The organism is Geodermatophilus sp. SYSU D00696, from assembly GCF_054050235.1.
The window spans coordinates 57672-112275 of sequence record NZ_JBJGYY010000005.1 but is presented as its reverse complement, the minus strand read 5'-3'; the positions used below and the strand labels follow the sequence as shown (position 1 = coordinate 112275).

62 protein-coding genes, 3 tRNA genes and 1 pseudogene (2 of these 66 only partly in view) are annotated in these 54604 nt (G+C 75.9%); 40 read left to right on the top strand and 26 right to left on the bottom strand.

Annotation, left to right across the window (positions count from 1 at the left end; all coding sequences use genetic code 11):
• Positions 1–148, top strand: the 3' portion of a protein-coding gene (locus ACI79O_RS05305; protein ID WP_456887392.1) for an inositol monophosphatase family protein. Its footprint begins 917 nt before the window's first position; 148 of the gene's 1065 nt are visible here — the last part of the coding sequence; its start codon lies off the left edge, out of view; the stop codon is at positions 146–148.
• On the opposite strand, the gene ACI79O_RS05300 is transcribed toward ACI79O_RS05305, so the two are convergent.
• The gene (locus ACI79O_RS05300; RefSeq protein ID WP_456887391.1) at positions 145–1536 is read right to left on the bottom strand and encodes an FAD-dependent oxidoreductase; all 1392 of its coding nucleotides are present in this window, start codon (positions 1534–1536) and stop codon (positions 145–147) included. The genes ACI79O_RS05305 and ACI79O_RS05300 overlap by 4 nt on opposite strands.
• An 80-nt stretch (positions 1537–1616) precedes the next feature.
• Here ACI79O_RS05300 and ACI79O_RS05295 point away from each other — a divergent pair, with 80 nt between their 5' ends.
• Complete coding sequence (locus tag ACI79O_RS05295; protein WP_456887390.1) at positions 1617–1928, top strand: putative quinol monooxygenase; 312 nt, start codon at positions 1617–1619, stop codon at positions 1926–1928.
• Positions 1929–2011: 83 nt separating this feature from the next.
• Here the strand turns inward: ACI79O_RS05295 and ACI79O_RS05290 are convergent, their stop codons facing one another.
• The 4 genes from ACI79O_RS05290 to ACI79O_RS05275 form a co-directional block, all read right to left on the bottom strand.
• Positions 2012–2821, bottom strand: coding sequence for an Fpg/Nei family DNA glycosylase (locus ACI79O_RS05290; protein WP_456887389.1), 810 nt, complete (start codon positions 2819–2821; stop codon positions 2012–2014).
• On the bottom strand, positions 2814–4187 hold the full coding sequence (locus tag ACI79O_RS05285; RefSeq protein ID WP_456913517.1) for a cryptochrome/photolyase family protein: 1374 nt from the start codon (positions 4185–4187) through the stop codon (positions 2814–2816). Before ACI79O_RS05285 ends, ACI79O_RS05290 begins: the two co-directional genes overlap by 8 nt.
• Before the next feature lie 48 nt (positions 4188–4235).
• Positions 4236–4556 (bottom strand): GNAT family N-acetyltransferase, encoded by a 321-nt coding sequence (locus tag ACI79O_RS05280; RefSeq protein WP_456887387.1) that lies wholly within the window; start codon positions 4554–4556, stop codon positions 4236–4238.
• Between the two features lie 130 nt (positions 4557–4686).
• On the bottom strand, positions 4687–4983 hold the full coding sequence (locus ACI79O_RS05275) for a hypothetical protein (RefSeq protein ID WP_456874947.1): 297 nt from the start codon (positions 4981–4983) through the stop codon (positions 4687–4689).
• Between the two features lie 265 nt (positions 4984–5248).
• Between ACI79O_RS05275 and ACI79O_RS05270 the strand changes: the two genes are divergently transcribed.
• Entirely contained in the window at positions 5249–5875 is a 627-nt protein-coding gene (locus ACI79O_RS05270; protein WP_456913516.1) for a hypothetical protein, read from the top strand.
• 96 nt (positions 5876–5971) lie between these two features.
• Here the strand turns inward: ACI79O_RS05270 and ACI79O_RS05265 are convergent.
• A tRNA-Arg gene (locus tag ACI79O_RS05265) sits at positions 5972–6047 on the bottom strand.
• Positions 6048–6140: 93 nt separating this feature from the next.
• Between ACI79O_RS05265 and ACI79O_RS05260 the strand changes: the two genes are divergently transcribed.
• A complete protein-coding gene (locus ACI79O_RS05260; protein ID WP_456913515.1) occupies positions 6141–6470 on the top strand; it encodes a hypothetical protein in 330 nt (109 codons plus the stop codon).
• Here the strand turns inward: ACI79O_RS05260 and ACI79O_RS05255 are convergent.
• Entirely contained in the window at positions 6406–7275 is an 870-nt protein-coding gene (locus ACI79O_RS05255) for an alpha/beta fold hydrolase (protein WP_456913514.1), read from the bottom strand. The genes ACI79O_RS05260 and ACI79O_RS05255 overlap by 65 nt on opposite strands.
• 99 nt (positions 7276–7374) lie before the next feature.
• Between ACI79O_RS05255 and ACI79O_RS05250 the strand changes: the two genes are divergently transcribed.
• Genes ACI79O_RS05250 through ACI79O_RS05235 form a run of 4 tightly spaced genes read left to right on the top strand, consistent with a single transcriptional unit; the run spans position 7375 to position 10007 of the window.
• Entirely contained in the window at positions 7375–7824 is a 450-nt protein-coding gene (locus ACI79O_RS05250; RefSeq protein ID WP_456913513.1) for an SRPBCC family protein, read from the top strand.
• 41 nt (positions 7825–7865) lie between these two features.
• Positions 7866–8720, top strand: a complete 855-nt coding sequence (locus ACI79O_RS05245) for an NAD-dependent protein deacetylase (protein ID WP_456913512.1) — start codon at positions 7866–7868, stop codon at positions 8718–8720.
• Complete coding sequence (locus ACI79O_RS05240; protein WP_456887381.1) at positions 8717–9013, top strand: biopolymer transporter Tol; 297 nt, start codon at positions 8717–8719, stop codon at positions 9011–9013. Before ACI79O_RS05245 ends, ACI79O_RS05240 begins: the two co-directional genes overlap by 4 nt.
• 31 nt (positions 9014–9044) lie before the next feature.
• On the top strand, positions 9045–10007 hold the full coding sequence (locus ACI79O_RS05235; protein ID WP_456913511.1) for an MSMEG_6728 family protein: 963 nt from the start codon (positions 9045–9047) through the stop codon (positions 10005–10007).
• A 70-nt stretch (positions 10008–10077) separates the two neighbouring features.
• Here ACI79O_RS05235 and ACI79O_RS05230 read toward each other — a convergent pair whose 3' ends face one another.
• From ACI79O_RS05230 to ACI79O_RS05220, 3 genes are read right to left on the bottom strand one after another with little or no spacing between them, the layout of a single operon-like run.
• Positions 10078–10875: a phosphotransferase family protein gene (locus ACI79O_RS05230; RefSeq protein ID WP_456887379.1), complete on the bottom strand. Its 798-nt coding sequence runs from the start codon at positions 10873–10875 to the stop codon at positions 10078–10080.
• Positions 10872–11291 carry a PaaI family thioesterase gene (locus ACI79O_RS05225; protein WP_456887378.1) on the bottom strand — a complete coding sequence of 140 codons (420 nt, stop codon included), beginning with the start codon at positions 11289–11291 and terminating at the stop codon, positions 10872–10874. Before ACI79O_RS05225 ends, ACI79O_RS05230 begins: the two co-directional genes overlap by 4 nt.
• Complete coding sequence (locus ACI79O_RS05220) at positions 11288–11647, bottom strand: VOC family protein (RefSeq protein ID WP_456913510.1); 360 nt, start codon at positions 11645–11647, stop codon at positions 11288–11290. The genes ACI79O_RS05225 and ACI79O_RS05220 overlap by 4 nt, the downstream gene beginning before the upstream one ends.
• Before the next feature lie 89 nt (positions 11648–11736).
• Here ACI79O_RS05220 and ACI79O_RS05215 point away from each other — a divergent pair, with 89 nt between their 5' ends.
• Complete coding sequence (locus tag ACI79O_RS05215; protein WP_456887376.1) at positions 11737–12429, top strand: YbaK/EbsC family protein; 693 nt, start codon at positions 11737–11739, stop codon at positions 12427–12429.
• 66 nt (positions 12430–12495) lie between these two features.
• Here the strand turns inward: ACI79O_RS05215 and mscL are convergent.
• From mscL to ACI79O_RS05200, 3 genes and pseudogenes are all read right to left on the bottom strand, one after another.
• Positions 12496–12858, bottom strand: a pseudogene (mscL, locus tag ACI79O_RS05210) (large conductance mechanosensitive channel protein MscL); the annotation flags it as partial.
• Positions 12859–12890: 32 nt separating this feature from the next.
• A complete protein-coding gene (gene cpaB / locus ACI79O_RS05205; protein ID WP_456887375.1) occupies positions 12891–13499 on the bottom strand; it encodes a Flp pilus assembly protein CpaB in 609 nt (202 codons plus the stop codon).
• An 84-nt stretch (positions 13500–13583) separates the two neighbouring features.
• The gene (locus ACI79O_RS05200; RefSeq protein WP_456887374.1) at positions 13584–13943 is read right to left on the bottom strand and encodes an FmdB family zinc ribbon protein; all 360 of its coding nucleotides are present in this window, start codon (positions 13941–13943) and stop codon (positions 13584–13586) included.
• 267 nt (positions 13944–14210) lie between these two features.
• Here ACI79O_RS05200 and ACI79O_RS05195 point away from each other — a divergent pair, with 267 nt between their 5' ends.
• Both ACI79O_RS05195 and ACI79O_RS05190 read left to right on the top strand, forming a co-directional pair.
• Entirely contained in the window at positions 14211–14822 is a 612-nt protein-coding gene (locus ACI79O_RS05195; protein WP_456887373.1) for a GNAT family N-acetyltransferase, read from the top strand.
• A gap of 176 nt (positions 14823–14998) precedes the next feature.
• Positions 14999–15448 (top strand): SRPBCC family protein, encoded by a 450-nt coding sequence (locus ACI79O_RS05190; protein ID WP_456887372.1) that lies wholly within the window; start codon positions 14999–15001, stop codon positions 15446–15448.
• Positions 15449–15490: 42 nt separating this feature from the next.
• Here the strand turns inward: ACI79O_RS05190 and ACI79O_RS05185 are convergent, their stop codons facing one another.
• Both ACI79O_RS05185 and ACI79O_RS05180 read right to left on the bottom strand, forming a co-directional pair.
• On the bottom strand, positions 15491–16066 hold the full coding sequence (locus ACI79O_RS05185) for a hypothetical protein (protein ID WP_456887371.1): 576 nt from the start codon (positions 16064–16066) through the stop codon (positions 15491–15493).
• 57 nt (positions 16067–16123) lie between these two features.
• Positions 16124–16390, bottom strand: a complete 267-nt coding sequence (locus tag ACI79O_RS05180; protein ID WP_456887370.1) for a helix-turn-helix domain-containing protein — start codon at positions 16388–16390, stop codon at positions 16124–16126.
• Positions 16391–16432: 42 nt separating this feature from the next.
• Here ACI79O_RS05180 and map point away from each other — a divergent pair, with 42 nt between their 5' ends.
• The 3 genes from map to ACI79O_RS05165 all read left to right on the top strand — a co-directional run bounded on the left by map (position 16433) and on the right by ACI79O_RS05165 (position 18338).
• Positions 16433–17200: a type I methionyl aminopeptidase gene (map, locus tag ACI79O_RS05175; RefSeq protein ID WP_456887369.1), complete on the top strand. Its 768-nt coding sequence runs from the start codon at positions 16433–16435 to the stop codon at positions 17198–17200.
• A 198-nt stretch (positions 17201–17398) separates the two neighbouring features.
• On the top strand, positions 17399–17713 hold the full coding sequence (locus ACI79O_RS05170) for a YdhR family protein (RefSeq protein ID WP_456887368.1): 315 nt from the start codon (positions 17399–17401) through the stop codon (positions 17711–17713).
• A 46-nt stretch (positions 17714–17759) separates the two neighbouring features.
• Positions 17760–18338 carry an MBL fold metallo-hydrolase gene (locus ACI79O_RS05165; protein WP_456887367.1) on the top strand — a complete coding sequence of 193 codons (579 nt, stop codon included), beginning with the start codon at positions 17760–17762 and terminating at the stop codon, positions 18336–18338.
• A gap of 2 nt (positions 18339–18340) precedes the next feature.
• On the opposite strand, the gene ACI79O_RS05160 is transcribed toward ACI79O_RS05165, so the two are convergent.
• Both ACI79O_RS05160 and ACI79O_RS05155 read right to left on the bottom strand, forming a co-directional pair.
• Positions 18341–18748 (bottom strand): DUF1232 domain-containing protein, encoded by a 408-nt coding sequence (locus ACI79O_RS05160; RefSeq protein WP_456887366.1) that lies wholly within the window; start codon positions 18746–18748, stop codon positions 18341–18343.
• Positions 18749–18774: 26 nt separating this feature from the next.
• On the bottom strand, positions 18775–20067 hold the full coding sequence (locus ACI79O_RS05155) for an aminotransferase class I/II-fold pyridoxal phosphate-dependent enzyme (RefSeq protein ID WP_456913509.1): 1293 nt from the start codon (positions 20065–20067) through the stop codon (positions 18775–18777).
• Between the two features lie 217 nt (positions 20068–20284).
• On the opposite strand from ACI79O_RS05155, the gene ACI79O_RS05150 reads away from it, so the two are divergent.
• Positions 20285–20779: a MarR family winged helix-turn-helix transcriptional regulator gene (locus tag ACI79O_RS05150; protein ID WP_456874974.1), complete on the top strand. Its 495-nt coding sequence runs from the start codon at positions 20285–20287 to the stop codon at positions 20777–20779.
• A gap of 15 nt (positions 20780–20794) precedes the next feature.
• Here the strand turns inward: ACI79O_RS05150 and ACI79O_RS05145 are convergent, their stop codons facing one another.
• From ACI79O_RS05145 to ACI79O_RS05130, 4 genes are read right to left on the bottom strand one after another with little or no spacing between them, the layout of a single operon-like run.
• Positions 20795–22312: a carboxyl transferase domain-containing protein gene (locus tag ACI79O_RS05145; protein ID WP_456887364.1), complete on the bottom strand. Its 1518-nt coding sequence runs from the start codon at positions 22310–22312 to the stop codon at positions 20795–20797.
• Entirely contained in the window at positions 22309–23487 is a 1179-nt protein-coding gene (locus ACI79O_RS05140; protein WP_456887363.1) for a CaiB/BaiF CoA transferase family protein, read from the bottom strand. The genes ACI79O_RS05145 and ACI79O_RS05140 overlap by 4 nt, the downstream gene beginning before the upstream one ends.
• 17 nt (positions 23488–23504) lie before the next feature.
• On the bottom strand, positions 23505–24878 hold the full coding sequence (locus ACI79O_RS05135) for an SLC13 family permease (protein ID WP_456913508.1): 1374 nt from the start codon (positions 24876–24878) through the stop codon (positions 23505–23507).
• A gap of 42 nt (positions 24879–24920) precedes the next feature.
• Positions 24921–25520, bottom strand: a complete 600-nt coding sequence (locus tag ACI79O_RS05130) for a 5-formyltetrahydrofolate cyclo-ligase (RefSeq protein ID WP_456887361.1) — start codon at positions 25518–25520, stop codon at positions 24921–24923.
• 108 nt (positions 25521–25628) lie between these two features.
• On the opposite strand from ACI79O_RS05130, the gene ACI79O_RS05125 reads away from it, so the two are divergent.
• The 6 genes from ACI79O_RS05125 (at position 25629) to ACI79O_RS05100 (ending at position 30767) form a co-directional block, all read left to right on the top strand.
• Entirely contained in the window at positions 25629–26543 is a 915-nt protein-coding gene (locus tag ACI79O_RS05125; protein WP_456887360.1) for a UTP--glucose-1-phosphate uridylyltransferase, read from the top strand.
• Positions 26544–26574: 31 nt separating this feature from the next.
• Positions 26575–27963 carry a molybdotransferase-like divisome protein Glp gene (gene glp / locus ACI79O_RS05120; RefSeq protein WP_456913507.1) on the top strand — a complete coding sequence of 463 codons (1389 nt, stop codon included), beginning with the start codon at positions 26575–26577 and terminating at the stop codon, positions 27961–27963.
• A 1-nt stretch (position 27964) separates the two neighbouring features.
• Positions 27965–28582 carry a GNAT family N-acetyltransferase gene (locus tag ACI79O_RS05115; protein WP_456913536.1) on the top strand — a complete coding sequence of 206 codons (618 nt, stop codon included), beginning with the start codon at positions 27965–27967 and terminating at the stop codon, positions 28580–28582.
• 189 nt (positions 28583–28771) lie between these two features.
• On the top strand, positions 28772–29464 hold the full coding sequence (sepX, locus tag ACI79O_RS05110) for a divisome protein SepX/GlpR (protein WP_456913506.1): 693 nt from the start codon (positions 28772–28774) through the stop codon (positions 29462–29464).
• Between the two features lie 75 nt (positions 29465–29539).
• Positions 29540–29613 (top strand) — tRNA-Ala (locus tag ACI79O_RS05105).
• Positions 29614–29957: 344 nt separating this feature from the next.
• Positions 29958–30767 (top strand): polyphosphate kinase 2 family protein, encoded by an 810-nt coding sequence (locus tag ACI79O_RS05100; RefSeq protein WP_456913505.1) that lies wholly within the window; start codon positions 29958–29960, stop codon positions 30765–30767.
• Here the strand turns inward: ACI79O_RS05100 and ACI79O_RS05095 are convergent.
• Positions 30736–32262, bottom strand: a complete 1527-nt coding sequence (locus ACI79O_RS05095; protein WP_456913504.1) for a dolichyl-phosphate-mannose--protein mannosyltransferase — start codon at positions 32260–32262, stop codon at positions 30736–30738. The genes ACI79O_RS05100 and ACI79O_RS05095 overlap by 32 nt on opposite strands.
• 53 nt (positions 32263–32315) lie before the next feature.
• On the opposite strand from ACI79O_RS05095, the gene rsmI reads away from it, so the two are divergent.
• A complete protein-coding gene (gene rsmI / locus ACI79O_RS05090) occupies positions 32316–33155 on the top strand; it encodes a 16S rRNA (cytidine(1402)-2'-O)-methyltransferase (RefSeq protein ID WP_456887355.1) in 840 nt (279 codons plus the stop codon).
• A gap of 96 nt (positions 33156–33251) precedes the next feature.
• Here rsmI and ACI79O_RS05085 read toward each other — a convergent pair whose 3' ends face one another.
• The gene (locus tag ACI79O_RS05085) at positions 33252–34175 is read right to left on the bottom strand and encodes a DUF559 domain-containing protein (RefSeq protein ID WP_456887354.1); all 924 of its coding nucleotides are present in this window, start codon (positions 34173–34175) and stop codon (positions 33252–33254) included.
• A 166-nt stretch (positions 34176–34341) separates the two neighbouring features.
• Complete coding sequence (gene corA / locus ACI79O_RS05080) at positions 34342–35436, bottom strand: magnesium/cobalt transporter CorA (protein WP_456887353.1); 1095 nt, start codon at positions 35434–35436, stop codon at positions 34342–34344.
• Between the two features lie 123 nt (positions 35437–35559).
• On the opposite strand from corA, the gene ACI79O_RS05075 reads away from it, so the two are divergent.
• The 8 genes from ACI79O_RS05075 to ACI79O_RS05040 all read left to right on the top strand — a co-directional run bounded on the left by ACI79O_RS05075 (position 35560) and on the right by ACI79O_RS05040 (position 43463).
• Positions 35560–35847 (top strand): hypothetical protein, encoded by a 288-nt coding sequence (locus tag ACI79O_RS05075; RefSeq protein WP_456887352.1) that lies wholly within the window; start codon positions 35560–35562, stop codon positions 35845–35847.
• Positions 35848–35947: 100 nt separating this feature from the next.
• Positions 35948–36556, top strand: a complete 609-nt coding sequence (locus tag ACI79O_RS05070; protein WP_456887351.1) for a hypothetical protein — start codon at positions 35948–35950, stop codon at positions 36554–36556.
• A 36-nt stretch (positions 36557–36592) separates the two neighbouring features.
• A complete protein-coding gene (gene metG / locus ACI79O_RS05065; RefSeq protein ID WP_456887350.1) occupies positions 36593–38386 on the top strand; it encodes a methionine--tRNA ligase in 1794 nt (597 codons plus the stop codon).
• Between the two features lie 58 nt (positions 38387–38444).
• Positions 38445–39317, top strand: coding sequence for a TatD family hydrolase (locus ACI79O_RS05060; protein WP_456887349.1), 873 nt, complete (start codon positions 38445–38447; stop codon positions 39315–39317).
• Between the two features lie 45 nt (positions 39318–39362).
• Positions 39363–40202, top strand: coding sequence for a hypothetical protein (locus ACI79O_RS05055; RefSeq protein ID WP_456887348.1), 840 nt, complete (start codon positions 39363–39365; stop codon positions 40200–40202).
• A gap of 322 nt (positions 40203–40524) precedes the next feature.
• Positions 40525–41628: a ubiquitin-like domain-containing protein gene (locus ACI79O_RS05050; protein WP_456887347.1), complete on the top strand. Its 1104-nt coding sequence runs from the start codon at positions 40525–40527 to the stop codon at positions 41626–41628.
• A complete protein-coding gene (gene rsmA / locus ACI79O_RS05045) occupies positions 41595–42479 on the top strand; it encodes a 16S rRNA (adenine(1518)-N(6)/adenine(1519)-N(6))-dimethyltransferase RsmA (protein ID WP_456887346.1) in 885 nt (294 codons plus the stop codon). The genes ACI79O_RS05050 and rsmA overlap by 34 nt, the downstream gene beginning before the upstream one ends.
• A gap of 24 nt (positions 42480–42503) precedes the next feature.
• The gene (locus ACI79O_RS05040; RefSeq protein ID WP_456887345.1) at positions 42504–43463 is read left to right on the top strand and encodes a 4-(cytidine 5'-diphospho)-2-C-methyl-D-erythritol kinase; all 960 of its coding nucleotides are present in this window, start codon (positions 42504–42506) and stop codon (positions 43461–43463) included.
• A 6-nt stretch (positions 43464–43469) separates the two neighbouring features.
• Here ACI79O_RS05040 and ACI79O_RS05035 read toward each other — a convergent pair whose 3' ends face one another.
• Both ACI79O_RS05035 and ACI79O_RS05030 read right to left on the bottom strand, forming a co-directional pair.
• On the bottom strand, positions 43470–44072 hold the full coding sequence (locus ACI79O_RS05035; RefSeq protein WP_456887344.1) for a TetR/AcrR family transcriptional regulator: 603 nt from the start codon (positions 44070–44072) through the stop codon (positions 43470–43472).
• 59 nt (positions 44073–44131) lie between these two features.
• Positions 44132–45115: an acyl-CoA desaturase gene (locus tag ACI79O_RS05030; protein ID WP_456887343.1), complete on the bottom strand. Its 984-nt coding sequence runs from the start codon at positions 45113–45115 to the stop codon at positions 44132–44134.
• 189 nt (positions 45116–45304) lie between these two features.
• Here ACI79O_RS05030 and ACI79O_RS05025 point away from each other — a divergent pair.
• The 10 genes from ACI79O_RS05025 to ACI79O_RS04980 all read left to right on the top strand — a co-directional run.
• Positions 45305–45377: transfer RNA gene (locus tag ACI79O_RS05025), tRNA-Gln, on the top strand.
• A 56-nt stretch (positions 45378–45433) separates the two neighbouring features.
• Entirely contained in the window at positions 45434–46936 is a 1503-nt protein-coding gene (glmU, locus tag ACI79O_RS05020) for a bifunctional UDP-N-acetylglucosamine diphosphorylase/glucosamine-1-phosphate N-acetyltransferase GlmU (protein WP_456913503.1), read from the top strand.
• A gap of 13 nt (positions 46937–46949) precedes the next feature.
• A complete protein-coding gene (locus ACI79O_RS05015; RefSeq protein WP_456874999.1) occupies positions 46950–47930 on the top strand; it encodes a ribose-phosphate diphosphokinase in 981 nt (326 codons plus the stop codon).
• A 232-nt stretch (positions 47931–48162) separates the two neighbouring features.
• Positions 48163–48867 carry a 50S ribosomal protein L25/general stress protein Ctc gene (locus ACI79O_RS05010; protein ID WP_456875000.1) on the top strand — a complete coding sequence of 235 codons (705 nt, stop codon included), beginning with the start codon at positions 48163–48165 and terminating at the stop codon, positions 48865–48867.
• Between the two features lie 101 nt (positions 48868–48968).
• Positions 48969–49526: an aminoacyl-tRNA hydrolase gene (pth, locus tag ACI79O_RS05005; protein ID WP_456913535.1), complete on the top strand. Its 558-nt coding sequence runs from the start codon at positions 48969–48971 to the stop codon at positions 49524–49526.
• Between the two features lie 339 nt (positions 49527–49865).
• On the top strand, positions 49866–51203 hold the full coding sequence (locus ACI79O_RS05000) for a sugar transferase (protein WP_456887341.1): 1338 nt from the start codon (positions 49866–49868) through the stop codon (positions 51201–51203).
• A gap of 148 nt (positions 51204–51351) precedes the next feature.
• Positions 51352–52617: a DUF1972 domain-containing protein gene (locus ACI79O_RS04995; protein WP_456913502.1), complete on the top strand. Its 1266-nt coding sequence runs from the start codon at positions 51352–51354 to the stop codon at positions 52615–52617.
• Positions 52614–53363 carry a CDP-alcohol phosphatidyltransferase family protein gene (locus ACI79O_RS04990; protein ID WP_456913501.1) on the top strand — a complete coding sequence of 250 codons (750 nt, stop codon included), beginning with the start codon at positions 52614–52616 and terminating at the stop codon, positions 53361–53363. Before ACI79O_RS04995 ends, ACI79O_RS04990 begins: the two co-directional genes overlap by 4 nt.
• Positions 53360–54031: a hypothetical protein gene (locus tag ACI79O_RS04985; RefSeq protein WP_456913500.1), complete on the top strand. Its 672-nt coding sequence runs from the start codon at positions 53360–53362 to the stop codon at positions 54029–54031. Before ACI79O_RS04990 ends, ACI79O_RS04985 begins: the two co-directional genes overlap by 4 nt.
• A gap of 226 nt (positions 54032–54257) precedes the next feature.
• Positions 54258–54604 carry the beginning of a PKD domain-containing protein gene (locus tag ACI79O_RS04980; RefSeq protein ID WP_456913499.1) on the top strand. 3886 nt of this gene lie beyond the right edge of the window, so 347 of the gene's 4233 nt are visible here — the first part of the coding sequence; it begins with the start codon at positions 54258–54260; its stop codon lies off the right edge, out of view.

Below are 54604 nucleotides of genomic sequence, written 5' to 3'. Positions count from 1 at the left end.
GGCCGTGCTGGCCGGGGCCGGCGGGGTGGCGCTGACCGCCGACGGCGCGCCGCTACGGCTGCGGCCGGACACCGGGACGCTGATCCGCTTCGTCGCCGCGGCGTCCGACCCGGCCGCGCGGGCCCTGATCGCCGCGGTGCGGGCCTAGCGTCCGGCTGCGGCCCGCACCGCCGACAGCAGCGACTCACGCTCGTGCAGGGTGGTGCGCGCCCGGCCCCGCGTGGCGCCCAGCGCCACCTCGGCGGCGTCGATGGCCCGCCAGTCCTCCAGCAGCACCGGCTCGGCGCCGCGGGCCCGCAGCGTCTGCACCAGGTCGTCGCGGTCGCCCGAGGGGCGGATGACGCCGGCCTCGGCGTCGGCCAGCAGGGACGCGACGGTCTCGCGGGCGTCGTGCTTGTTGGTGCCGACGACGCCGGTGGGGCCGCGCTTGATCCAGCCGGCCACGTACTCGCCGGTCGAGGGGGCGCCGCCGCGGACCACCCGGCCGTCCTCGTTGGGCACGGTGCCGGTGCGCTGGTCGACCGGCAGCCCGGGCAGGCCCTCCCCGCGGTAGCCGACCGAGCGCACCACCAGGTCGGCGGGCAGCACCTCGTACTCGCCGGTGCCGGCCGCGCGGCCGTCGTCGTCGACCGTCGTCCGCTCGACCTCCACGCCGGTGACCCGGTCGGCGCCGAGCAGGCGCACCGGGCGGCGGTAGAAGCGCAACCGCAGCCGGACCCGGCCGGGCTCGGGGCGGTGGGCGGCCCACTCGCGCAGGACGGCGAGGTTGCGGCTGGCGTTGCGGTCGCCGGCGATCCGCTCCTCGGCCGCCGGGGTGAGCTCGAGGTCGGCGGGGTCGACCAGCACCGTGGCCCGGTCCAGCCCGTCGAGCTCGCGCAGCTCCATGGTGGTGAAGCTGGCGTGCGCGGGGCCGCGGCGGCCGAGCACGGTGACCTCCTCGACCGGGGCCGCGGCGAGGGTGTCGAGCACGTGCTGGGGCATGTCGGTGGGCTCGAGCTCCTGCGGGGCGCGGGCGAGCACCCGGGCGACGTCGAGGGCGACGTTGCCGACGCCGACGACGACGGCGCGGCGCACCCCGGCGAGCGCCGCCTCGACCTTCCCGCGGTCGGCGTCGGGGTGGCCGCAGTACCAGGCGACCAGGTCGGTGGCGGCGAGGCTGCCGGGCAGGTCCTCGCCGTCGATGGACAGCGGGCGGTCCAGCGCCGCGCCGTAGGTGTAGACGACGGCGTCGACGTGCGCGCGCAGGTCGTCGAGGGTGATGTCGGTGCCCACCTCGACGTTGCCGACGAAGCGCACGCCGGGGTCGTCGAGCGCCCGGTGCAGGGTGTCGCGGATGGCGCGCATCTTCGGGTGGTCGGGCGCGATGCCGTGCCGGACCAGGCCGAAAGGGGTGGGCAGCCGGTCGAGCAGGTCGACGGTCACCGGGACCGGCGCACGGCGGGTCAGGGCCTCCGCGGTGTAGATGCCGGCCGGGCCGGCGCCCACCACGGCCACCCGCAGCGGCCGGTCGACTTCCGGAGCACTCTCGTCCGCCACGACTGGGATCCTGGCCCGGCGGGGTAGTGGTGCGCCAGATCACCGTCCACAACACACCGCACCACCGGAGGGGACCGCCCGTGTCCGTCGTCGTCGTCGCCACCATCAGCCCCAAGCCCGAGCACGCCGACGAGGTCCGCCAGGCCGTCCTCGACACCGTGCCGCGGGTGCACGAGGAGCCCGGCTGCGAGCGCTACTCGCTGCACGAGGGCCGCGACGGCGCGCTCGTGATGGTGGAGAAGTGGGAGAGCCCGGAGGCGCTGGCCGCGCACGGGAAGGCCGAGCCGCTCAGCGCGCTGTCGGGGCGGCTCGAGGGCAAGCTGACCGAGCGGCCGTCGGTCACCGTCCTCGACGCGGTGCCCGCCGGCGACCCCGCCAAGGGCGCCCTCTGACGCCTGCCTCCTCCGTCGAGATCACGTGATCTCGACGCCGTGAGCCGTCCTGGGCGCCGAGATCACGTGATCTCGGCAGGCGCTCACACGGCCTGGCAGACGGGGCACCAGTAGAGGTTGCGGCCGACCATCTCCTCGGTCCGCACCTCGGTGGCGCAGATCCGGCAGGGCAGGCCGGTGCGCCGGTACACGTAGTGCGCGTCCTCGCGGCGCACCGCGCCCGACCGGCGGGAGCGGTCGGCCGGGTGCGTCGTGACGATCCGGCCCATCCGGACTCCGGCGCGCATGAGCACGACCAGGTCGTCCCAGAGCGCCTGCCACTCCTGCTCGCCGACGTCGCGGCCCGGGCGGAACGGCGAGATGCGGTGCCGGAAGAGGATCTCGGCGCGGTAGACGTTGCCGACCCCGGCCAGCACCGACTGGTCCATCAGCAGCGCGCCGACCGCCGTCCGGCTGCGGCCCACCCGCGCGTGCGACAGCGGCCCGCCGCGGCGGGTGCGCAGCGGGTCGGGGCCGAGCCGGTCGAGGATCGCGTCGACCTCGGGCTGGGTGAGGACGTCGCAGGTCGTGGCGCCGCGCAGGTCGGTCCACACGCCCTCGCCCTTCGGCCCGTCGGCCGTCCAGCGCATGCGCAGCGCCCCGCGCGGGGGCGGCGGGTCGCCGGGCCCGGTGGTGTAGGTGCCGTACAGGCCCAGGTGCACGTGCAGGACGTGCCCGCCGAAGTCGGCGAACAGGTGCTTGCCGTAGCTGGTGACCTCCTCGAGCACGCGGCCGTCGAGCAGCGCGGCCCCGGCGGCGAAGCGGCCCTGCGGGCTGGTCACGTGCACCGGGCGGCCGGCGAACAGCTCCGACTGCTCCCGCGCCAGCCGGAACAGGGTGTGGCCCTCAGGCACCGCGCACCGCCTGGTACCGGGCCAGCGCCACCTGGCGCTCCTCGGCGTGGTCGACGACCGGCGCGGGATAGCCCTCGGGGGGCCCGCCGGGCATGGTCCACGGCTCGTGCACGTACCGGTCGGGGACCTCGCGCAGCTCGGGCACCCAGCGCCGCACGTAGACGCCGTCGGGGTCGAACTGCTGGCCCTGCCGGGTCGGGTTGAACACCCGGTAGTACGGCGAGGGGTCGGTGCCGGTGCCGGCCACCCACTGCCAGCCGTGGTGGTTGCTCGCGAGGTCGCCGTCGACGAGGTGGTCGAGGAAGTAGCGGGCGCCGCGCCGCCAGTCGATGTGCAGGTCCTTGACCAGGAACGACGCCACGACCATCCGCACCCGGTTGTGCACGTAGGCCTCGCCGTGCAGCTGCCGCATCCCGGCGTCGACGATCGGGTAGCCGGTGCGGCCCTGCGCCCAGGCGGCGAAGTGCTCGTCGGCCACCGGGCCGGTGTCGTACTGCATGCGTGCCATCTGGGGGTTGAACGGCTCGCGGGCGGTCTCGGGGCGGTGCCAGAGGACGTCGGCGTAGAAGTCCCGCCAGACCAGCTCGCCGACGAACTTGTCCACGGCCTCGGCGTGCTCCTGCCCGAGCTGCTGCGCCTCGGCGACCAGCGTGCGCGGGTGCACGGTGCCGTACTTCAGGTGCGCCGAGAGCCGGCTGGTGCCGTCGGAGCCGGGGGTGTTGCGGCCGGCGGCGTAGCCGAGCAGCCGCTGGTCGCGGAACAGCGCCCACGCGTCCCGGCCGGCCCGCTCCCCGGCCGGGGGCAGCACGGTGCCCTCGAGGTCCTGCGCGGGCGGCAGGTCCCCGGTGGGGACGCCGTCGGCCCAGGCGACGTCGTCCGGCCGGGGTGCGGGGGAGTGCAGCCCGCGGGCGCGCCAGGCGCGGGCGAAGGGCGAGTAGACCCTGAACGGCGTGCCGTCGTCCTTGGTCAGCCGGCCGGGGGTGACGCCGTAGGGCGAGCCGGTGCGCACGAACGGGACCGCGCCGAGCGCCTGCTCGACGGCGGCGTCGCGGGCGCGGCCGTAGACGCCGGCGTCCGCGGACACGTGCACGCTCGCCGCGGCGGTCTCGCGGACCAGGTCGGGCAGCACCCGCGCCGGGTCGCCCGGGCGGACGACCAGCGCCCCGCCGGTCTGCTCGCGCAGGTCGGCCAGACAGCCGCGCAGGAACTCCCGCCGCGGCCGGCCCGAGGTCTCCCACAGCCGCGGGTCGACGACGAAGACGGGCACCACGGTCCCGCCGGCGCCAGCGGCGTCGATCGCGGCCAGCAGCGCCGGGTGGTCGGTGAGCCGGAGGTCGCGGCGGAACCAGAGGAGTGCTGTCGGCACCCGCGCCAGGTTATGTCTCCCGGCACGGGACCGCAGGTCAGCGCCCGGTCAGCGGTCGGCGGTGGCCAGCCCGAACTGGGGCTTGTCCTCGTCGGCGACCAGGTCCAGCGTGTCCGGGTGCTGCTGGATGTAGTGGCGCACGAAGGAGCAGTAGGGGAGGACGGTCAGTCCCCGCTCGCGGGCGGCGTCGAGGACCCCCCGCACCAGGGCCTTGCCGAGCCCCTGGCCGCCCATCGCGGGGTCCACCTCGGTGTGCGGCAGGGCCATCGTGCCGTTCTCGACGTGGTAGCTGGCCAGCCCGACGACGCGCTCGCCGACCCGCACCTCGAAGCGTCCCCGTTCCGGGACGTCGACCACCGTGGTCTCCATCGTGCTGTGCCACCTCCGCATCGCCCCGGCGCCGTTGCCGGAGTCACGTCGTGCATCTGGAACGGTAACGCCTCGGAGCCGCCAGGGTTTCCCTCGTCGGGGTGTCCCGCCGGCGGGTCGCCTCTGGCGGTCAGGGCCGGGGGTCGGTGCGCGTCCACCTGCGCTCGTCCCGGCGGCCGCCCAGCCCGGCGCGGCAGCGCCGGCAGACCGCCTGCACCTCCTCCGCGTGCCGGCCCGACTCCGGCTGCACGTCGGCCCAGCTCACGTGCGGGAAGCGGGTGAGCCGCGACCGCGACAGGGACAGCCCGCAGACGGTCTCGTTGCGTCCCCGCTCCCACGCGTGGACCTCGCCCGAGGGGTAGCGGATGCCGTCGTCGGGGTCGGTCCACTGACCGGCGGCCGCGACCGCCGCGTTGCGCGTCGCCATGGACGGTCCATACCCGTGCCGGGCTCCGGTCGTCAGCCGGCCGCGCCGTCCGTGCCGGACGACGGTCGGGCGACGGACGGTGACCCGGTCCTCCGAACTGCGTGCCGACCGGACAATGGCGCGACGAGATCGCAATTGCGCGGCGAGATCGACGAGTGACCCGTCGTGACGGGAATGGTCGATCGGGGACCAAGGACCCTGTTGATACGCATGGGACAAAAGCGGAGTCGGTGTCACGGGGGAAACGGGGAGAACGGGGATGGGGATGCGACGCGCATTCACGATCGGTGTCCTGGCGGCTGCATTCGTCGGATCGGGTGCGGCTCCCGCACTGGCGCACGGCGGTGCCGACGAAGTCGATGACGCCGGATTCGTACCGGTCGAGGAGGTCATCCCCGACTACTACGCCCCCGTCTCGTTCCAAGCGTGCGACAGCACCGTCACGCTGGAGAGCGGGGACGTGCGGGAGGTGGAGGTGCGGGTGACGGAGAACCCGGACGGCACGACGACGACGGAGTTCCGCGGCGCCTGGACCGTCGACCTCACCCGTGCCGACGGTGCGGTGATCGACGAGCTGGACATCTCGGGGCCGGGGGTCGAGGTCGCCGGCCCGACCGGAGTGACCGTCACCCTCGGGGGACCGTCGGTGCTGTTCCCGATCGACGAGGTCCAGCAGGCCGCGTGGGACGCCGCGGGCCTGCCGGAGGGGGACCTGGCCTACTTCAGGAAGGGTGAGGCCGAGGTGCGGGTGACCGTGGACGTCGAGGGTGTCCCGGTGTCCGAGGAATGGGTGCGACTGGACGCGCGGATCGTCGACCTGTGCCGCTGGTTCGACCGCGGGAATGCGTGGCACCACCACGGGGGCCACGGACGCGGATGGGGAGCGCGCTGATCCCCGGCGGATCCTGACCCGCCGTCCCCGGCCCCCACGGGACCGGGGGCGGCGCCATTCCGCCCGGTTCCCGCACCGCTCGGCGGAATGGTCCGATGGTGCCCCCGGCAGGATTCGAACCTGCGACACACGGTTTAGGAAACCGATGCTCTATCCCCTGAGCTACGGGGGCTCGCCGGCCGGGCGGCCGGGCGGGGGTGCCGATCGAGGCTACCGGGCGACCGGAGGGGCTCCACGCGGCGTCCCCGGTGGCTACCGTCGGAGCGTGCTGCTCGCGGTGGTCGAGATCGTGGTGCTGCTGGTGGTGCTCGGCCTGCTGCTGTCCCGGCTCGGCGTGCTGTCCGCGGAGCCGCGGGACCGGCGGCCGGCGCCGGTCCGGGCGGCCTGGGCGCCGGCGCACGACGAGGTCGACGGCCGGACCCGGGTGCTGCTGCGGCGTGCCCGTACCGGCCCCGACGGGCTGCCGGTCGTGCTCGAGGACCGGGTGTTCACCACCTTCCCGGCCGACGACCCCGCCTGGGAGACCCGCTTCACCGAGGCGATGGCCGACGCCCGGTTCCGGTGCGGGTACCTGAACGCCGAGGAGCAGCGCTGACCTCCGCCAGCAGGTCGGCGTCCGCCTGCCGGGCCGCCTCCTCGACCAGGCGCACGATCGTCCGCGGCCGGTCGGACTGGGGCGCGTGGCCGGCCCACAGCAGCGGGACGAACCGGGAGCCCGGCACCAGCGGCAGGTAGCGCACCGTCTGCCCCGAGGCGATCCAGTCGGCCACGCCCTGGACGAGGGTGACCGGGCAGTCGATGCGGTCCATGCCCCGCGGGACGTCCACCAGCAGGGCCCACAGCAGCGTCCGCCAGTAGTCACGGGAGTCGGCGAAACCCTCCCGCGCGCCGACGGCCTCGTCGGGAGAGGTCGACCACGGGCGCGCCTTGAGCGGCGCGAGCAGCGCGGCCCGGCCCAGGGCCGAGCGGGACAGGGGGCTCACCAGCGGCGCGCCGACGCGCATGACGACCCGCGCCAGCGCCATCCCGCTGCCCTGGAAGACCCGCTCCGGCGGCAGGTCCAGGCCCGACGGCGCGATCGCGACCACCGACCGCGCGCGGCCCCGGCGGGCCAGTTCCAGCGCGACCCGGGCGCCCAGCGAGTTGCCCAGGACGTGCACCCGGGCGAGGCCCTCGACGTCCAGGGTCCGCTCGACGGCGTCGGTGATCGCGGCGACGGTCGGGCGCCTCTCCAGAGCCGGTGACCGGCCCACCCCGGGCAGGTCGGCGTCGATCACCTCGAAGCGGTCGGTGAGCAGCGGGAGGACGGCGGCGAAGTCCCGCCGTGAGCTGCCCATGCCGTGCAGGAGCAGCAGGGGCTCGCCCGAGCCGGTGCGGGTGTACGAGAGCGGTGCGTCCATCCCCTCCTGGGTACCCGGCGGGCCGCGAACCGGCCGATGACGCTGGTCACGTCCCCGGCCCAGCGGCGGGGCACCGGGGGCGCAGGCAGGATGGGTGGCATGGGACAGGTCGTGGCCACTGCCGAGCGCGTCGTCGCCGCCCCCGCCGACCGGGTCCGCGTGGCCCTGGCCGACTACGCCGGCACCCGGCCGCGGGTGCTGCCCGAGCAGTTCAGCGACTACCGCGTCGAGGCCGGCGGGCAGGGCTCGGGCACCCGCGTGCACTGGCGGTTCGCCGCGACGTCGAAGCGGGTGCGCGAGCAGGACGTCGAGGTCAGCGAGCCCGACGGCACCCTCGTCGAGCGCGACACCCGCTCGTCGATGGTGACCACCTGGACCGTCACCCCGGCCGACCCGGGACGCAGCACCGTGCGGGTGCGCACCACCTGGGACGGCGCGAGCGGCGTCGGCGGGTTCTTCGAGCGGACCTTCGCGCCCCGGGGCCTGCACCGCGTCTACACCGACCTGCTGGGACGGCTCGAGCGCGAGCTGGGCGGCACCACGGTCTGACGACCGCGGCGCGGCGTGCCGTCGAGGTGGACGATGGTCCGGTGACCGCCGCCCTCCCCGCCGTCGAGAACCCGGCGGCCCTCGACGAGCTGACCGGCCTGGTCGCCGACGGCGACGTCCTCGTCCTCTCCGGTGCCGGCCTCTCCACCGACTCCGGCATCCCCGACTACCGCGGCGCCACCGGCTCGCTGCGCCGGCACACGCCGATGACCTGGCAGACCTTCCGCCGCGACCCGCGCGGCCGGCACCGCTACTGGGCGCGCAGCTTCGTCGGCTGGCCGCAGGTCGCCGGCGCGCGGCCCAACGCCGGGCACTCCGCCGTCGCCCGGCTGCAGCGCGCGGGCCTCGTCGGCGGCGTGGTCACCCAGAACGTCGACGGGCTGCACCAGGCCGCCGGCGCCCGCGACGTCGTCGAGCTGCACGGCGGCCTCGACCGCACCGTCTGCCTGGCCTGCGGCGACGTCGCCCCGCGGGCGGAGCTGCACCGGCGGCTGCGGGCGGCCAACCCGGCCTTCGGCCCGCGCCCCGGCGAGGTGAACCCCGACGGCGACGCCGAGCTGCCCGACGAGGTGCTCGACGGCTTCGTGATGGTCGACTGCCGCGCCTGCGGGACCGGCCCGCTCAAGCCCGACGTCGTCTTCTTCGGCGAGACCGTGCCCCGCGACCGGGTGGACACCTGCTTCCGGATGCTCGAGGGGTCCGCCGGCCTGCTCGTCCTCGGCTCCTCGCTGACGGTCATGAGCGGCTACCGGTTCGTGCTGCGCGCCGCCGAGCTCGGCATCCCGGTGGGCGTGGTCAACCTCGGGCCCACCCGCGGCGACGCCAAGGTCGACGTCAAGGTCGACGCCCCGCTCGGCGCGGTGCTGCCCGAGCTGGCCCGCCGCTGCGGGGCATGAGCCGAGAAGTCTCCCGCACCGCCGACGGCCGGTGGGTCGTCGTCGACGGGCGGCGGTGGCGGACGGCGGACCCGGCGCTCCCCGACGACGTCCGCGCCCGCCTCCTCTCGCACCTGGGCGCGGCCCGCGCGGCGGTCCGGACGGCGCCCGACGAGGCAGCGCGGCGCGCCGCCCGCGACCGCGTGCAGCTGGCCAAGACCGGCCTGGGGGAGCGCGGCCCGGCCTGGTGGGACCAGGACGACGACGCCCGCCGCGCCCGCTGGGAGGCCGCCCTGCAGGCCCTCGGCGGTTGACCCCACACCCGCCCGGGAAGGAGCAGCGCCGATGCAGACCTTCCTGCCGGTGGCCGACTTCGCGGAGAGCGCGCGGCTGCTGGACTCACCGCGGCTGGGCAAGCAGCGCGTGGAGACGCTGCAGGTCCTTCGCGCCCTCGAGCTGCCCGACTACGGCTGGGCCTCGCACCCGGTCGTGCACATGTGGCGCGGGCGCACGGCGGCGCTGGTGGTCTACGGCCTGGCGATGGTCCGGGTGTGGCGGGAGCGCGGGTTCGCCGACAGCACGCAGACGCTGATCGCCGAGTTCGCCCCGGAGGTCGCCGACGCCCCGCAGGAGGAGCTGGCCCGCGCCGGCCTGCTGCCCTCCTGGGTGGGCGACGAGGCGCTGCACCTGTCCCACCGGTCGAACCTGCTGGCCAAGGACCCGGACTTCTACCGGCCGCTGTTCCAGCCGCTCTTCGGCGCCGAGCCCGACGACCTGCCCTACGTGTGGCCCGGCCCCGATGACCTCCCGCCCGCGCCCGGGCCCGAGGGCACCCGGGTGTGGGTGGTGCGGCCGCGGGCGCACAACGAGCTCGGCGCGTGCCTGGCGGCCGGCGTCGTGGGGCTGGGCACCCAGTCGGGGGTCGACGTCGACGCGACCGGGCTCTCCCCGGTCGAGCTGCGCGCGCTGGCCAAGGAGCTCTCCGGGCGGCGGCCGTCGAAGGACCTGCGGCAGCTGTCGGCCTTCCTCGACGAGCTCCGGCCGGGCGACCCCGTGGCGCTGCCGGTCGAGCAGGGCGCCGGGCTGCTGGTCGGCGAGGTGCTCGGCGACTACCTGTTCGACGGCCGCGAACTGCTGCCGCACCGCCGCCCGGCCCGGTGGGACCGCGTCGTCCCCCGGGCCGCCGCCCGCCCGCCCGCGACGCTGCAGGACCCGCGTGCGCTGTTCTCCGTCGTCGTCGACCCCGACGTGCTGCCACCGTCCTCGGCCGGTGTCACCTACCGGGAGCCCGCGCTGCCGCTCGTGTGACGAAGGACCCTCCTGCCCCCCACCGCTCGCAGGCTCGCGCCGGGCCCCTGCAGGAGGGCCACCTGAGACGTCACGAGTGGCTGCTCCCCACGACGCTGGTCCACGCCTGCGCGTGCAGCCGGCGCAGCTCCAGCCACGGCGCGAGCTCGGCGTCGGACGGCCCGCCCATCGCGTCGAGCGCCGCGCGGCCGTCGAGCCGGGAGGTGAGGCGCAGGCAGGCGAGGTCCCAGGCGACCGGGCCGGCGCAGGTGTCCTCCAGGTCGGCCCACCGCCACCCGGCGGGCGTGGCGAGCAGGTTGCCCGGGTGCGCGTCGCCGTGCACGACCCGCACCGGCCCGCCCAGGTGCGGCAGCACCCGCTCGACCTCCTCGGCCATTTGTGCGCGCACGGCGGCCGGGACGCCCCAGTCGCCGGCGCGCGCGGTGAAGGCGGCCAGGTCGTCGAGCGGGGTGTCCAGCGGCGTCCCGGTCACCGGCAGGCCGGCCAGCACCTCGTGCAGGCCGGTGAGCGCGGCGGCCACCTCCGCCGGCGAGGGCGTCGCAGGGAGGACCTCGACGAGCGTCCAGAACGACAGCGTCAGGCCGCCGTGCTCGTGCGGGCCCGGCGGCAGCAGGTCGCTGGGCGGGACGACGGCGGCGCCGGCCGCCGCCAGCGCCGTCGCGACGGCGACCTCGCGGCCGAACGGGCGCCGCGGGTCGGGGCGCAGCCGCGGGGTCAGCGTGGCGACGCGCGCGACCACCGGCGCCGGTGCCAGGTGCACGACGGCGTTGACGCCGTCGTGCAGCACCCGCGGCTCGCGCACCCGGAGCCCGTGCGCGGCGGCCACCGCGGTGGCCGCCGCCACCGCGCGCCGGGAGCGCCCGCTCACGCCCCCGGCAGCGGGACGTTCTGCAGGCGGACCTGGCCCCGCGCGACGAGTTTGCCGTCCTCGGCGCGGGTGAGCAGCACCTGCCACAGCTGCAGGGTGCGGCCCTGCTGGACCGGCTCGGCGACGACGTCGACCCGGCCGGCGGTCACCGGCCGCAGGAAGTCGGTGCTGTTGTTCACCCCGACGGCGAACTGGCCGCGCTCGGCGACGGCGACGCTGGCCCCGATCGACGCCGCCGACTCGATCACCGCGCAGTAGACCCCGCCGTGCACCACGCCCCACGGCGTGTGGTGGTCGGGCCCGAGTTCGACGGTGCCGGTGACCCGGGTGCCGCTCGCCTCGGCGACGTCGAACCCGGTGGCGGCGACGAAGGCGCTGGCGGCGGCCCGGTCGACGGCGGGCAGGTCGGCGCTCACGCGTCCCACACCAGGCAGAAGGGGTGGCCGACCGGGTCGGCGTAGACGCGGAAGTCCCCGCCCTCGCCCGGCAGCCGCCGCGCCCCGAGGGCGAGCGCCCGCGGCTCGGCCTCGTCGACGTCGGCGACCCGCACGTCGAGGTGGAACTGCTGCGGCCGCGCCGGGTCGGGCCAGTCGGGCGGGACCAGGTCGGGGGCCTGCTGGAAGGCCAGCCGGTACCCCTGGCCGGTCACCACGACCCAGTCGTCGCCCGGGCCGCCCTTGCTCACCTCCATCCCGAGCAGGTCGGCGTAGAAGGTGGCGAGGGCGTGCGCGTCGGGCGCGTCGATGACGACGGAGTGCAGCTGGCCGATCATGCGGCCCATCCTGGCCGCCGCCGGGCCCGCGCACCCCCCGGGATCCGGCCGTCCGCCGCCGCGAGCCGGCCGCCGGGCAGGATCGGGGCGTGACCACCCCGCCCCCGCCCGTGCTCGGCTCGCTGACCTGGGTGCCCGCCGCCGAGCGGCCCGACCTGCTCGGCGACCCGGTCGCGGCCGCCCTGCCGTCGCTGTCCGGGCCGGCCTGGGTGGCCCCGGTCGACGACGACCTCGCCGACACCGCCGCGTTCACCGAGGCCTACGGCGTCCCGCTCGAGGCGTCGGCCAACTGCGTCGTCGTGGCCACCCGCCGGGCCGGGCAGACCGCACTCGCCGCCTGCGTGGTGCTGGCCACCACCCGCGCCGACGTCAACGGCCTGGTGCGCCGGCACCTCGGTGCCCGGAAGGCGTCCTTCGCGCCGCAGGACGTCGCCGTCGCCGAGTCCGGCATGGCCTACGGCGGCATCACCCCGCTCGGGCTGCCGCCCGCGTGGCCGGTGCTGGTCGACGCGGCCGTGGCCGCCGCGGACCTCGTCGTCGTCGGCTCGGGCACCCGCGGGGCGAAGCTGGCGCTGCCCGGTGCGGTGCTCGCCGCGCTGCCGGCCGCCGAGGTCCTCGAGGGCCTGGGCCTGCCGGTCGAGGAGCCGCCGCGGCCGGCCCCGCCCGCGCCGGTCGAGCGGGCGCCCGACGACCGCGACCTCGGCTGGGGCGAGCGGCCCGACGAGCGGGACCCCGACCGGCGCTGGCTCGAGGACCGGCCGCCGCACTGGGGCACTGACTAAAGAGCCGTCGTCCCCGGCCCGCCCGGCGTGCCGCCGGGCGCGGGACCCTGCTGCGCGCAGCAGGTCGCGGATCCCGGCGAGCAGCTCGACCTGCGTGGGCGCCACCGCGCCGGCCTCCTCCCCGCGCGTGCGCCGCTCGGCGACCTTCTCCAGGGGCAGCACGACCACGACGTAGACGACGGCGGCGGTCAGCAGGAACGTGATGACCTGGCTGGTGAACGCCCCGTGGTCGAAGACCTGGCCGTCGACGGTGGACGAGCCGCCGACCTCGCCGCCGCCGGCCACCGGGTTGACCAGCGGGGTCAGGAACGAGTCGGTGAAGGCCGTCACGACAGCGGTGGAGGCGGCGCCGATGACGACCGCGACCGCGAGCTCGACGACGTTGCCGCGCAGCAGGAAGTCCTCGAAGCCCTCGAGCACGGCCTCCATATCCTCACGGCGACGCCCCGCCGGTCCAGGACTCAGTCACGGTCGGCAGGCGAGGTGAGACCGAGCGTCAGGGTGGCCGTGGTGGCGGCCGCGGCCAGTGCGGTCGCCGTCGGCTCGTCGACGGCGAGCACGAGCAGGCCGCCGTCGTCCGGCGCGGCGAGCACCAGCGCGGCCCGGGCCACCACCTCGGCCCGCACGGCACCGGAGGCGGTGGCCAGCACGTCGACCCGGTCACCGGGTGTGGCCAGCGCGGCGACGGCCAGGTCGGCCGGGCGGACCGGGACGGCCACCTGACCGGCCGGCAGCAGCGCGGTCAGGCCCGGGCCGACGAGGCGGACGTCGGTGACCGGCTCACCGGCCCGCAGCGGCGCGGCCAGCACCTGCCCGGTGAGCGCGGTGGGGTCGGCGGCCGAGCCGGCGGGGACCGCGGGGAGCTCGGTCACCGTGAGCGCGTCGGCGGTCAGCACCGTCCCTGCGGGCAGGTCGGCGGCGGCGGTGACCACCGGGGTGCCCGGCGGCGGCGCGGCCGGCGGGACCTCCGGTGCACGCAGTGCGAGCACCAGGGCGCCGGCGGCGAGGAGCGCGGCCAGGCAGCGGCGCAGCAGGACGACGGGGGAGCGAGGACGGCGCAGGCGCAGCACCGGCCCAGGCTGGCCGCCCGGCACCGGCCGCGGGTGCCGGGCGGCGGACCTGTGGAGCGAGCGGGTGGGTGTGGACGGCCGGCGTCAGCCGGCGGCGGCCTTGCTGCCGCTGCCGCCGCCGCTGCCGCTGCCGCCGGTCGAGGACGACGACGAGGTCGACGAGGAGGACGAGGAGGACGACTCCTTCGACGCGGACTTCGACGAGGAGCCCGACGAGTCGGAGGAGGCGGACGCCGTCGCGGGCTCCTTGGTGGCGGAGCCCGAGCGGCTGTCGGTGCGGTAGAAGCCCGAGCCCTTGAAGACCACGCCGACCGAGCCGTAGACCTTGCGCACGGGCACGCCGCAGGTCGGGCACTCGGCCACGGGGGCGTCGGAGAAGGACTGCACGACCTCGAACTCGTGCTTGCCCTCGGGGTTGGTGCAGGCGTACTGGTACGTGGGCACGGCGCGGCACTCCTGGTCGAGCGGTCGGGTGGGCCCGGCGCCGGCTGGCACTCGGCACCCTCGACTGCCAATGATGCGCCACGTCCGGGCCCGGCGTCCACGTGATCCGCACGGTGTCGTCCGCCATGAGGACCGGGTGCGACCCCGATCACGGGAGGTCGTCCGGCCACGGTGCCGCCTGCCTTCCTGGACATCAGGCCCGACGCACGGCGGCCGAGGGACGCAGGTCCCTGGGCCGCCGGCCCGTCGAGGAGGACGGTCCTCGGCATGACCGAGGACGTGCAGCACTCCGTCCGTCCGGCCACCGCCGGGGACGCCGACCGTGTGAGCCGGACGCTCGCCGCGGCCTTCGCCGACGACCCGTTGTTCTGCCACCTCCTGCCACCAGGGGTCCGGGCACGGGACGAGCGCGTGCGCCGCGTCTTCGTCGTGGACGGTGCTCGCAGCCTGGCGTACGGCGGCCTGTGGACCACCGCCGACGGGGACGCCGCCGCGGTGTGGTTCCCGCCGGGTCACTGGCGGGGGACATCCCGGGAGGACCTGCGCGAACTGCCGGCCTGGCTGCGGATCGGGGGGCGGCGGATGGGGCACTTCCAGCGGGTGCGGTCGGCCTTGTACGCCCACCACGGTGAGCTGCCCCCGCACTGGTACCTGCTCTACATCGGTACGCGCCCCGAGCGGCAGGGGCAGGGTCTCGGGGCGGCGCTGCTCCGGGCGGTCCTCGACCGCTGCGACACCGAACGGGTCCCCGCCTACCTGGAGGCCACCTGCGAGCGGAACGTCCCGCTGTACCGGCGCCACGGCTTCGTCGAGCAGGGGGTCCTCGACGTGCCCGCCGGCGCCCCACCGATGACTCCCATGTGGCGGGACCCGCGCTGACGCCCTGGGGGTGCCACCACGGGGTTCGCGCGTGTCCGCCCCGGCCGGGGGTGCGCTGGCACGAGCGGGTCGGGGAGGAACTGGCCGGCCGCACGCCGGGACGGATCCGTCGTCCCCCGGTGGCACGGTGCCGGTGCCGCCGGGGCGGCGGCAGCACGCCGAGGGGAGGAGGCGCCATGCAGGACGTGGAGGTGCGCCGGCACGTGGCGGCGCCGGCGGAACGGGTGTGGGCGGTGGCCACCGACCTCGCGGGAGCGCCGCAGGTGGTCCGCGGCATCGACGCGGTGGAGGTCCTCACGCCGGGGGAGTTCGGCGTGGGGACCCGGTGGCGGGAGACCCGCACGATGATGGGTCGCGCGGCCACCGAGGAGATGACCGTCACCGCCGTGGAGCCGCAGCGGTCCTACACGACCGAGGCGGTGCGGCCGGGCGTCCGGTACCTGTCGACGGTCGCGGTGACGCCGGCCGGCGACGGCGGGAGCGACCTGGCGATGACGTTCGGCGCCCGGCCGACGTCCACGCTGACACGGCTCCTCGCGGCGGTCACCGGCCCGCTGGGCCGGCGCGCGGTGACCCGGGCGCTGGAGAAGGACCTGGGCGACATCGCCGCTGCGGCGGAGCGGTGACGGGAGCCGTCGGGGTCTCGGCAGGTGGCCCCGGCTGAGCTCTCAGGGCTCGAGGTGTGCCAGGCCCGGCACGCCGACGACGGCCAGCACGAAGAGCACGAGCCCGAGCACCACCGCGACGGCGTGCGGCAGCAGGACGTGTCCCGTCCACGGCACCCGGTGGAGCAGCCGCGCCACGTCCCCGGCGCTCCGCCGGCGGGGCGGTTCCAGGCGCTCGTCGTCCCCGTCGCCGGTGAAGCCCCAGTACCAGTCGATGCGCGGGGACGAGAACGACGCGGCGCCGGGGCCGAGCGGCGACGAGGGATCGGCCGCCTCGTCCTCGGCGAGCCGGTGCGCGAGCACCTCGATGTCGCGCATGCGGGAGTAGTACCGCACCTGGTGCCGCTTCATCGTGGCGTCGATGAACCAGAAGCCCAGCGCGCTCGCGGCGGCCAGCCCGAACAGCGCGTAGTGCTCCTGCTGGAAGCCCAGCCCCAGGGCGGCCAGGCTCAGGGTCACCGACCAGCCCTTGACCGTCACCAGTCGCCCGTCGAACTCGGAGACGATCCGGACCAGCGCCTTGTACTCCTCGCGCAGCCGCTCGTGCAGGGCCGCCAACGAGGGCGCCGGGTCCGCCATCCCGCCAGACTGGCACGGACGACCCGGGTGGAGCGGCGGGAGAGCGCCCGGTCGGGCTCAGCCGGCGAGCGGCTCGGCCGGCTCGGCGGCGCAGGCGCGGACCACGTCGTCGAGGGAGAGCCCGACCGCGCCGGCGAGCGCGGCGACGGTGAAGAAGGCCGGCGTGGGCACCCGGCCCGACTCGATCTTGCGCAGCGTCTCGACCGGGACGCCGGCCGCGGTGGCGACCTGTCCCATGCTGCGGCCGGCGCGGGCCGACCGGAGCAGGGTGCCGAGCGCCCGGCCGCGCTCACGGTCCTGGGCACTGAGCGGCGGTCGCACCATGCCGTGATAGTAATACCGTGACAACTATCCCGGGAGGCGTCCGTGGTGGAGCTGAAGTCGGCCGGCGAGATCGACGCGATGCGCGCCGCCGGACGGGTGGTCGCCTCGGTGCTCGAGGCGGTGCACCGGCAGGCGGCGGTGGGGGTGTCGCTGCGCGAGCTGGACGACGTGGCGCGGGCGGAGCTGGCGTCGGCCGGCGCCCGGTCGACCTTCCTCGGCTACCGGCCGTCGTTCGCCCCGACACCGTTCCCGGCGGTGCTCTGCACCAGCGTCAACGACGCCGCGCTGCACGGGATCCCGACCGGCTACCGGCTGCGGGACGGCGACGTGCTCAGCGTCGACTGTGGCGCGTCGCTCGACGGCTGGGCCGCCGACGCCGCGAGGACCGTGGTGGTCGGCGCCGCCCGGCCCGAGGACGCCCGGCTGGTCGAGACCACCGAGGCGGCGCTGGCCGCGGGCATCGCCGCCGCGGTGCCGGGCAACCGCATCGGCGACGTGTCGGCGGCGATCGGCGCCGCGGCCCGGCGGGCCGGGTTCGGGGTGAACACCGACTACGGCGGCCACGGCATCGGCCGGGCCATGCACGAGGACCCGCCGGTGCCCAACGACGGGCGGCCGGGCCGTGGACCCCGGCTGCGGACCGGGTTGGTGATCGCGATCGAGCCGTGGTTCCTCGCCGGCGGCGGCGACGGCTACCGGGTCGACGAGGACGGCTGGACGCTGCGCTCCGCCGACGGCAGCCGGGCCGCGCACGCCGAGCACACCGTCGCGGTGACCGCCGGCGGACCGCGGGTGCTCACCGCGGCCTGACGGCGCCCGCGGCACCCGGCACGGGATCCGGCGGCCACGAGGCCGCACGGTGTCGCCTCGCACCCGGCGAACGGCCCTCGGTCACGGCGCGCGGCCCGGCCGACCGGGCGTCGGTCCGGACCTCCCGGCCCGGGGGCGGCACGAGGACCATCACCGCACCGGTCCGGGCGACCGCGGCCGCTGACCCGGGGAGGTCCCGTGCACGTGTCGGTCTTCGAGTACCGGGTCCGCGGGATGGACCCGTCCCAGTGGGCGCGGGTCTGCGCCGAGGAGCTGGCCCCGGTGTTCGCCGAGGTCCCCGGCCTGCGCAGCAAGATCTGGCTGCGCTCGGCCGACGGCGGCGCCGGCGGGGTCTACCTGTGGGAGGACGAGGAGGCCTACCGGGCCTTCCTCGCCAGCGACCTGGGCGCGGGGCTGGCACAGCACCCGCACATCGAGGGGCTCACCGTGCGCGACTGGTCGGTCGACGAGGCCGCCACCGCGGTGACCGGGGGCGACCTGCAGCCCGCCTGACGGCCGGCCCGCTGCGGGGAGCGGTGCCCCGCCCTACCGTGCGCCCATGGCCGACCTCGCCCGCACCGCCCGTGTCGACGTCCTGGTCGAGGGCTACGCCCGCTCGCCGCACGTGGCCGGCACGGTCACCCTGGTGCGCGACGCCGGCCGGACGATCGTCGTCGACCCGGGGATGGTGGCCGACCGCGACGACATCCTGCGGCCGCTGCGCGGGCTCGGCGTCCGACCCGAGGACGTCACCGACGTCGTCCTCAGCCACCACCACCTCGACCACACCCTCAACGTGGCGCTGTTCCCCGTGGTCCCGGTCCACGACTTCCAGTCGGTGATCGAGGGGGACGTGTTCACCCGCCGCCCGGCCGACGGGGTGCAGCTCACGCCCGCCGTCCGGCTGCTGGCCACCCCCGGGCACACGCCGCAGGACGTCACCACGCTGGTCGGCACACCCGACGACGTCGTCGCGCTGACCCACCTGTGGTGGACCGGGGACGGCCCGGCCGACGACCCCTACGCCCTCGACCGCGACCAGCTGCGCGAGCAGCGCGAGCGGGTGCTGTCCCTGGCCACGCTCGTCGTCTGCGCGCACGGCGCCCCGTTCCGGCCGGACGCGACGACGCCGCGCTGAGGTCAGCCCGGCAGGCGGGTGGCCCGGCGCAGCGCGGCCAGACCCGCTGCGGTGCCCGGCCAGTGGCGGGTGACCGCGTCGGCACCGGCCCGGCGGACCACCGAGCGCAGCACCAGGGCGACGGCCAGGGCGTCGTCGGCGAACCCGATGACGGGGACGACGTCGGGCACGAGGTCCACCGGCAGCGCCAGGTAGGCCAGCAGCAGCCAGAGCCGCACGCGCACGCCGCGCGGCAGGCTGCGGTCACCGGCCAGGCGGCGGACCAGCCGCACCACGTCGGGCAGCAGCCGGAGCAGCTCGGCCGCCCGCAGCGCGTCGGGCCGGGCGCCCCACAGCGTCGCCAGCAGCGCCAGCCAGCACAGCAGGAGGCCGCCCGCGACGCCCACCAGCGTCCACGCCCACCCCGGCACGGCGCCTCCCTCCCGGCCGCCCGGGGTCAGGCGACCGCGAGCTCCTCGCCAGGATCCTGACCGGCGTCCTCGGCCGCCCGGGCGGCGAGCACCCCGGCGGCCACCGAGCCGGCGGCGGCCTGCAGCTGCTCGGCCGTGTGCGTGGCCATGACCGACAGCCGCAGCACTCCCTTGCCGCGCGGGACGGCGGGGTAGCCGACGGCGTTGCAGTAGACGCCGGCCTCGTAGGCCGCCCGCCACGCGGCGACGGTCGCCTCCGGGCTGCCGGTCGGCACGGCGATCACCGCGCCGCTGCCCGGCAGCGGCGGCGTCCCGGCGGCGCTGAGCTCGACCCGCAGCCGCCGGCCGTTCTCCTGCAGCCGCGTCCGCAGGTCGGGTTCGGCGCGCAGGATCCGCAGCGCGGCGAGGGCCGCGCCGACGCCGGCCGGCTCGTTGGCCGCGCTGAACACGTAGGGGACGGCGCTGGCGCGGATGCCGTCGGCCACCGCCCGGCTGGTCAGCACCGCGCCGCCGACGCTGGCCAGCGACTTGCTGAACGCGACGGTGACCGCGTCCACCCGGTCCAGCGCGCCGGTGTGCTCGGCCGCGCCCCGCCCGTGCTCGCCGAGGACCCCGAGGCCGTGCGCCTCGTCGACGACCAGCCGGGCGCCGTGCGCGGCGCACAGGTCGGCGATCGCGGCCAGCGGCGCGGTCTCGCCGGTCATCGAGTAGACGCCGTCGACGACCACCACGGCGCCGGCCTGCGGGTCGAGCCGCTGCAGGCGCCGGGCGAGGGAGTCGACGCTGTTGTGCCGGAACCGGACGACGGTGCCGCGGCTGGCGGCCGCGCCGGCGTGCACGCTGGCGTGCGCGTGGGCGTCGACCAGCAGGACGTCGCCGGGACCGCCCGCGGTCGACAGCAGCGCGGTGTTGGCGTTGACGCCCGAGGAGGTCAGCACCGCGGCCTCGACGCCGTAGTGGTCGGCGAGCTCCTCCTCCAGCTGCAGGTGCAGCCGGGTGGTGCCGTTGAGCACCCGGCTGCCCGACGTGCTGGTGCCGTACCGGCGCACCGCGGCGACGGCGGCCTCGACGACCCGCGGGTCGCCGGCCAGGCCGAGGTAGTTGTTGCTGCCCAGGTTCACCCGCGGGACGCCGTCGTCGTAGACGGTGACCGGCTCGGGCGCGCCCGCGGTCGGGACGCCGTGGGTGCCGGTACCGGCGCGGTCGTGCTCGCGGAACATCGCGGCGAGCGGGTCGTGCAGCAGCGGGGCGAAGGCGTCGCGCCGGCCGCTCCCGGGAGTCCGGCCGGCGAGCGGGCCGGAGGTCGGGGCGTCGTGCACGGGGGCTCCGTTCGGTTCGAGCGCCGGGAGGTCCGGCGGCGAGCCACCCTCACCGCCACGGTCACGCTGCGTCAACGGTGGGTCAGCTCACAGTTCCTGCGGGTGTCCCTCGTGCCCCGGTCGGGTGACAGCTGGTCATCGCCTCGCGACCCTGCGTACCACCGGCTCGGGTGGTCGGCCACCCGGACGGGGAGGACCCGCCGGTACCGTCCCCCGGGTGACCGCACGCTGGCTCGACGACACGCAGCAGCGGGCCTGGCGGGCGTGGCTGACCGTCTCCGAGCTGCTCCCGCGCGAGCTCGACGCGCAGCTGCAGCGCGACGCCGGCCTCACCCACGCGGCCTACGTCGTCCTGGCGATGCTGTCCGAGGCGCCCGGCCGCAGCCGCCGGATGAGCGACCTCGCCCGCCGGGCCAACCAGTCGCAGAGCCGCCTGTCGCACACCGTGGCGCGGCTGGAGGAGCGTGGCTGGGTGCGCCGCGAGCGCTCCGCCGACGACGGCCGGGGCAACCTCGCCGTCCTCACCGACGCCGGCTGGGACGTCGTCCGGACGGTCGCTCCCGGCCACGTCGACGCCGTCCGCACCGCGCTGTTCGACCCGCTGACCCCCGAGCAGACCGCCGCGTTGTGCGAGGTCCTCGAGACGGTGGTGCAGGGCCTGGACCCCGATGCCAGCCGCCGCGTGCCCCACGGCGGTGACCTCGGCCGCTGACCCCGCGCAGGCTGTCTAGCGGCCGAGGTGGCGGTAGCGGTGCAGCCGGCTGCGGGTGCGCTCGGCGTCCTCGCGGCCGAGCAGCCCGGCCAGCTCGTCGCCGAGCACCCGGCCCAGCCGGCGACAGAACTCCACCGGCTCGTCGGCGGCGTCGGGCCGCTCGGGCACCACGCGGTCGACGATCCCGGCCCGCCACAGGTCGGGAGCCCGCACGCCCTGCGCGGCGGCCATCTCCGGCGCGCGGTCGACGGAGCGGTGCACGATCGCCGAGGCGCCCTCCGGCGGCAGCGGGCCCAGCCAGCCGTTGGCCGCGGCGAGCACCCGGTCGGCGGGCACCAGGGCCAGCGCGCCGCCGCCGGTGCCCTGGCCGAGCAGCACCGCGAGCGTCGGCGCCCGGAGCGTCACCAGGTCCTCGAGGCAGCGGGCGATCTCGGCGGCCAGCCCGCCCTCCTCGGCCTCCACCGACAGCGCCGCCCCCGGGGTGTCGATGAGCGTCACCAGCGGCAGGTGCAGCTCGGCGGCCAGCCGCATGCCGCGCCGGGCCTCGCGCAGCGCGGCCGGGCCCAGCGGCGCCGACAGCGACTGCCCGCGCCGGTCCTGGCCGAGGACGACGCACGGTGCGCCGCCGAAGCGGGCCAGGGCCAGCAGCAGGCCGGGGTCCTTCTCGCCGGCCCCGGTGCCCGAGAGCCCGACGACGTCGGTGGCCGCCGTCCGCAGCAGTCGCCGCACGCCCGGCCGGTCGGGCCGCCGGGACGCGGTGACGACGTCCCACGCGCTGCGGCCGTCCTCGGGGTCGTCGGCGTCGGTGCCGTCCTCGGCGGTGGGCCGCTCGGCGTCGCGGACGTCGAGGTGCCAGGTCCGCCGCGCCGAGAGCACCGACAGCGCCCGGTCGGCGAGGTCGGCGACGTCCTCGTGCGCGACGACGGCGTCGATGAGCCCCCGCTCGGCCAGGTGCTCGGCGGTCTGCACCCCCGCCGGGAACGGCTCGCCGTGCAGGGCCTGGTAGACCCGCGGCCCGAGGAAGCCGACCGCGGCGCCCGGCTCGGCGATGGTCACGTGACCGAGCGACCCCCACGAGGCGAGCACCCCGCCGAAGGTGGGGTCGCGCAGGTAGACCAGGTAGGGCAGGCCCGCGGCCTTGTGCCGCGCGATGGCCGCGGTGATGCCGATCATCTGCAGGAAGGCGACCGTGCCCTCCTGCATCCGGGTGCCGCCGGACACCGGCGCGGCGAGCAGGGGCAGGCCCTCGTCGGTGGCCCGCTCGACGGCGGCGACCAGCCGCTCGGCCGTGGCCACGCCGATCGAGCCGGCGAGGAAGCCGAACTCACCGGCGACGACGGCCACCCGCCGACCGCGCAACGTGCCCTCGCCGGTGACGACGGCCTCGTCCTGCCGGGAGCGCTCGGCCGCGGCGCGCAGCTCGGCCGCGTAGGCCGGGTCGACGTCGCGCGGGCCGGCCGGCGTGTCCCAGCTCTTCCAGGACCCGGGATCGAGGACGAGGTCGCGCAGCGCGCGGGCGTCCAGCCGGGTCACTCGGACAGCCAGGCGCGGACCGCCTCGTCCGATCCGCCGAGCACCGGGGGAGCGGCGTGCTCCCGGCGCGTGGTCTCGGTCTCGCCGTCGGGGGTGGCGGCGAAGAAGCGCAGCGGCGGGCCGGGCAGCCGCAGCCGGCCCAGGGTGGCGTGCTCGACGTCGACGAGCAGCCCCTGCGACAGGGTCTGCTCCCAGCCGTAGACCTCGTCGAGGGTGCGCACCTTGCCCGCCGGCACGCCGGCCGCGGCCAGCCGGGCGAGCAGCTCCTCCGGGCCGGTGTCGGCGAAGGTCTCCTCGAGCAGCGCGATCACCTGCTGCCGGTTGCCCACCCGCTCGTGGTTGGTCGCCATCCCCGGCGCCTCCGGGTCGAGGCCGAACTCGGCGCACAGCCGCCGCCACAGCCCCTCCGACCCGCAGGAGAGCTGCACGCTGCCGCCCTTGCAGTGGAACAGGCCGTAGGGCGCGATCGAGGGGTGGTGGTTGCCCTGCGCGCGGCCCACCTGGCCGCCGACGGTCCACGCGGTCCCCTGGAAGGCGTGCACGCCGACGATCGCGGCCAGCAGCGAGGTGCGCACCACCTGGCCGCGGCCGGTCCGCTCCCGCTCCAGCAGTGCCGCCAGCACGCCGTAGGCGCCGTACATGCCGGCCAGCAGGTCGCCGATCGGGACGCCGACCCGCTGCGGGTCGTCGGGCCCGGAGCCGGTCAGCGACATCAGCCCGCCCTCGCCCTGGGCGATCTGGTCGTAGCCGGCGCGGCTGCCCTCGGGGCCGTCGTGGCCGAACCCGCTGATCGAGAGGGTCACCAGCCGCGGGTTGAGCCCGGCGAGGACCTCGGTGCCGAAGCCGAGGCGGGCCAGCGTGCCGGGGCGGAAGTTCTCCAGGAGCACGTCGGCGCGGCGGACCAGCTCGCGGAGCAGCTCCTTGTCGGCGTCGTCCTTGAGGTCGAGGGTGACCGACTCCTTGTTGCGGTTGGCCGACAGGAAGTAGGTGGACTCCCGCTCGCCGGAGTCGGGCTGCACGAACGGCGGTCCCCAGCCGCGGGTGTCGTCGCCGCTGCCGGGGCTCTCCACCTTGATCACCCGGGCGCCGAGGTCGCCGAGCATCATCCCCGCGTGCGGCCCGGCCAGTGCGCGGGTCAGGTCGACGACGAGGATCCCGTCGAGTGGTCCGGTCATGCGTCCCTCTCCCTGTCTCACAGCCAGCCGGGGACGACGAAGACCAGCCAGGCCAGGAACGGCCCGACGGCGACGACGATCCCCGCGTAGGCGAGCATCTGCTTGTAGAACCGGTCCCGGTCCACGCCCTGCGCGTTGGCCAGCACCAGGGCGCCGTTGGTCGAGAACGGGCTGACGTCGACGATCGTCGACGACACCGACAGCGCCACCACCACCCCGACGGTGCCGATGTCGCTCTCCTGCAGGAACGGCACCGCCAGCGCGATGGCGACGCCGATGATCGCCGTCGACGACGCGAACGCCGACACCACCCCGCCGATGTAGCAGAGCAGCAGCGCGATGAGCAGCGGCACCCCGAGGCCGATCACCGCCTCGCCGACGTAGTCGATCGTGCCGGCCTCCTGCAACACGAACACGAAGCTCAGCACGCCGGCGATCAGCAGCACCGTCGACCAGCTGATCTGGCTGACCGCGCCCTTCTGCCGCGCCGCCGCGAACAGCGCCAGCACGGTCGCGACGGTGATGGAGACGAAGCCGATGTCGAGGTCGAACACCAGCGCGAGCACGGCGACGGCCGCCAGGCCGATCAGGGTGGCGATCTGGTCGACGGTCACCCGCTGCGGCGCCACGGCGTCGTCCGCGCCGGTGCCGCCGCTCCCGCCGCTCCCTCCCCTCCCGCCGGTGTCGTCGGGACCGACGGCGGGGCCGGGAGGAGCGCCGTGCCCGCTCACCACGGGCTCCTCGGCGTGCTCGGCGTGCGCGGGGACCGTGAGCGGCACCCGGCGGCCCAGCAGCCGGCGTCCGCCGAACACGAGGAAGAGGACGACGCCGATGGCGACGTTGAAGAACAGGCTGCCCAGGAACACCGCCAGCGGGCTGGAGGTCAGGCCCTCGTCCTCGACGATCTCGTTCACGGTGACGCCGTAGACGCTGATCGGCGAGAACCCGCCGCCCTGCGCGCCGTGGACGACCATCATGCCCATGAGCAGGGGGTTGATGTCGTAGCGCGCGGCGAAGCCCAGCGCGATCGGCGCGATGATCGCCACCGCGGCGGGGGAGAGCGCGCCGATCGCGGTGAGCAGCGCGGTGACGGCGAACATGATCCAGGGGATGGCGGCCACGTAGCCGCCGACCAGCCGCACCGCCCCGCGCACCAGCAGGTCGACGGTGCCGTTGTTCTGCGCGATCGCGAACAGGTAGGTGACGCCGATCAGGGTCACGACCAGCTCGGCGGGGAAGCCGGCGAGGATGTCGTCGGTGCTGAGCCCCACCGAGAGCGTCCCGACCAGGAAGGCCGCCACGAAGGCCAGCGCTCCCATGTTGATCGGCAGGAACGTGGCGATCGCGAAGATGGCGACCAGCGCCAGGATCGAGACGATCTCCGGAGACACGGCGGGCTCCCCTCGTCGGCGCCGACCGGCCCACCGTGTCACCTACCGGTGGGTACGGCTCCCCAGGTCCTGCCAGCCGCCGGAGGGGGTGACGACGGCGCTCACCGGCCGGTCGTGGCCGAGGGCCGGCAGCCGGTCGACCAGCTCGTCGTCGAACACCAGCGCCACGACGACGGCGCTCGGGCGCACGTGCACCAGGGCGCGGTCGTACCAGCCGCCGCCGCGGCCCAGCCGCACGCCACCGCGGTCGACCGCCAGTGCCGGCACGACGACGACCTCCGCCGTCCCCACCGCGGTCGGCCCGAGCCGCGGGCCGACCGGCTCGAGGATCCCGAAGCGGCCCGGTGCCAGCCGGCCGGTGTCGACCGCCCAGCGCAGCTCGGTGCCGGCGTCGGGCACCACGGGCAGCAGCACCCGCGCGCCGAGCTGGGTGAACGCGGCCGGCAGCCGCCCCGACCCGGGCTCGGTGTCCTCCGGCACGAACGCGGCCAGGACGCGGACCCGCGCCAGGCGGGCGAGCAGGGTGGTGGTCACCGCGGCCGCGGCGGCGGCGCGCGCGGCGGGGGTGCGGTGCCGGCGGCCGGCCAGGACCCGCTCCCGCAGGGCGGACTTGGCCGCCTCCGCGTCGGACGGTGCGCTCACGGGACGAGGCTAGGGCCGCGGGAGCGCCCGTGAGGCCACGGCGGTGACTGCCCCCGAGGGGTCAGGACGAGATCGTCCCGCGCGGGGCGCCTGGCTAGGCTGCCGCGCATGTCGACCCCGCAGCGCCCGGCGCGCAAGGCCGTCATCCCCGTCGCCGGGATGGGCACCCGGTTCCTCCCCGCCACCAAGGCGGTGCCGAAGGAGCTGCTGCCGGTCGTCGACCGGCCGGCGCTGCAGTACATCGTCGAGGAGGCCGCCCGGGCCGGCCTCGCCGAGGTGCTCATGGTCACCGGCCGCAACAAGGCCGCGATCGAGGACTTCTTCGACCGCACCCCCGAGCTCGAGACGGCCCTGGAGAAGAAGGGCGACGCCGGCCGGCTGGCCGCCGTCCAGGAGTCCACCGACGTCGCGCAGGTGCACTTCGTCCGGCAGGGCGAGGCGCGCGGGCTGGGCCACGCGGTGCTGCAGGCAGCCGCCTTCGTCGGCGAGGAGCCCTTCGCCGTCCTGCTCGGCGACGACCTCATCGACGCCCGCGACCACCTGCTCGAGCAGATGCTCGCCGTGCAGGCCGAGCACGGCGGCTCGGTGGTCGCGCTGCTCGACGTCGGCCGGGAGAACATCGACAAGTACGGCGCGGTCGCCGTCGAGCCCGGCTCCGCCGACGGCGTCGTCGCGATCACCGGCCTGGTGGAGAAGCCGCCGGTCGACGAGGCGCCCTCGAGCCTGGCGATCATCGGCCGCTACGTGCTCGCGCCGGAGGTCTTCGGCGTGCTCCGCGAGACCGCGCCCGGCCGCGGCGGGGAGATCCAGCTGACCGACGCGCTGGCCACGCTCGTCGAGCGCGGGCACCCGCTGCACGGCGTCGTCTTCGACGGCCGGCGCTACGACACCGGCGACAAGCTCGACTACCTCAAGGCGGTCATCCGGCTGGCCTCCGAGCGGGAGGACCTCGGCCCGGCGCTGCGTTCCTGGCTCACCGAGTTCGTGGCCGACCTGCCGGCCGAGGGCGCGTCGCAGGCCTGAGCCGGTCCCCGGAGGGGGACCATCGCAGGTGATGACCGAGAACGGCGCGCCCGGGGCGCGGGACACCACGGCGCTGGACCTCCGCAGCGGGGCCACCGTCGACCCTCCGGCGTCCCCGGGCCCGGCGGTGCACGCCACCGCGCAGATCGACCGCGGCGCCGTGCCGCCGCCACCGGCCGCCGAGCCCGAGACGCCGGTGCTGCGGACGGTCGAGACCCACCTCGACGAGATCCTCGCCGCGGTGCCGCAGCCCGAGCCGATCGAGCTCGCCGTCCTCGACGCGCAGGGCCTGCTGTGCGCCGAGGAGGTGGTCAGCGCCCGCGCGCTGCCCGCCTTCGACCAGGCCGCCCTCGACGGCTACGCGGTGCGCGCCGAGGACGTCGTCGCCGCCACTCCCGACGCGCCGGTCGAGCTCGCCGTCGTCGGGGAGACCGTCACCGGGGCCGCGGCGCCCGACGCGCTGGCCCCCGGGCTGGCGCAGAAGGTCACCGCGGGCGCGATGCTGCCCGCCGGCGCCGACGTCGTCGTGCCCGGCGTGTGGACCGACGGCGGCGTCGTGCGGGTGCAGGTGCACGCCGGCCCGGAGGCGGGCAGCTACCTCCGCCGTGCCGGGGACGACGTCTCGCCCGGCACCGCCGCCGTCCACGTCGGCACCCCCATCGGGCCGGCGCAGATCAGCCTGCTGGCCGCCGTCGGCCGCGACCGGGTGCAGGTGCGGCCCCGGCCGCGGGTCGCCGTCCTGTCCGCCGGCACCGAGCTGGTCGACATCACCGTGCAGCCCGCGCCCGGCCAGGTCGTCGACGTCAACACCTACGCGCTGGCCGCCGCGGCCCGCGACGCCGGGGCGGCCGCCTACCGCTGGGGGATCCTGCCCACGGAGCGGCGCCGGCTCACCGAGGTGCTGGAGAGCCAGCTGCTGCGCAGCGACCTGGTGCTCATCGCGGGCACCTTCGCCACCGACGGCGACCTGGTGCAGGAGGTGCTCGCCGAGCTCGGCCCGATGCGCTTCCGTCAGGTGACGATGCACCCCGGACCGGTGCAGGGCTTCGGCCGGCTCGGCCGCGACGGCGTCCCGGTGATCTGCGTGCCCGGCGAGCCGGTGGCGGCGCTGGTGTCCTTCGAGGTCTTCGTCCGCCCGGCGATCCGCTCGATGCTCGGCAAGCGGCAGCTGTTCCGGCGCACCGTCCAGGCGATCTCCGCCGAGCGGCTGGTCTCCCCGCTGGGCTACCGGCAGTACCTGCACGGCCAGGTCATGCGCCACCCCGACGGCGGCTACGTGGTCGAGCCGCTCGGTGACGGCGACGAGGCGATGCTGGCCCGGATGGCGCGGGCGAACTGCCTCATCGTCGTCGACGAGGACGTCACCGAGGTCGCGGAGGGCGGGCTGGTGACGGTCATGCCGCTGCTCCTGGGCGGCTGAGCTGGACCCGACGCAGCATCCCGGCTGGCCGGCCCGGCTGGCGTACGGCCCGGTCGAGCTGGACCCGCTGCGGCGCACCGACGCCGCGGAGTGGAGCCGGCTGCGGCTGGTCAACGAGGCCTGGCTGCGGCCCTGGGAGCCCACCGCGCCGGTGGCCTGGTCGGTCCGGCACACGCCGGCGGCCTACCGGGCGATGCGCCGGTCGCTCACCCGCCGCGCCCGGGCGGGGACGTCGATGCCCTTCGCCGTCCGCGTCGAGGGCCGGCTGGCCGGGCAGGTGACGGTGGACAACATCGTGCGGGGCGCGCTGCGGTCGGGCTCGCTGGGCTACTGGATCGACCGCGCCGTCGCCGGGCGGGGGATGGCCTCGCTGGCCGTGGCGCTGGTGTGCGACCACGCGTTCGGCCCCGGCGGCCTGCACCGCCTGCAGGCCGACATCCGGCCGGAGAACCACCCCAGCCGCCGGCTGGTCGAGCGGCTCGGGTTCACCCGGGAGGGCCTGCTCCGCCGCTACCTCGACATCGACGGCGACTGGCGCGACCACCTGTCCTACGCGCTGCTGGCCGAGGACGTGCCGCAGGGCGTGCTCGGGCTCTGGGCCGCCGGCGCACCCCGGTGACGGGTCGCTATCACTCTTACGCTTCGTGAGCAGTCCACTACGTGTCGACACGCCGCTTGGCAGATCCCCTCCGTCTCACGACCACTCGTGCGACACGCCCACGGACATCCCTCTAGCTGGGGATTCGCGTGAATAACCTGCCGCGGCAAGTGACTCGTGTGACGGGTGGTGTTCTCGATGGGGTCAGGCGTGCTTCTCGCCGCGCTGGTCGTGCTGTGGTTCGTCGTGCTGGTGCCGATGGTGGTGACCCGCGGTGACTCCTCGACGGCGCGCGCCGAGGTGACGCCCGGGCGCACGCTGCAGCGGCGACGGGGGAGCGACCCGGTGCGCTCGGCGGAGACGGAGCGGGTGTCGGTGGACCGCGACCTGCTGCGCAGCACCGGCGAGCTGCGGGTCGACGTGCACGCCGTCCGGCGGCGCACGCTGGCCGGCCTGGTCGCGCTGACGCTGCTCGCGCTCATCGGCGCGCTGACCCTCACCCCGTGGCTGTGGGTGGCACAGGGGCTGCTCGACGTCGCGCTGGTCGGCTACCTCGTGGTGCTGCGCGCAGCGGTGCGCCGCGAGCAGGCCGCCGCCCGCCGCGTGGCCCGTGCCGCCGCCCGGTCGTCGGCGCGCCCGGCCGCCCGCCCGGCGCCCGCCGCGCGTCCGGCGCCGGCCCCGCGGCCCGCGCCGGTCGCCGAGGAGCCGGTGCACCACACCGTCGGCCTGCCGCACCCCAGCCTGCCGCTCGCCCCGGTGCACCCGCTGCGCCCCGCCCGCGTGGTCGCGGCGCGCACCCCGGCGCCGGCCGGCTGGCAGGACAGCGCCGTCGTGGGCCTGGACGACGACGACATCGGCTTCGCCGACATCGACTACTACCAGCCGCGCGTGGTCAACGGTTAGACCTGCGCCGACACCCCGGGTGCCACCCCCGTCGGCGGCACCCGGGGTCGCGCGCGGTACTCTCGTCTCCCGTCAGGGGCTGTAGCGCAGTCCGGTAGCGCACCTCGTTCGCATCGAGGGGGTCAGGGGTTCGAATCCCCTCAGCTCCACCCTGAGACCGACGCCGTCGGGGCACCCGCCCCGGCGGCGTCGCTCGTTCCCGGCCGTGATCGACATCGTCGGGGCCACGACTTCGTCACACGTGCGCAGTGGAGCGGAACGCCGTCCGCCCCAGCGTGGCCGGCATGGCGGCGCACGGCACCCGGGTCGCCTCCCTGGCGGAGGCGCAGCCGGCCGAGCTGCACCTCGAGGGCCGCTGGCGGGCCGCCCAGCTGCGCGGCTGGCGCTTCGACGCCGATGGCGGGTGCCGGGCGCGGGTGCGGGTCGACTGGGCCGGCACGCCGCGCATGGTGTGGGCGCCGCTGGAGCTGCTGCGGCTGCCCGACCCAGGCCGGTGGACCTCGGCCAGGGGGCGCCGGGGGAGACCCGCCCGGGATGCCGTCCGGAGACCTGGCGCGAGGACCACCCCCACCCGGCGCTGCTGTCCTGGCGCGACTACGAGCCGGAGAAGCGCCGGCTGCAGATCGAGCTGCTGAAGCTGCAGCGCTGGGTGGAGGAGCGCCGGCGGCGCGTGGCGGTCGTCGTCGAGGGCCGCGCGGCCGCGGGCACCGGGGCGTTCGTCCGGCACGTCACCGAGCACCTCGACCCCCGCACCGTCCGGGTGGTGCCGGCTGCCGGCCGGCCGTCGACCCCGCTGCGGCTCGCCCTGGCCCACGTCCCGGCCGCCGGGGAGGTCGTGCTCTTCGACCGGTCCTGGTACGGCCGGCCCGCGGTCGAGGCCGCGACCGGGGACGAGGGCCGCCTGCCGAGCCTGGCCGCGTCCGGGCAGCCGCTGGTCGACGGCGGCCTGCACCTGGTCAAGCTGTGGTTCTCGGTGTCCCGCGGGGAGCAGCGCACCCGCCTCGCGCTCCGTCGCGACCCGCCGGCGCTCACGGTGGCAGACCTCGCCGTCCTCGACCGCTCGGACGACCACGCCCGGGCCGAGCAGGCGGTGCTCGCCGCGACGTCGACGCCGCGCGCGCCGTGGACGGTGGTCGGGGCGAACGACGAGCGGCGTGCCCGGCTCGAGGCCATGCGGCTCGTGCTGGCGGGCCTCGGCCACGCCGGCCGCCGGGACGACGTGGTCGGCCGGCCCGACCCGCTGCTGGTCCGCCGGCCGGCCGACGACGTCCTCAGAACCAGGACGGGAACCACATGCGGCTGAGCCACTCGGCGTGCGAGAGCGGACGGCCGGCGAGGACCGGGTAGAAGAACGCGAAGGTGCCCGCGACGACCGCCACGTAGCCGCTGACCGCCGCGAGCCCCGCGGTGCGTCGCCACGGCGGCGCCCCGGGCCGGCCCAGGACGTCCTGGAGCACGAGGACGACGGCCAGTACGAAGAACGGCAGCACCGGCGCGCTGTAGAAGACGAACATCGTGCGCTCGGGGTTGAGGAACCACGTGCCCCAGCCGGCGGCGACCATGACCGCGACCAGGACGGCGGCGGGGTCGCGGCGGGCGACGATGCGCCAGGTCACCCACGCCAGCGCCGGCGCGAAGGCCAGCCACAGCGTCGGCGTCCCGAGCATGAGGACGTAGCGCACCACCTGCTCGCCGGAGGCGTCGGTGAGGCCCTGCGGGTTCCACAGCAGGATCGGCCGGCCGTTGACCAGCCAGGTCCAGGGCCCGGACTCCCACGGGTGCGGCGTCGACAGCCCGTTGTGGAACGTCCACCACTCGGCGTGCATGTGCCACCAGGAACGCAGCGCGTCGGGGATCCACGGGAACGCCGTCTCCGGGTTGCGCTGCGCCCACCAGCGCCCCTGGGCCGTCTCGCCGAGGAACCACCCGGCGAAGCCGGCGACGTAGGTGAGCACCGGCACCGCGGCCAGCGCCCAGGTGGCGCCGGGCAGGCCGCGGCGCAGCGCCGTCGCCGTCGGACGGGGGACGCCGGCCTCCCGCCAGGCCGCACGGTCCCAGAACAGCGACAGCAGGGCGGCGAAGGCGAGGAAGTACACGCCGCTCCACTTGACCGCGCAGGCGCAGCCGAACAGCAGCCCGGCGGCGATCCGCCAGCCGCGGGGGCCGAGCCGGAAGCCGGTGGCCGGGACCGGCCGGTGCTGCCGGATCCGCGCCCGCACCCGGTCGCGGTCGACGACCAGGCACGCGACGGCGGCGAGCACGAAGACCTGCAGGAAGACGTCGAGCAGGCCGATCCGCGACAGGGTGAAGGCCAGGCCGTCCAGCGCGAGCAGCAGCCCCGCGACCAGGCCGAGCAGCGTGGAGCCGGTGAGCCGCCGGGCCAGCCGGACCAGGACCACGACGGCGACCGCGCCGGCCACCGCGGAGGGGAACCGCCAGCCCAGGCTGGTGTAGCCGAACACCTCCTGGCCGGCGGCGATCATCCACTTGCCCAGGGGCGGGTGCACGATGAACGTGTAGCCGCGGTTGTACTCGTGGCCCCAGGTCAGCAGGTCCCAGGCCTGCGGCGGGTAGTAGGCCTCGTCGAACAGCAGCGTGCGGGGATAGCTGATGCCCACCAGCCTGCCGACCAGGGTGAGCAGGCCCAGCCCGAGCGCGAGCACCCACGACAGCGCGCGGTCGCCGGGCAGAGGCGGGATGCGGTCGACCCGCGGGCGCGGGGCCGGCCAGCGCCGGGCGGCGCGCGGCGGGTCCTGCGGGAGCCCGGCGTCGGCGCGCTCGGGTGCCAGGACCGCCATGGCCTCAGGGTATGTGGCGGGCCGGGCCCGCCCGGCGTGACAGGCTCGTCGCCGTGACCGGACGGCTCGTGCTCGGTGGCGCACCCCTCGGCCAGCCCGGCGACGTCGGCCCGCGGCTGCGGCAGGTGATGGCCTCGGCCGACGTCCTGGCGGTGGAGGACACCCGGCGGCTGCACCGGCTGGCGGCCGACCTCGAGGTCACGGTGACCGGCCGCGTGGTCACGTTCCACGAGTCGGTGGAGCGGGCCCGGCTGCCCGGGTTGCTCGCGGCGCTGGTCGACGGCGCCACCGTGCTGCTGCTCACCGACGCCGGGATGCCCTCGGTGTCCGACCCGGGCTACACGCTGGTGCGGGCGGCGATCGACGCCGGCGTCGAGGTCACCTCGGTGCCCGGGCCCACGGCGGTGACGACGGCGCTCGCGGTGTCGGGGCTGCCGGTGGACCGGTTCTGCTTCGAGGGGTTCCTGCCGCGGAAGGCGGGGGAGCGGCGGGCGCGGCTGGCCGGACTGGCCGACGAGCGCCGCACGATGGTCTTCTTCGAGTCGCCGCACCGGCTGGCCGACGCCCTGGCCGACGCGGCGGGCGCCCTCGGCGGGGACCGGGCGGCCGCGGTGTGCCGGGAGCTGACCAAGACGCACGAGGAGGTCCGCCGCGGGACCCTCGCCGAGCTCGCCGGGTGGGCGGCCGACGGCGTGCGCGGGGAGATCACCGTCGTGGTGGCCGGGGCGACGCCGCGGCCGGTGTCGCTGACGCCCGCCGAGCTCGCCGCGCTGGTGGCCGAGGAGGAGGCCGCGGGTGCCGGCCGCAAGGACGCGATCCGTGCCGTCGTCGCCCGCACCGGCCTGCCCCGCCGCACCGTCTACGACGCCGTCGTCGCCGCCAAGCCCTCCTGACCCGCGGTGGACGGCGGCATAGGAAGCTATCCGCACATTCCTGCGCCGTGGACGTGCGGATTGCTTCCTATGCCTCACCGATCGAAGTGGGGTCCGTCAGCTGACGCGAAGCTGTGCGAGCCGCATCCGGTAGACCTCGAGGACCCTCCGCCGGACCCGGTCGGGGTCACGACGGACGTCGGCGTAGGTGAACCGGAGGACGACCCATCCGTGCGCGGCCAGTGCCGTGTCCCGCGCCAGGTCCCTGCGTCGGTCCTCGGGTGAGGTGTGGTGGCGAGCTCCGTCGAGTTCCACGGCCAGCTTGACCTCCGGCCACGCGCGGTCGAGCCGGATGCTGCCGTCCGGCAGTGCCAGGCGGTACTGCCCGGTGCTCCGCGGCAGGGACCGGTGACGGAAGACGCCGAGGACGCCCAGCGCCTCCAGTTCGCTCTCGCATCCGTCGTGCACGAGGTCGATGGCCTGCGCCAGCGTCCTGCGGCCACCGACGTTCGGGCGTTCCGCCAGTGCCTCGATCAACCCCGCCGCGGTCACGAGCCGCCGCCGAGCCGCGTCCAGCACGAGTGGGCGACGTTCGTCGGCAGGCAACAGCGGCCACGAGTCGACCAGTGAGCGCGCCAGTTCGGTGACGGGGATCCCGCGCCGGACGACGCACTGCGGGGGCTCGGCCCGGAAGCGCAGGCGCCGGTGGACGACGAGGTCCTGACTCCCGGCTCGGCGGACGGCCTGGTCCACGGTCAGGTGCACGGGACGGCGGAGCTCCGAGAGGCCCCACACCGCCAGCGCAGACGTGTGGCTCACGGCGGCACCGGGACCCGCATGGCGTACCGCGGCACGGAGGAGCAGGTGGTCGTCCATCTGGTGACCGCGCGCGGCATAGACGTGCGGGAAGACCCGGCTCAGCGTCCGTCGTCCGATGAAGCCGTCCAGCACCGTTGCCGGCACGTACGCGAGCAGTTCCTGACGGCTGGCCACGCCGCCGTGCTCGGTGAGGACCTCGTTGATGCGCTCCCGCCACTGCATGCGGGGACGGTGCCGGGGCAGCGCAGGCCATGAGGCTGTCTCGTTGTATCTGTGGACAGGAGGCGCTCGTCCACACGCGGTTTGCCTGCCGCGAGGCATTGGAGGCTATGCGCACGTCGGGGCGTCGAAAACGTGCGGAGAGCTTCCAATGCCTCGACACTCGCCTCTACAGCCAGCCGTTGCGCTTGAAGCCGCGGTAGAGCAGGACGCACGTCGTCACGATCACCAGCAGCACCACCGGGTAGCCCCACCGCCACTGCAGCTCGGGCATGAACTCGAAGTTCATCCCGTAGATGCCGGCGATCGCGGTCGGCACCGCGATGATCCCGGCCCACGCGCTGATCTTGCGCATGTCCTCGTTGTCGGCCATCGAGGTCCGGGCGAGCGAGGCCTGCAGGATCGACGACAGCAGCTCGTCGAGGCCGCCGAGCTGGTCGCGCACCCGGATGGCGTGGTCCTGCACGTCGCGGAAGTAGGAGCGCATCGAGTCCGGGACGACGTCGACCGGGCGCTCGGCGAGCTTCGCCAGCGGCACCTCCAGCGGCGACACCGCCCGCCGCAGCGACATCAGCTCCCGCTTGAGCTGGTAGAGCCGGCCGATGTCGTCGGTGCGCTCCGGGCTGAACACCGACGCCTCGAGCTCGTCGACGTCGTCCTGCGCCGCCCCCACGACGTCGACGAAGGCGTCGACGACGAGGTCGGCGACGGCGTACAGGACCGCGGACGAGCCCAGGCAGAGGAGCTCGCGCTGCTCCTCCAGCCGGTGCCGCAGGTCGCCCAGGCCGCCGTGCTCGCCGTGCCGCACGGTGATCACGTAGTGGCGGCCGAGGAAGACCATCACCTCACCGGTGTCGACCACCTCGCTGCTCGCGGTCAGCTGCTCGTGCTCCACGTAGGTCGCCGTCTTGAGCACCATGAACAGGTCGTCGTCGTAGCGCTCCAGCTTGGGCCGCTGGTGGGCCTCGACGGCGTCCTCGACCGCCAGCGGGTGCAGCCCGTAGCGCTCGGCGATCCGCCCGAGCTCGGCCGCGGTCGGCTCGAACAGGCCCAGCCACACGAAGCCACCTCGCTCGGTGGCGGCGGCCAGCGCCTCGTCCGGGTCGACCGGCGGCTGCCGGTGCCCGTCGACGTAGACGGCACAGTCGACGACGGCCGGGACCCCGTCGGGGCGGGTGGCGGCGGCACGCGGCGTCCCGGCGGGCCGCGGCCGGGTGGTGGGCAGCGGCGGCGCCGGCGGCGTCGCCGGACGTGGGTCGGCCACGGGCGCACCTCCCTCCCATCCCGCCCGCCACGACGGGCAGGAGAAGCGTAGGCGTGCGGGCTCGCGCACCCCGCGCCACGCTCGCCGGAGGACCGGTGACGCACCGAACCGCAGGGGGACGCCGTGGCCGAGACCTCGCGACGGATCAAGTCCGTCGAGGGATCCATCCGCGACACCGACGAGCCCGAGCACCGGCTCCGGAAGAACCTCTCGGGACTCGACCTCGCCGTCTTCGAGGTCGGCGTCATCATCGGCACCGGCATCTTCGTGCTCACCGGCGTCGTGGCGCGCAACCAGCAGGACGACGGCCAGACCCGGCCCGACCTGCCCCGGTCCTTCCGGGTGCCGCTGGTGCCGCTGCTGCCGATCGCGTCGGCGCTCGGCTGCCTGTGGCTCATGGCCAACCTGTGACCCCCCGGAGGGGTGAGGGCCCCTCCGCCCGTCCTGCAGCACCCGCCCCCGCGGGACGACCTGACCGGTGACCGACGTCCCCCGGCCAGGAGCGCAACCCGTGGCGACCAGCATCCTCGACGCCCCCCTCCCGACCCGTGCGGTGCCGCGCGCCGCGCGGTGGCCGGCGGCCGTCCTGCTGCTGGCGGCGGTGTCCGGCCTGGAGGCCGTCGCGCTGCTCGCCGGGGGCCTCACCGGTCTCGACGGCCTGGTGACGGCCCCGCGGCCCTCGGGCGCGCTCGTCGCCGCCGTCCTGGGCGGGCTGGCCGGCTGGGTCGTGCTGTGCGCCGGGGGCGGGCTGGCCGTCGTCGACGGCTCCGGGCGCCGCCTGGCGACCGGCGTCGCCTTCGCCGAGGTGGTGCTCGTCCTCGTGCTCGCCGTCGCCGGCCCGCGGACGCTGCCGGCCGGCGACCTGCCGACGACGCTGCCGCTGCCGGCACTGGCGCTGCTCGCGCTCGCCGTCCCGGTGGGCAAGCTGCTGCTGCTGACCGCGCCCACGACACGGGCCTGGGCGGCGGCGGCCCCGCCGCGCGGCCGGCCGGCGCCGGTGGCCCACCCGCGGGTGCGGCTGGTCACCGTCGCGCTCATAGGCGTCGCCCTGGGCGCCCTCGCGCTGGGCGCCCCGGCGGGCGGCGAGCGGCCGTCGACGGCCGCGGTCTCCGGTCGCTGACCGGACCGCCCGGCGGCGCTCACTACGCTCGGCGGTGTGAGTGACCGGCACATCCTGACCGCCGTGGCGTGGCCGTACGCCAACGGACCTCGGCACATCGGCCACGTCTCCGGCTTCGGCGTCCCCTCCGACGTCTTCAGCCGCTACCACCGGATGGCCGGTGACCGGGTGCTCATGGTCAGCGGCACCGACGAGCACGGGACGCCGATCACCGTCGCCGCCGACGCCGAGGGGGTGTCGCCGCGGGAGATCGCCGATCGCAACAACCGCATCATCGTCGGCGACCTGCAGGCGCTGGGCCTGTCCTACGACCTGTTCACCCGCACCACCACGGTCAACCACGCGCAGGTCAGCCAGGAGATCTTCCTCGGCCTGCTCAAGAACGGGTACGTCTTCCCGCAGACGACGCTGGGCGCCATCAGCCCGAGCACCGGCCGCACGCTGCCCGACCGCTACATCGAGGGCACCTGCCCCATCTGCGGCTACGACGGCGCCCGCGGCGACCAGTGCGACAACTGCGGCAACCAGCTCGACCCCACCGACCTGATCAACCCGGTGAGCCGGATCAACGGCGAGACGCCGCGGTTCGTCGAGAGCGAGCACTACTTCCTCGACCTGCCGGCCTTCACCCGGGCCCTGGGCGACTGGCTGGGCACCCGGACGAGCTGGCGGCCCAACGTCCTCAACTTCAGCCGCAACCTGCTGGAGGACCTCAAGCCGCGCAGCTACACCCGCGACATCGACTGGGGCGTGCCGATCCCGCTCGACGGCTGGCGCGACCGGCCCGACAAGCGCATCTACGTGTGGTTCGACGCCGTCGTCGGCTACCTGTCGGCCTCCATCGAGTGGGCCCGCCGCTCCGGCGACCCCGAGGCGTGGCGGCAGTGGTGGCAGACGCCGGACTCCGACGCCTACTACTTCATGGGCAAGGACAACATCGTCTTCCACGCCGAGATCTGGCCCGCGCAGCTGCTCGGGTACGACGGCGAGGGCGACCGCGGCGGCACGCCGGGCTCGCTGGGCCGGCTCAACCTGCCCACCGAGGTGGTCTCCAGCGAGTTCCTCACCATGGAGGGCCGCAAGTTCTCCTCCTCGCGACAGGTGGTCATCTACGTCCGCGACTTCCTGGCCCGCTACGACGCCGACGCGCTGCGGTACTTCATCGCCGTCGCCGGGCCCGAGACGCAGGACACCGACTTCACCTGGGCGGAGTTCAAGCGCCGCAACAACGACGAGCTGGTCGCCGGCTGGGGCAACCTGGTCAACCGCACGGTGTCGCTGGCGGCGAAGAACGTCGGCGCCGTCCCCACGCCGGGCGACCTGACCGACGCCGACCGCGCCCTGCTGGGCGCCACCCGCGACGCGTTCGGCCCGATCGGGGAGCTGCTCGCCCGCAACCGGCAGAAGGCGGCGGCCACCGAGGCCATGCGGGTGGTCGGCGAGGCCAACAAGTACCTGTCCGACCAGGCGCCGTGGAAGCTCAAGGAGGACCCGGCCCGCCGCGACACCGTGCTGCACACCGCGCTGCAGGCGGTCAGCGACTGCAACGCGCTGCTCACCCCGTTCCTCCCGCACTCGGCGCAGAAGGTGCACGAGCTGCTCGGCGGCACCGGCGTGTGGTCGCCGGCGCCGCGCATCGAGGAGGTCACCGACCTCGACGACGGCTCGCCCTACCCCGTCATCACCGGCGACTACGCCGACGCGCAGGCGGTGTGGGCCTCGCGCCCGCTGGCCGCGGGGACGCCGCTGGCGCCGCCCACGCCGGTGTTCCGCAAGCTCGACGAGTCGATCGTCGAGGAGGAGCTGCGCCGGCTCGAGGACGGCGAGTGAGCGCGGTCCCGGTGCACGTCCGCAGACGTGCACCGAGCACGTCCGCGGACGTGCACGCGTGAGCCGGTCGGCCGCGTCCCGGGCGAACCGGCGGGGCGAGCCGCCGCCGTCCCCGGAGCCGCTGCCGGCGCCGGCGGTCGACTCCCACACCCACCTCGACATCGTCCTGGGCGGCTTCCGCACCGACGAGCCCGCCGACGACGCCGCCGTCGACGCCGAGATCGACGCCGCGGCCGCGGTCGGGGTCCCGCGGCTGGTGCAGGTCGGCGTCGACGTGCCCTCCTCGCGGTGGTCGGCTGAGCTGGCCGCCCGGCACGGCAACGTGCTCGCCGCCGTCGCCGTCCACCCCAACGAGGCCGGTGCCGGCGCCGCCGACGACGACGCCCTGGCCGAGATCGACCGGCTCGCCGCGCTGCCGCGGGTGCGCGCGGTGGGGGAGACCGGCCTCGACCGGTACCGCACCGGGCCCGAGGGCTGGGCGGCGCAGGAGGCGTCGTTCCGCGCGCACATCCGGATCGCGAAGGCGCGCGGCGTGGCCCTGGTCGTCCACGACCGCGACGCCCACGAGGAGATCCTGCGCGTCCTGGACGACGAGGGCGCTCCCGAGCACACGGTGTTCCACTGCTTCTCCGGCGACGCCGCCTTCGCGCGGGCCTGCGTCGAGCGCGGCCACGTGCTGTCCTTCGCCGGCACGCTGACCTTCGGCAACGCCGGTTACCTGCGCGAGGCCGCGGCGCTCACCCCGCTCGACCAGCTGCTCGTGGAGACCGACTCGCCGTTCCTCACCCCGGTGCCGCACCGCGGCCGGCCCAACGGCTCGCGGCTGGTGCCGCACACCGTGCGGGCGCTGGCCGAGGTCACCGGGGTCGAGCTCGCGCAGTTGGGCGACAGCCTCACCCGCACCGCCGAGCGGGTCTTCGGGAGCTGGTAGCACCGGCGGGACCGGCTGGGCCCCGAGGCGAGGCACACTGTCTGCGTGGGCCGCCTCATCGCCGTCGTCCTCTTCATCGCCGTCCTCGTGCCCGGCGTGCTGCTGGCGCGGGCGTGGGCACTGGCCGCCGGCCGCCGCGCGGTCGCCGCGGCCGCGATCGGCTTCTCCACGCCCACGCCCGAGGGCCTGGCCACCCTGCAGCGGCAGGCGCAGCACGGGCGCCGGGTGCGGCGGGTCGGCCTGCTGCTGGGGCTGGTCGCCGTCGTCGCCAGCATCGTGGTGTTCGCGGAGGCGTCGGTCTTCCTCTGGCTGCCCGCCCTGGTCGTCGGCCTGCTCGCGGGCGTGGTGCTCGCCGAGGCCACCCGCCCGCGCCCGCGCTGGCGGCTGTCCGAGCCCGCCCGTCGGCCGCGGCGCAGCGAGCAGGTCTCGCTGTGGCTGCTGTGGACCATGCGCGCCGTCGTCGTCGCCGAGATCGCGGTCGCCGCGTACATGTGGCAGCGCGGCGAGCTGTCCGACCCGGTCGGCTGGACCGCCGTCGTCGTCCCGCTCGTGGCCTGGTTGCTGGCCGAGACCGCGCTGCTGCGGGTCCTGCTCCGGCCGCTGCCGGCCGACGGCGCCGACGTGCCGGTCGACGAGGCGCTGCGCACCTGGACCGCGCACCTGGTGACCGCGGCGACCAGCGTGCTGGCCCTGCTGCCGCTGGGCACCCTCCTGCTGGCCGGCGGCATCGACCTGGGCGACCGGGTGACCGAGCGGGTCGACCTGGTGCCCGTGGCCCTGGTGGCCGGCGGGTTCGCCGGGATCGCCGCCGGGCTCGCCGTCGCCGGGTTCCTGCTCACCTGGCTGCGGCCCGTCCGGGTCGACGAGCGCGCCCTGGCCGGCTGAACCCCATTCTCGTGCCCCGTCACGGCACCGATCACCCCGTGACGTCGATCACCGGCTGACCCCGTCGGAACCACTCGTCACAGTCGTCCCACGCGGCGCGTCCGTGACGGTCCGTGTCGGCGCGGCTCCGTGTCGACGTGTCGTCCCCCTGGTTCACTCCGTGCGCACCGTTGCTAGACGTGGCGCACTCGTTAACGTGGCGTGACTGACAGCCGGGGTGGGATCGCCGGACGGCGTCCGCACGGTCCCGGGAGCCCCGCGCTGTCGGCTGCCGCTCGGGTGTGCGACCCCCTGCCCGGTCCCCCGACCCCGTGGAAGTGTCGTGCCCCGAACGCTGAAGCTCGCCCTCTTCGCCCTGGTCCTGACCGGACTGGTGGGCGGCTCGATCGCCTGGTTCGCCGCGCAGAAGTCGCTGACCCTCACCGTCGACGGGCAGGCCCGCGAGGTCCGCACGTACGCCGACACCGTGGGCGAGGTGCTGGCGGAGGAGGGCCTGGAGACGCAGGCGCACGACGTCGTCCTCCCCGCGGCCGAGGCCGAGGTCGTCGACGGCGACACCGTCGTGGTCAACCGCGCCCGCCCGCTGCAGCTCACCGTCGACGGGGTCAGCAGCGAGGTCTACGTGACCGCGCTGTCGGTCGACGAGGCGCTCGAGCAGCTCGGCTACCGGGCCGAGGGGATGGTCCTGTCGGCCAGCCGCAGCGAGCGGCTCCCGCTCGACGGCATGGCGCTGTCGATCACCACGCCGAAGGACGTCACGCTGGTCGTCGACGGCGCCTCCCGCGTGGTCACCACCACGGCCGCCACCGCCGGCGACCTGCTGGCCGAGCAGGGCGTCGTGCTCGGCGAGCACGACCGCACCAGCCTGTACCCGACCCAGCCGCTGCTGGGCGCCATGCGGCTGCAGGTCTTCCGCGTGCAGGTCACCGAGCAGGTCGTCACCAGCCCCGTGCGGCACGGGACGGTCGAGACCGAGGACCCGGAGGCCCTCGAGGGCGAGGAGACCGTCATCCAGGAGGGCGTGGACGGCGAGCAGGCGACCACCTTCCGCGTCACCGTCGTCGACGGCGTGGAGACCTCCCGCGAGCAGCTGGCCACCAGCGTGACCGTCCCGCCGGTCGACGAGCTGGTCACCGTCGGGACCAAGGAGCGGCCGGCGCCCTCGGGATCGGTCCCGGCCACCGCCGACGGGCTCAACTGGGCGGCGCTGGCGCAGTGCGAGTCCGGCGGCCGGGTGAACGCCGTCAGCTCCACGGGCAAGTACCGTGGCCTCTACCAGTTCTCGACGGCCACCTGGGCGTCGGTCGGCGGCACCGGCGACCCCGCGGCCGCCTCGGCGGAGGAGCAGACACTGCGGGCCCAGATGCTCTACGCGCGCTCCGGTGCCGGCCAGTGGCCGCACTGCGGCTCCCGGCTGTTCAGCTGAGCTCTCCCGAGCAGGCCCCCGGGCTGCTGGGCCCGGCCGTCATCCGCGACCTGGCCCAGCAGCTCGACCTGCGCCCGACGAAGACCCTCGGGCAGAACTTCCTGCACGACGCCAACACCATCCGGCGGATCGTGCGCACGGCGGAGCTGCGCCCCGACGACGTCGTCCTCGAGGTCGGTCCCGGTCTCGGGTCGCTGACCCTGGGCCTGCTGCCGGCCGCCGCGGCCGTCACCGCCGTGGAGATCGACCCCCGGCTGGCCGCCCGGCTGCCGGTCACCGTGGCCGAGCGGCAGCCGGACCTGGCCGGCCGGCTGACCGTCGTCGAGGCCGACGCGCTGCGGGTGCGCGAGCTGCCCGGACCCCCGCCGACGGCGCTGGTGGCGAACCTGCCGTACAACGTGGCCGTGCCCGTGTTGCTGCACCTGCTGGAACTGCTGCCCTCCCTGCGGCGAGCGCTGGTCCTCGTGCAGGCCGAGGTCGCCGAGCGGCTGGCAGCCCCGCCCGGCAGTCCCGCCTACGGCGTGCCCTCGGTCAAGGCCGCCTGGTACGGCACCGCCCGCCGCGCCGGCACCATCGGCCGCCGGGTGTTCTGGCCCGAGCCCAACGTCGACTCCGGTCTGGTCGCCCTCGACCGGCACGAGCCGCCGCCGGGCGACCGCGCCGCGACCTTCGCCGTCGTCGACGCCGCGTTCGCCATGCGCCGCAAGGGCCTGCGGGCCGCCCTCGCCGGCTGGGCCGGGAGCCCGGCCGCCGCCGAGGCGCGGCTGCGGGCCGCCGGCATCGACCCGGCCACCCGCGGGGAACGGCTGTCGGTGGCCGACTTCGCGCGGCTGGCGGCGACCGCGCCGTGACCCGGTCGTCGTGAGCCGGTCGTCATGAGCTGGTCGTCGCCCGGCGGGGCCGGGCACAGCCGGGGCGACGGCGCGGTCACCGCGCACGCGCCGGCCAAGGTCAACGTCTCCCTCGCCGTCGGCCCGCTGCGCGAGGACGGCTTCCACGCCCTGCAGACGGTCTACCTGGCCGTCTCGCTGCTCGACACGGTCACCGTGCGGCGCGCGGGCGGGCTGTCGGTGACGGTGACCGGAGAGGGGGCCGGGGGGCCCGACCCCGTGCCCACCGACCGGCGCAACCTCGTCTGGCAGGCCGCCGAACTGCTCGCCGAGCACACCGGCGTGGCCGCCGACGCCGCCATCGAGGTGCACAAGGCGATCCCGGCCGCCGCCGGGCTGGCCGGGGGCAGCGCCGACGCCGCGGCCGCCCTGGTCGCCCTGGACGCGCTGTGGGGCACCCACGCCACCCGCGGCGACCTCGCCGGGCTGGCCGCCCGGCTCGGCAGCGACGTGCCCTTCAGCCTGGCCGGCGGGGTGGCGCTGGGCAGCGGCCGCGGCGAGCAGCTCACGCCGGTGCTGGCCCGCCGGCAGTGGCACTGGGTGCTCGGCATCGCCGCGGGTGGCCTGTCCACCCCCGCCGTCTACGCCGAGCTCGACCGGCTGCGCGCCGCGGGCCGGGTCCCCGACGGCTCCGGGGTGCCCGCCTCCGAGCCGGTGCTCGCCGCCCTGCGCAGCGGCCCGACGCCGGCGCTGGCCGCCGCGCTCGCCAACGACCTGCAGCCCGCGGCCCTCTCGCTGCGCCCGGCGCTGCGACGGGCCCTGCGGGCGGCCACCGACGCGGGAGCGGCGGGCGCGCTGGTCAGTGGCTCCGGGCCCACCGTGGCCGCCCTCGCCGACGACGAGGAGGCCGCGCTGCGGCTGGCCGCCGTGCTCGCGGGGGAGGGCGTGTTCCGCACCGTCCGGGTGGTGCACGGCCCGGTGCCGGGCGCGCGGCTGGTGGGCTGAGCCCGTTCAGGCCCGGCCGGAGCCGGTCGTGCGCAGCGTCGGGTGGGGATCGAGGTGGGCCAGGCCGGAGTAGGCGAGGTCCACCAGCCGGGCGGCGACCTCCTCCTTGCCGGGGGAGCGGTGCTCGAGCCACCACTGGCCCACCAGCGCGACCATGCCGACCAGCGCGGAGCTGTAGAGGCCGGCGAGCTGCGGGTCGTGGCCGCGGCCGGCGAACTGCCCCGCCAGGATGTGCTCGACCCGGCGGGCGAGCTCGCCGAGCAGGGAGGAGTAGGCGCCCGAGCCCGGGGAGTCGCGGGAGAGCACCCGGAAGCCGTCGGTGTCGTCCTCGACGTAGTCCAGCAGCACCAGGGCCGCCCGCTCCAGCAGCGCCCGGGGCCCGCCGCCCCCGGCCAGGGCCGACGTGAACCGGTCGAGCAGCTGCTGCATCTCCCGGTCGACGACGGCGGTGTAGAGGCCCTCCTTGCCGCCGAAGTGCTCGTAGACGACCGGTTTGCTCACTTCCGCGCGGACGGCGAGCTCCTCGATCGAGGTCGCGTCGTAGCCGCGCTCGGCGAACACCGCACGGCCCACCGCGACCAGCTGCTCGCGCCGCTGGGCGCCGCTCATCCGCACCCGTGGCCGGGGCACGGGGTCCCCGGGGGGCACCGGTCGCCCCGCCTGCCCGCTCAGGCCCCGGCGGGCTCGGGCGCCCGCCGCTTCGCGGCCAGGCGCACCGGGTCGGGCCACTTCACCGAGTGCGCCCAGCCCAGCTTCTCGAACAGCCAGATGACCCGGGCGCTGATGTCGATCTGCCCCCGCAGCACGCCGTGGCGGGCGCAGGTGGGGTCGGCGTGGTGCAGGTTGTGCCAGGACTCCCCGGCGCTGAGGATCGCCAGCGGCCAGAAGTTGGTGGCGCGGTCGCGCGAGGCGAAGGGCCGGGCGCCCACCACGTGGCAGACCGAGTTGATCGACCAGGTGACGTGGTGCAGCAGCCCCGTGCGCACCAGCCCGGCCCAGAAGAAGGCGCTCCAGGCACCGATCCAGCTCTGGGTCACCAGGCCGCCGATCGCGGCGGGCAGGGCCAGGCTGAGGAACGCCCACAGGCTGAACAGCCGGCTGGTCACCACCAGGCCGCGGTCCTTGAGCAGGTCGGGGGCGTAGCGGGCGGCGTTGGTCTGCCGCCGGTCGAACAGCCAGCCCAGGTGCGCGTGGAACATCCCCTTGAGCAGCGCCCGGGCGTCGGTGCCGTAGCGCCACGGCGAGTGCGGGTCGCCCTCGCGGTCGGAGAAGGCGTGGTGGCGGCGGTGGTCGGCCACCCACTGCACGACCGGACCCTGGATCGCCATGCAGCCGGTGATCGCCAGCGCGATCCGCAGCGGCCGGCTCGCCTTGAACGACCCGTGGGTGAAGTGGCGGTGGTAGCCCACGGTCACCCCGAGCAGCGGGACGAAGTAGAAGGCCGCGAACAGCGCGACGTCGAGCCAGGACAGGCCCCAGCCCCACACGACCGGCACGACGGCGGCGAGGGCGACGAAGGGCACCACGACGAAGACGTAGAGGACCAGCTGCTCGAGGTGGCCCTTCTCCTTGCCGTAGGCGCCGGCCGGCAGCCCGGCGTCGGGGTCGGCGGGACGGAACGCCGTCGGCCGGGTCAGAGAGGGAGCGGACACGGGCGGGAGCCTCCAGTCGTGGTCCGTCGCGGGTCGCGCGTCTCTCGACGACCGGCGGCTGGCTGGCCGTAACCTACGTGACCGTAGGCACACCCGCCGTCCGAGCCCCGGGGCCCGGGCAGGCCGTGCCTCCGCCCGGCGCGGCCCCTAGGCTCGGGCGGTCGGTGCCGCGCGGGGGCGGCGCCGCGGTGGGGGATGGGGTAATCGGCAGCCCGCCGGCCTTTGGAGCCGGGAGGTCTCGGTTCGAGTCCGAGTCCCCCAGCAGCGTCCCAGCAGCGCCGGTGCGACCGCCGGCGGTCCCACCGTCGGAGGAGATCCGTGAGCCCCCAGCAGGCAGTCGCCGCCGTCGTCGTCCTCGCCGCGGGGCAGGGCACCCGGATGCGGTCGGCCACGCCGAAGGTGCTCCACGAGCTCGGCGGGCGCTCGATGCTCGGCCACGTGCTGGCCGCCGCCGCGCCGCTGGGCGCCGGCACCACCCTGGTGGTCGTCGGGTCGGGCCGCGCGGCCGTCGAGGAGCACCTGGCCGCGGTCGCGCCCGGCGCCCGGGCGGTGCTGCAGGAGGAGCAGCTCGGGTCCGGGCACGCCGCGCGGGTCGCCCTGGACGCCGCCCCCGACCTCGAGGGACCGGTTCTCGTGGTCAACGGCGACGCGCCGCTGCTCACGGCCGGCACGCTGGCGTCGCTGGTGGCGGCGCACACCGCGGCCGGCAGCGTCTTCACCGTGCTCACGGCCGAGGTGGGGGACCCGGCCGGGCTGGGCCGGATCGTCCGGGACGGGCGCGGTGCGCCCCGGGCGATCGTCGAGGAGCGCGACGCCACCGCCGAGCAGCGGGCGATCCGCGAGGTCAACGCGGGGGTCTACGTCGCGAACGCCGCGACCCTGCGGCGGGTGCTCGCCGGCCTGGCCACCGACAACGCGCAGGGCGAGCAGTACCTCACCGACGCGCTGGCCCCGCTGGTCGAGGGCGGGGCGCCGGTCGCCGCCGTCCGCGCCGAGGACCCGGCCGACGTGCTCGGCTGCAACGACCGGGTCGAACTCGCCGCCCGCCGCCGCACCCTCAACGACCGCGTGCTCGACGCGCTGATGCGCTCCGGGGTCACCGTCGTCGACCCGGCCACGACCTGGGTCGACGTCACCGCCACCGTCGCGCCCGACGCCCTGCTCGAGCCGGGGGTGCACCTGCGCGGGACGACGTCGGTGGCCACCGGCGCCGTCGTCGGGCCCGACACCACGCTGGTCGACACCACCGTCGAGGAGGGCGCCGCCGTCGTCCGCTCGCACGTCCTCGGCGCGGTCGTGGGCCCGCGGGCCTCGGTCGGCCCCTTCAGCTACCTGCGGCCGGGGACCCGGCTGGCCGGGGGCGCCAAGGTGGGCGCGTTCGTCGAGACGAAGAACGCGCAGGTGGGCGAGGACTCGAAGGTGCCGCACCTGTCCTACGTCGGCGACGCGACGATCGGGCGCGGCGCCAACATCGGCGCGGCCACGGTCTTCGTCAACTACGACGGCGTGGCCAAGCACCACACGACGATCGGCGACGAGGTGCGCATCGGGTCGGACACGATGCTCGTGGCCCCGGTCACGGTCGGCGACGGCGCCTACACCGCCGCCGGCTCGGTGATCACCGAGGACGTGCCGCCGGGGGCCATGGGTGTGGCGCGGGCCGCGCAGCGCAATGTGGCAGGCTGGGTGCGGCGGCGCCGTCCGGGGACGGCCGCCGCGAGGGCTGCAGCAGCAGCGACGGCCGGAGGCACGGCCGGGAGCCGGGCCGTGGATGACATCCCGGACCGACCGGCGGAGCCCGAAGCGGACCACGAGCGGTAGGGGCACACAGCCGATGAGCGCGATCCGGCAGACCACCAGCAAGAGCCTGATGCTCTTCTCCGGCAGGGCCTACCCGGAGCTGGCGGCGGAGATCGCCGGCCACCTGGGCGTGACGCCGACGCCGACGGCGGCCTACGAGTTTGCCAACGGCGAGCTGTTCGTGCGGTTCGAGGAGTCGGTGCGCGGCTGCGACGCCTTCGTCGTGCAGAGCCACACCGCGCCGATCAACACCTGGCTCATGGAGCAGCTGATCATGGTCGACGCGCTCAAGCGCGCCTCGGCCAAGCGGATCACCGTGGTGGCCCCGTTCTTCCCCTACGCCCGGCAGGACAAGAAGCACCGCGGCCGCGAGCCGATCTCGGCCCGCCTGGTCGCCGACATGTACAAGACCGCCGGTGCCGACCGGCTCATGACCGTCGACCTGCACACCGCCCAGATCCAGGGCTTCTTCGACGGCCCGGTCGACCACCTGTTCGCCCTGGAGCTGCTCAGCGGCCACGTGCAGGACCGGTGGGGCGACCGCGACATCACGGTCGTGTCCCCGGACTCCGGGCGGGTCCGGGTCTCCGAGCGGTGGAGCGACAAGCTGGGCGGTGTCCCGCTGGCCTTCATCCACAAGACCCGCGACCCCATGCGGCCCAACGAGGTGGTCGCCAACCGCGTCGTCGGCGAGGTCGAGGGCCGCGTCTGCATCCTCCTCGACGACATGATCGACACCGGCGGCACGATCGTGAAGGCCGCCGAGACGCTGTTCGAGGCCGGCGCCGCCGACGTCATCGTCTGCGCCACCCACGGGGTGCTGTCCGGCGCCGCCGTCGACCGGCTGAAGAACAGCAAGATCAGCGAGGTCATCGTGACCAACACGCTGCCCATCGAGCCGGCCCGCCAGTTCGACAAGCTCACCGTCCTGTCGATCGCCCCGCTGCTCGCGCGGGCGATCAAGGAGGTCTTCGAGGACGGCTCGGTCACCAGCCTCTTCGGCGGCGCCAGCTGACGGTCCGTGCCGAGCGGGGGCCCGGAGGGCGTCCCGAGGCCGGACGGGGAGGGCCCAGCGCAGCAGGGGACGGCACCTGGCCGCGGTCACCCGGCCGGCGGCCGGGTAGCATGGCAGCGCCCGGCGAGGGAGCGGTCCGTCCGACTCCGTGATCGACGTGCGTGTGCTCCGAGTGGGTGTGCCGCGCGCGGCCGCCGGCACACCGGCCGATCCACCAGAGGAGCACACCACCGTGGCTGACTTCCGCCTCGTCGCCGAGGCCCGCACCGAGTTCGGCAAGGGCAGCGCCCGCCGGACCCGCCGCGCGGGCCGCATCCCCGCCGTCCTGTACGGGCACGGCCAGGACGTCGTCCACCTGTCGCTGCCGGCCCGCGAGTTCGCCGCGGCGCTGCGCAACGGCGGCACCAACGCCCTGATCACCGTCGTCCTCGACGGCACCGAGCAGCTCGCGCTCACCAAGTCCGTCCAGCGCGACCCGCTCACCCGCGTGCACGAGCACGTCGACCTGCTCGTCGTCCGCCGCGGCGAGCGCGTCACCGTCGACGTCCCGGTGACCGTCGTGGGCGAGGCCGCCTCCGAGACCCTGGTCAGCGTCGAGCTGAACACCGTCTCGGTCGAGGCCCCCGCCACCGCCATCCCCGAGACCGTCGAGGTCGACGTCACCGGCCGCGAGGCCGGCCACGGCGTCACCGCCGGCGAGCTGACCCTCTCCGGCGGGGCCACCGTGCTCACCGACCCCGAGGCCCTGGTCGTCAACGTCATGGCCGCCCCGACCGCCGAGCAGCTCGACGCCGAGCTCGCCGAGGCCGAGGCCGAGGCCGGCATCGAGCGCGAGGAGTCCGCGCCCGCCGAGGAGGGCGTCGGCGAGGGCGACGTCGTCCCCGAGCCCATGGCGCAGGGCGGCGGCGAGTCGATCGAGTCGACCGAGAACAGCTGAGGTCCCCGCTGACCGAGAGCACGTCCCGCAGGGGCGCCGGCGCACCCGCCGGCGCCCCTGCGGCGTCCCTCCCCTCCGAGGGACCCTTCCTCGTCGTCGGGCTGGGCAACCCCGGTCCGGGCTACGCCGGCAACCGGCACAACGTCGGCGCCATGGTGCTCGACGAGCTCGCCGCCCGCGCCGGCGTGCGGCTGGCCGCCGGGAAGGGCGCCCGCGCCCGCGCGCTGGCCGGCGAGGGCCGGCTGGCCGGGCGCCGCGTCGTCCTGGCCCGGCCGACGACGTACATGAACGAGTCCGGCGGCCCCGTGCGCGGGCTGCTCGACTACCACAAGCTGCCGGCCACCGACCTCGTCGTCGTGCACGACGAGCTCGACCTCCCCTTCGCCGCGGTCCGGCTCAAGCGCGGCGGCGGCGAGGGCGGGCACAACGGCCTGCGCTCGATCAGCCGTTCCACGGGCACCCGCGACTACCTGCGCGTGCGGGTCGGCATCGGCCGCCCACCCGGCCGCCAGGACCCCGCCGACTTCGTCCTCAGGGACTTCTCCGCGACCGAGCGCAAGGAGCTCGACCTGCTGGTCGCCGAGGCCGCCGACGCCGCCGAGGAGCTGGTGGCGCGCGGGCTCGAGGCGGCCCAGAACGTCGTCCACCCGCGCAGCTGAGTCCCCCGCCGCGTCTCCTCCTTCGGGTGAACAGTCACTCTCCGCATTGACCCTCCTGTCACGCTCTGTGAGTGTTCTCCGAGCGTCGGGGGAGCAGCACGCAGGGCGCGGCGAAGGCATTGCGCACCGAGCGTGACCTCTGTTCCCCGTGCGCACGGGGAGTGACGAGGGGGAGACGTGCTACTGGACCACCACCACGCGACCGGACCGGGGAGCTCGACGCCGACGCTCCCGACTCCGCGTCGGGCCCCCGCCTCCGCTGCTGGCCTGCCCGCCGTCCGGCGGGCGCCCGCCCGCCGGTGGGCCGGCCGCTACTCCGCGGCCCTGCACGGCCTCGACGTGGCCGCCGCCCTGACCGCCTGTGCCGGGGTGCTCGCGGCGCAGCCGTCCCCCGGCTCCGCGCCGCTGCTGACCGCCGCCGGGCTGGTGCTCGCCTGGCCGCTGCTGCTGCTGGGCACCGGCGCCCACGAGGAGCGGGTGTTCGGCACCGGCAGCGACGAGTACCGCCGCGTCGGCCGGGCCGGCTTCCTGCTGCTCGCACTGGCCGGTGTCGTCTCCTTCGCCGGCGACCTCGAGCTCAGCCGCGCACTGGTGCTGCCGGCCGTGCCCGTGCTCACCCTCCTCACCCTCGTCGGTCGCTACGCCGCCCGGTGCGCGCTGCGCCGGCGGCAGTCCCGCGGCGCCTGCACCAAGCGGGTCGTCCTCGTCGGGCGAGGCGGCGCCGTCGTCGAGCTGGCCACCGCGGTGACCCGGGCGAAGTACGCCGGGCTGCAGGTCGTCGGTGCCTGCGTCACCCCGGAGAGCCGGGCCCGCGTCGCCGACCGGCTCGGCGTCCCGGTCGGCGGCCTCGACGACGTCGCCGAGACCGCCGAGCGGCTGGGGGCCGACGCCGTCGCGGTCACCTCGGCGAGTGAGACCGCCGCCGAGTACCTCCGCCGGCTGTCGTGGCAGCTGGAGGGCACCGGCGTCGAGATGCTCGTCGCGCCCGGCCTGATCGAGGTCGCCGGCCCGCGGCTGCACATCCGCCCGTTCGAGGGGCTGCCCCTGCTCTCGGTCGAGCAGCCGCGCTTCGGCGGCTGGGGCCGGCTGGTCAAGGGAGGGGTCGACCGGGTCGCCGCGGCCCTGGCGCTGGTGGTGCTGGCGCCGCTACTGCTGGCCCTGGCGCTGGCCGTGCGGCTCGACAGCCCCGGCCCGGTCCTCTACCGCCAGGAGCGGGTGGGCGTGAACGGCCGGCGGTTCACCATGCTCAAGTTCCGCAGCATGGTGGTCGACGCCGACCGCCAGGTCGACGCGCTGCAGGAGCAGAACATCTCCGACGGCCTGCTGTTCAAGATGCGCACCGACCCCCGGGTCACCCGCGTCGGCCGCTGGCTGCGCCGCCTGTCCCTCGACGAGCTCCCGCAGCTGCTCAACGTGCTCGGCGGCTCGATGTCGCTGGTCGGCCCGCGGCCGCCGCTGCCCCGCGAGGTCGCGCGCTACGACTCCTCGGTCAGCCGGCGGCTGCTGGTCCGGCCCGGACTCACCGGGCTGTGGCAGATCTCCGGGCGCAGCGACCTGTCGTGGGAGGAGTCGGTCCGCCTCGACCTGCGCTACGTCGAGAACTGGTCGCTGGCGCTGGACGCGCTGATCCTCGTCAAGACCTTCCGCGCGGTGCTCAGCCGCTCGGGCGCCTACTAGCGGCCGCCGTCGTCCCCCTGCTCTCACCCCGGTCCCACCCGGACGGGGGAGGAGGGGGGACCGCTCCGCTCCCTACCGTCGGTCCGCGCCGTTGTGCGCGGAGCGGGCCGACCGTCTCCTGCTCCGCACCGACGGAAGGACGCGACCGATGGACCGCTTGAGCCTCGCCCTGGTGGGCACCCGTGGCGTGCCGGCGCGCTACGGCGGCTTCGAGACCGCGGTCGAGGAGGTCGGCCGCAGGCTCGCCGACCGCGGGCACCGGGTCGTCGTCTACTGCCGCACGTCCCCGGGTGTCGCCGAGGCGCCGCCCGCCGAGCACCTGGGCATGGAGCTCGTGCACCTGCCGGCCGCCCACCGCCGGTCGCTGGAGACGCTCAGCCACACCGCGCTGTCGGTCCGGCACCTGCTCACCCACCGCACCGACGCCGCGATCGTGTTCAACGCGGCCAACGCCCCGCTGCTGCCGGCCGTGCGCGCCGCCCGCATCCCCGTCGCCACCCACGTCGACGGGCTGGAGTGGAAGCGGGCCAAGTGGGGGCCGGTGGGCCGGCGGTACTACCGCGTCGCCGAGTCGCTGGCGGTGCGCTGGTCGGACGTGCTCATCGCCGACGCCGAGGGCATCGCCGAGTACTACCGGACCGCCTTCGGCGCCCCCACGACGCTGCTGACCTACGGCGCCCCGCTCATCAGCCCCGGTTCCGACGAGCTGGCCGAGGTCGGCCTCGAGCCCGGCGGCTACCACCTGGTGGTGGCCCGCTTCGAGCCGGAGAACCACGTCGACGTCGTCGTCGAGGGCTACGTCGCCAGCGACGCCGCCAAGCCGCTGGTCGTCGTCGGGTCGGCGCCCTACGCCGACGCCTACACCCGGCGGGTGCACGCGCTGGCCGACGAGCGGGTGCGCTTCCTCGGCGGCGTCTGGGACCAGGAGCTGCTCGACCAGCTCTACGCCCACTGTGCCACCTACCTGCACGGGCACTCGGTCGGCGGCACCAACCCCTCGCTGCTGCGGGCCATCGGCGCCGGCGCGGCGGTCACCGCCTACGACGTCGACTTCAACCGCGAGGTCGTCCGCGACTCGGGCCGCTTCTTCCGCACGCCGCAGGACGTCGCCCGGCAGATCGCCTCCGTCGAGGCCGACCCGGAGGGCACCCGCCGGGCCGGCCGCCGGGCCCGCGCCCTGGCCGCGCGCTACGACTGGGACGAGGTCGCCGACGGCTACGAGCAGCTCGCCCGGCGCCTGGCCGCGCGGGACGTGCCCCGCCGGCGCCCCAGCGGCCGGCGCAGGCCGACCGACGCGGACCTGCCGCCCGGCCGGCGGGACGTCTCGGCACGGGTCGCCGACGTGGTGCCGCTGCGCCCGCCGGCACCGCCGGTGCAGTGGGGACACGAGGACCTCCCGGCGGCCCAGCAGTGACCGCCACCGTCCAGCACCCCACCGCGGACCTGCGGACGACGCTGCGCCGACTGGCCGCTGCGCAGAAGGGCGTCGCCGGCGCACCGGCCTACTCGCGGTTCGTCAACCGGCCGCTGGGCCGGCTCTTCGCCGGGATGGCGTTCCACGCCGGGCTCACGCCCAACGCGGTCACCGCGGTCAGCGCCGCGTTCACCGCCACGGGCATCGCGCTGGTCGTGCTGGTGCCGCCCTCGGTGCCCGTGGGCCTGGCCGTGGCTGCGTGCCTGGTGCTCGGCTACGCCCTGGACGCCGCCGACGGGCAGCTCGCCCGGCTGCGCGGTGGCGGGTCGCCGGCGGGGGAGTGGCTCGACCACATGGTCGACGCGGCCAAGCTGCTGGCCCTCCACCTGGCCGTGCTGGTCGCGCTGTACCGGTTCGTGGCCGTCGAGGCCGGACCGCTGCTGCTGGTCCCGATCGGTTACTGCATCGCCGACGGTGTGCTGTTCTTCGCGATGCTGCTCAACGAGGCCCTGCGCGCCCAGCACGGGGTCGCGACGCGCGCGCAGCCGTCGACGGCGACGCCGTCCCTGCGCCGGTCGTTGCTGTCGCTCCCCACCGACTACGGCGTCCTCGCCCTGTCGTTCCTGTTGTGGGGCAACCCGGCGGTCTTCCTGTCCGTCTACGCCACGCTCTTCCTGGCGACGGCGGGGCACCTGGCCCTGGGGTCGGTCAAGTGGTTCCGAGAGATGGGCAGGTTGCCACGATGAGCACCTCCACGCACCAGACGACGGGGCGGGTCCGCCGGGGGCGGCTCCTCGCCTGGTCCGCCGCCGCGCTCACCATCGGTCTGGCGGTGGCCGCGTTGTTCCTGACCGGCGGCCGAGGCGACGACGGCGGACCCGGCGGGACCGACGCGGCGGCGACGTCATCGGCCGCCGTCCCCACCACCGCGTCGGATCCGACGACGCCGGGTCCTGCGGAGCCCTCGGCCACCCCCCAGCCGACGGGGCCGACGACCGACGCGGACGAGCTGCCGCCCGGCCTGCCGCCGGTGCCGCTGGACAGCTCCGTGACGGTGGACGACGACGTCGCGGTCACCCTCGAGGGCATCGAGGCGATCGAGGGCAGCGGTCTCGGTCCGGGCAACGTGGGAGGGCCCGCACTGCGGATCACCGTCCGGTTCGACAACCGGACGGCAGACGCGGTCGACCTGTCCGGTGTGGCCGTCGACCTCAGCTACGGCACCGAGCGGGTGCCGGGGTCGCCCCTCGATGACCCGTCGGCCGCCTCGGTCGCCGGCATGCTGGAACCGGGGGAGACCGCCGAGGGCGTCTACGTGTTCGGTGTACCCACGGAGACGCGCGACACGGTGACCGTCTCCGTGGGCTACCAGCCCGGGGCTCCCTACGCCGTCTTCACCGGCTCGGCCGCCTGATCGCCACCGAGCACGTCGTCACGCAGGGTCCCGGCCGTTCGGCCGGGACCCTGCGGTCGTTCGTCGTGGCCTCACGTTGAGTGAGACAAGGGCCCGCCTCACTGCATTCGTGTCACGCTGTGTCACCGCATCAGGGGATGCCACCGACCTGGTCGTCACGCTTAGTGTCCGCCTGCCGGTCAGCACGGCAGGCCGGCACCACGGGATGAGCGGGGGAAGTACTTCGATGTCTGAACGTTTCGCGGCTGGGCCCAGGTCGCTGCTGGCGGCCGTGGTCGCCTTCTTGATGGTCACCGGAGTGGTCGGGGCGGTGCTGGTCCCCGGGATCGCCCGGGCCGACTCGGCTCCCCTGGACCCGTCCAACCCCGTCACACCGACCACGGTCACGGCCGATCCACTGCCGACCGTGCAGATCAACGGGGTCGCCTGGGCGCAGCTCGTGGTCGGCGACACCGTGTACGTGGCCGGCAGCTTCACGCGGGCCCGCCCGGCTGGTGCCGCGCCCGGCACGCAGGAGACGGTGCGCAACAACATGCTCGCCTACGACATCCGCACGGGCGCGCTGATCACCTC

What these genes read in the sequence shown, in the direction of transcription:
- ACI79O_RS05280 (WP_456887387.1), bottom strand. Translation starts at nt 4,556, where the DNA reads ATGGAGACCACGGTGGTCGACGTCCCGGAACGGGGACGCTTCGAGGTG.
- ACI79O_RS05275 (WP_456874947.1), bottom strand. Translation starts at nt 4,983, where the DNA reads ATGGCGACGCGCAACGCGGCGGTCGCGGCCGCCGGTCAGTGGACCGAC.
- ACI79O_RS05270 (WP_456913516.1), top strand. Translation starts at nt 5,249, where the DNA reads ATGCGACGCGCATTCACGATCGGTGTCCTGGCGGCTGCATTCGTCGGA.
- ACI79O_RS05255 (WP_456913514.1), bottom strand. Translation starts at nt 7,275, where the DNA reads ATGGACGCACCGCTCTCGTACACCCGCACCGGCTCGGGCGAGCCCCTG.
- ACI79O_RS05250 (WP_456913513.1), top strand. Translation starts at nt 7,375, where the DNA reads ATGGGACAGGTCGTGGCCACTGCCGAGCGCGTCGTCGCCGCCCCCGCC.
- ACI79O_RS05240 (WP_456887381.1), top strand. Translation starts at nt 8,717, where the DNA reads ATGAGCCGAGAAGTCTCCCGCACCGCCGACGGCCGGTGGGTCGTCGTC.
- ACI79O_RS05235 (WP_456913511.1), top strand. Translation starts at nt 9,045, where the DNA reads ATGCAGACCTTCCTGCCGGTGGCCGACTTCGCGGAGAGCGCGCGGCTG.
- ACI79O_RS05220 (WP_456913510.1), bottom strand. Translation starts at nt 11,647, where the DNA reads ATGATCGGCCAGCTGCACTCCGTCGTCATCGACGCGCCCGACGCGCAC.
- ACI79O_RS05195 (WP_456887373.1), top strand. Translation starts at nt 14,211, where the DNA reads ATGACCGAGGACGTGCAGCACTCCGTCCGTCCGGCCACCGCCGGGGAC.
- ACI79O_RS05190 (WP_456887372.1), top strand. Translation starts at nt 14,999, where the DNA reads ATGCAGGACGTGGAGGTGCGCCGGCACGTGGCGGCGCCGGCGGAACGG.
- ACI79O_RS05185 (WP_456887371.1), bottom strand. Translation starts at nt 16,066, where the DNA reads ATGGCGGACCCGGCGCCCTCGTTGGCGGCCCTGCACGAGCGGCTGCGC.
- ACI79O_RS05180 (WP_456887370.1), bottom strand. Translation starts at nt 16,390, where the DNA reads ATGGTGCGACCGCCGCTCAGTGCCCAGGACCGTGAGCGCGGCCGGGCG.
- ACI79O_RS05165 (WP_456887367.1), top strand. Translation starts at nt 17,760, where the DNA reads ATGGCCGACCTCGCCCGCACCGCCCGTGTCGACGTCCTGGTCGAGGGC.
- ACI79O_RS05140 (WP_456887363.1), bottom strand. Translation starts at nt 23,487, where the DNA reads ATGACCGGACCACTCGACGGGATCCTCGTCGTCGACCTGACCCGCGCA.
- ACI79O_RS05125 (WP_456887360.1), top strand. Translation starts at nt 25,629, where the DNA reads ATGTCGACCCCGCAGCGCCCGGCGCGCAAGGCCGTCATCCCCGTCGCC.
- glp (WP_456913507.1), top strand. Translation starts at nt 26,575, where the DNA reads ATGACCGAGAACGGCGCGCCCGGGGCGCGGGACACCACGGCGCTGGAC.
- ACI79O_RS05095 (WP_456913504.1), bottom strand. Translation starts at nt 32,262, where the DNA reads ATGGCGGTCCTGGCACCCGAGCGCGCCGACGCCGGGCTCCCGCAGGAC.
- ACI79O_RS05085 (WP_456887354.1), bottom strand. Translation starts at nt 34,175, where the DNA reads ATGCAGTGGCGGGAGCGCATCAACGAGGTCCTCACCGAGCACGGCGGC.
- ACI79O_RS05040 (WP_456887345.1), top strand. Translation starts at nt 42,504, where the DNA reads ATGAGCTGGTCGTCGCCCGGCGGGGCCGGGCACAGCCGGGGCGACGGC.
- ACI79O_RS05035 (WP_456887344.1), bottom strand. Translation starts at nt 44,072, where the DNA reads ATGAGCGGCGCCCAGCGGCGCGAGCAGCTGGTCGCGGTGGGCCGTGCG.
- ACI79O_RS05015 (WP_456874999.1), top strand. Translation starts at nt 46,950, where the DNA reads ATGAGCGCGATCCGGCAGACCACCAGCAAGAGCCTGATGCTCTTCTCC.
- ACI79O_RS04995 (WP_456913502.1), top strand. Translation starts at nt 51,352, where the DNA reads ATGGACCGCTTGAGCCTCGCCCTGGTGGGCACCCGTGGCGTGCCGGCG.
- ACI79O_RS04985 (WP_456913500.1), top strand. Translation starts at nt 53,360, where the DNA reads ATGAGCACCTCCACGCACCAGACGACGGGGCGGGTCCGCCGGGGGCGG.